Raw genomic sequence first — 56858 nt, 5'->3', positions numbered from 1 at the left:
TGGTTCCCGGCTGGAACGTCGCATTGATCGTGATCCCCCCCGTGGAGTCCGAGGTCGATTCGAAATAGATCAAGTTATCGACGCTGTTTAGTTCCTCCTCGATCAGCCTCGTGACCCCCTGATAGATCTCCTGGGGGGAGGCGCCCGGATAGGTCGTGTACAGGCTGAGCTGCGGCGGTGCGACATTGGGGTACTGCGCAACGGGAAGCAACGGCAGAGCGATGATGCCGGCGATCGAGATGAAGATCGCGAATACCCAGGCAAGGATGGGCCGCTTGATAAATAACTGTGCCATGAGAAAACCTATTGCGCTGGTTGGTCAGGCGCTCTTTCCTGTTGCGCCGCCGATTTTTGGTTGGTGGCGGCAGGATTCCACGGCTCCGCCGCGACCTTCCCTCCTGCAACGACCTTTTGAACGCCATCGATAACCACGCGCTCGCCGGCTTTCAGCCCGGCTTCGACGAGCCACTCATCGTTTTGCACCTGTCCAAGCCTGACCTCACGCGCGACGGCGGTATCGTCCGCCGAGACGACATAGACCTGAGCCCGGCCATCTTGCGTCCGCAGCACCGCCCGCTGAGGAATGGTGATGGCATGCTGGTGCACGGCCTGCTCGACACGAACGCGCACATACATGCCCGGCAGGAGGTCGCCATCTGAGTTCGGGAATTCCGCGCGCAGGGTCACCTGGCCGGTCGTGGCGTCGACGCTGGCGCTGGCGAACAGCAGCCGCCCCGGCTTCGAATAGACCGAGTCGTCATCGAACAGAAGTTCGACACGGGCTTCGCCGGGAGCCGGAAACGCCAGCTTGCCTTCGTTGACAGCACGCCGGAGGGCGAGAAGCTGCTGCGCCGACTGCGTGAAATCCGCGTAAACCGGGTCGATCTGCTGGATCAGCGCTAAATTCTGCGAACCGTCAGCCGTCACCAACGCGCCCTCGGTGACCAGGGCCGCGCCGATGATGCCGCTGATCGGCGCTCGCACGTCAGTATAGGCGAGATTGATCCTCGCCTCGTCCAAGGCGGCTTGCGCAAAGGCGACGTCTGCATTGGCCTGCTCCAGGGCGGCGACCGCCGCCTCGTATTGAGCCCCGCTGGTGACGTTACTCTTGCGCAAGGATTCCTGGCGGGACATCTGGTTACGGGCGTTTGTCAGCGTCGAACGCGCACGCGCCAGCGAAGCCTCCGCGCTCGCGACGCGAGCGCGGAACAGACGGGCGTCGATCCGATAGAGAACGTCCCCTTTCGTGACGGGCGTGCCCTGTGTAAAGACACGCTCCTGCAGGATGCCCGACACTTGGGCGCGAACCTCGGAAACGCGTGTTGCGGCGATCCGGCCGGGCAGTTCATTCATGACGGCGAGAGGCCTTGCTTCGATCGTCATGACGCCGACCGCGGGCGGCGGCATCTGACCGACCTCGTTGGCCGGTGACGGGGTGCCGCCGCCAAGGAAGAGGGCGACGGCAATAAAGGCTATGACGACGCCGCTTGCAGCAAAGCCAACGGGGCGCGGGCTGATCCGCAGCCTGCGAAGAACGGGCATGGGAGTAATCCTGAGAGCTTGGCCACGCATCTTGGGCGCGGCGCGTTGTTAGGGTTCTGGGTAGGAGGTGAATACCTTGCGGATTCCTTCGAGAACCCTTGACCGCTCGTCGGGGCTCCATTGAAGGAAGCTTCCAAGCTCGATCCAGTAGAAGCCGCAGAGCGCCAGATAGGCGAGCAAGCCCGCCTCGGGACGATCGGTATGAGTGACGGCCGCAAGATCCTTGCGCGTCCATTCCCTCAACCGCGTTTGCAGCCTGTCCTCGTTCGTCACCGAGGCGCTGATGGCCATTGCCACGGCCTTGTCGATTTCGTTGAACTCGGGTTCGGCGACAGCAATGCGAGCAAAGAGCTCCGGATGCGGCGTATCCCTGGCCGAGGCCATCGCTTCACCGATACGGGCGTCCTCCAGTTCTATATGACGCTCGATCAGCGCTTCCAGCAGCGCGCTTTTCGACTTGTGATCATAAACCACGCGCGATTTGCTCACGCCCGCTTCCTGAGCAACGGCGTCGATCGAAAGACCGGCGGCACCAAGTCGCAGCACCACACGCTCGACAGCCTCCAGAATATCATCAGACGTAATTCTTCTACCGCGTGTCATCGTCCCCTCCTGCTTGGGTTAGGTATACGAACGTTCGTTCTTTTTTGCCATATTTTTCTCGGAACGCATTTGACGCGCCGGGTCAGGCCTGTCGGCATTATCGGGCTAGGTGTAAATGCGCCGGCGGGCTGAGGGGGTTATTGGTCAATCTGCCTTGGGTGGACTCGTGGTTTGCTCGGCCAGGGGGGCTGGAGCGGTCAACGAGCCCATCGCGGCCTCCGGGGAAGACGAGCGCACCGGGGGGTGAAGCAAGCCTTCGAAGCGTTCGCTGGCGGCCTCTCCGGCGAGGGCGGCATAGGTGACGAGCCGCAGGTGCTTTTCCTCGTCGATGAGGAACGTGGAATGGTCGAAGGCGACCGCGCCGATTCCATCAATGAGGAATCCGCGCCGCCCCTGGCACCGGCCATGCGCGTCATGGCGACGCCAAAGATCGCGAAAGGCGGGGGATCGCTGCTCGAGGGCCGTCACCAGACCGATCATATCCTCGTCGTCGGCCGCCTGCGCATAATCGCGCCGGAAGCTGGCAAGGATCTGCGGCGCTTGCAGAGGCCATTCGACGATCCTGGCGGACAGGCTTTCATCGGAAAACAACATCCACAGCATGTTGCGCTCCGCCCGATCGCGCGCCTCGAACCCGAACAGGCGGTCGGCGGCCCTATTCCAGCCGATCACATCCCAGCGCAGATTCAACACATAGCAGGGCCGCAGGACCAGATCGTCGATCAGCCTGCGCACCAGCGGCGGCAGCACGCACCAGGAGCGGCCGTTGATGGCCGGCGGGCGATGGTGCGCCAGCACGAACAGATGGCGCCGCTCCGTTTCGTCCAGTTTCAGCACGCGCGAAACGTTATCGAGAAAAGCGACCGAGACGGTTATATCGCGGCCCTGTTCGAGCCACGTATACCAACTAAGGCCAACGCCCGCGAGCGCCGCGACCTCTTCCCGCCTGAGCCCGGGCGTCCGTCGCCGTCGGCCCGGGGGAAGCCCGACATCAAGCGGCGAGAGGCTCTCGCGTCGCCGACGCAGAAAATCCCCAAGGTCCGTGCGGGTGCGCTCAAGGCGGCTGTTCTGGGTGTTGCTCATAGTAATAGTATAACTTCCTCTCTAGTAACAGGATTATGCCCGGCCTATCCCGTGGTTTCAACCACGGGGGTCCCCATGTCCGACACTTGCGTTTCACGAAGCGAAGCTCCTTCCTCGCCATCCCGCCTGGGCGGGGCTTCCGCCCAGTCTCCGCTCGCCCTTGCCATCCTTTTGCTTGGTGGCTTCATCACCGTCTTCGACCTGTTCGTCGTCAACATCGCCATCCCCTCGATGCAGAGGGACCTGGGCGCGACGTTCGCCGAGATCGGCTTCGTCATCGCCGGCTATGAACTGGCCTTTGGGGTATTGCTGATCGCCGGGGGCCGCCTGGGCGACATCCATGGCCGCCGCCGGCTTTTTGCTTTTGGCCTGCTGGGCTTTGGCCTGACGTCACTTCTGTGCGGTATCGCGCCCAATGCGGCGAGCCTGATCGTCGCCCGCTTCCTGCAAGGGGCGGCGGGGGCGATCTTGTTTCCCCAGGTCTATGCGTTGTTGCGCGTGATGTACGATGACGCCGGCCGTCGCCGCGCCTTTGGCCTTCTTGGCATGACGCTGGGCATGGCCGCCATCGCCGGTCAGGTGCTGGGCGGGCTGATCGTCGAAAGCGACCTGTTTGGCCTTGGCTGGCGCATCATTTTTTTGATCAATCTGCCCATCAGCCTGGGGGCCGCGCTCTGCGTCCACACCCTGCCGGACTCGAAGGCGCCGGGCGCCAGCGTCGTCGACTGGCCGGGCGTCGGCCTTGCCACCGCCGGCCTGTTGCTTCTGTTGGTGCCGCTGCTGGAAGGTCCGAACAGCGGCTGGCCCGCCTGGACCTGGGCCAGCTTCGCCGCTTCGGCGGCGCTGCTTGCCGCCTTTCTCGCCTGGGAACGCCGCGCCGCCCATTCGGCCATCGATCTCGGCCTGTTCGCCCGGCGGGGATTCTCGATCGGCGCCGTCGTTGTCTTGTTGATCTACTCGACCGCAACGTCGCTGTTTCTCTGCTTCGCCTTGCTCTTGCAATCGGGTTTGGGCCTAACGCCCTTCGCGGCCGGGGCATTGTTCGCGCCGGCGAGCGTCGGCTTCGTCGCGGCCTCTCTGCTTGCGCCCAAGCTGGTGTCACGCTGGGGCAATGCCGCCATCTGGGGCGGCGCCCTGATCTACGCCGCGGGGATCGCTTGGTTGATCGCCATGACGTCGCGCCTGACCGGCAAGGAGGATGCGCTTTCCTTGCTACCGGCGTTGATCTTGTTCGGCTTTGGACAGGGGTTGTCGATGACGCCGCTGCTGAATCTCGTCATCGGCTTTGTCGAGGACCGTCACGCCGGCATGGCGGCCGGTATCATCGCGACCATGCAGCAGGTGGGCGGCGCTTTCGGTGTGTCGATCGTTGGCATCTTCTTCGTCTCCCTTCTGTCTGGCCCGTCAAACGGAGCCGAACCCGACCCGAGCCGCTACGGCGCCGCTTTTTCCGGGGCGATGCTCTACAACGTCGCCGCCGCTCTTCTCGCTAGCGCGCTGATCGCCTGGATCGCGCGCAAGAAAGCGGCACGATGACGGAAGGGACAGAGGGTGATCTTCCCGCCGTCACACGGTTTCGAGCGGCAGGAAAGCGGCCTCGGGGGCGCCGCAGCGGCCGGTGGCGCGGAAGGCGCCCTGGCCGCAGACCCGGCCGGTGGTCGGGTCGGTGGCGATGATCAGCCACAACAGACTGCCTTCAAAGGCCATCGCCGCATCGGTGGGCGACGGCTGGGCGACGCCAGAGGGGTGGGAATGCCAGTGACCGATGACATCGCGACCGCTGCCGCGCAGGTCCTGTTGAAGGCCGATGCGCAGGCGCGGATCGATCTCGAAGCGGTCGGGGTGGCTATCGACCAACAGATTGACGGCGGGGTGGACGGCATCGACGACGAACCCCGCCCCGTCCCTGCGGCCGACCAGCAGACCGCAAGCCTCCACCGGATGGGCGGCCTCGGCGGCCCGGGTCAGGCTGTCGCGCAAGGCGGCGGGCAGGATCACCCGGGCGGCGGCCTCAAGGGGCATCGGTGGGCACAAGGCGGCCGATGATCGCGCCCGCGTTCAGGTCCACGGCGATGAAGCGGGCCGGCTTGCCGCCGCCCACCACCTCGAGCACGAGCACCGATCCCGAGACCTGATAGGTCCGCACCGTGCTGCCCGCCGGTTCGCCCAGGCTGAGGGTATCGAAGGGACGGAGCGGCGCCGGCGGGGCCATGCCGGGCGCGCGCTCCCATCCCCCGGCGATCTGTCCGGGGCGGGCGCCGGGCTGGGCCGGCGGAACAGCCTGGGGAAGGGCCTGGGGCGGAGCGGCAAAGGCGGGGATGGGCTGGGCGGCCTGGGGCGTCGCGGCGGGCTCGCCGAGGTGGGCTCTCTTGCTGTATAGGCCGTAGCCCAACAAGCCGATGCCGGCGACGATCAGGATGCCCATGAACACGACGAGCGATTTAATGGCCTGCATGACGCGGAGCCTTTCTCTTGATTCCCCGGAGACGCCGGGTGACCCTTGGGCCATGGCCAGCAGCGACGACAGCAACGACCTGGACGACGGCTTCGATGACGAGGCAGCCGCCGCGCCGATCGTTTACGAGCGCGCCGTCGACGCCGAGGCCGCCGGACAACGCCTGGATAAATGGCTGGCCACGGTCATCCCCACCCTCTCGCGCGCCCGCTTGCAGCAGTTGATCGGCGAAAAGCGGGTCAGCGTGAATGGCCAGACCATAGGCGAAGGGTCGCGCCGGGTCAAACCGGGTCAGACCGTCCGCGTTGAAGAGCCGCCGCCGATCGCCGCCACCCCCCAGCCCGAAGCCATCGCCCTCACCGTGGTGTATGAGGACGATGATCTGATTGTTATCGACAAGGCGGCGGGCATGGTCGTCCATCCCGGGCCGGGCAATCCCGATCACACCCTGGTCAACGCCCTGCTCGCCCATTGCGGCCCGTCGCTTTCGGGCATCGGCGGCGAGCGGCGGCCGGGCATCGTCCATCGCCTGGACAAGGATACCAGCGGCCTGATGATCGCGGCCAAGACCGACCTCGCCCACCACGGGCTGGCCGAACAATTCGCCTGCCATTCGCTGACCCGGGAATATCTGTGTCTGGTCTGGGGACGCCCGCGACCGGCGGCCGGCAGCATCGACGCCCCTTTGGGGCGCCATCCGACCCAGCGCAAGAAAATGGCGGTGGTCAGTCGCGGCGGAAAGCGCGCCTTGACCCATTATCGGGTGGTTGGCGATGTCGAAGGAATCGCCTCGATAGTGAAGTGCACGTTGTCGACCGGGCGGACCCATCAAGTGCGCGTGCATATGGCCCATATCGGCCACCCGCTTCTCGGTGACGCGGTTTATGGACATAGAAATATTCCAAAGAAACTCCCGGGTGATTTATCCGAGAGGATCGCGCGACTGACGCGACAGGCCTTACATTCGTTTCATTTAGGGTTTTTGCATCCCCGCACCGGAGAATCCCTCGAATTTTTGTCAGAATTGCCCTTGGATATCAGTGCCGTAGCGTCAATTTCGAGTCGAAACGCAATCAAACTCTAATCTTGACCCCCGAACTGCAATATTCTATCCTTGAGTCTAGGGGATAAAGAAGGTCGCAGAGATTCATTTGGGGATGAGGAATGAGTGTCGGCGCAAAGGGCTCGTCAAACCCGGGAAGCATAAAACCTCCCTCGCCGATCCACAGACCGCATCGTCCCGCACCCATTATGGCCCCGGTTCGGCCCATGCCAGCCCCGGGGGTCTATTGAGGAGGATTCCATGGCGACAGTGGCTCCTGGTCTTTCAATCGGTCCTGAAAGCAATTTGACGCGATATTTGCAGAACATCCGCAAATTTCCCATGCTTGCCCCCGAAGAAGAATACACCCTCGCCCAGCGCCTGCGCGATTCGGGCGACTCCGAAGCGGCCCACCGTCTGGTGACCAGCCATCTGCGTCTCGTCGCCAAGATCGCCATGGGCTACCGCGGATATGGTCTGCCGATGGGCGAGGTCATCAGCGAGGGCAACGTCGGCCTGATGCAGGCGGTGAAACGCTTCGATCCCGAGCGCGGCTTCCGTCTGGCCACCTATGCTATGTGGTGGATCCGCGCCGCGATCCAAGAGTACATCCTGCATTCCTGGTCGCTGGTCAAAATGGGCACGACCGCCGCCCAGAAAAAGCTGTTCTTCAATCTGCGCAAGATGAAGGGCCAGCTTCAATTGATGGACGAAGGCGACATGCATCCCGACAAGGTCACCCAGATCGCCACCAAGCTGGGGGTGCCCGAGCAGGATGTCATCAACATGAATCGCCGGCTGTCGAGCCCCGACCACTCGCTCAACGCCCCCGTACGGATGGATGGCGATGGCGAATGGCAGGATTGGCTGGTGGACGAAAGCGACGATCAGGAAACCACCCTGGCCGAAAGCCAGGAAATGGGCCAGCGCCGCGCCCTGCTGTCGGGAGCCTTGAAATCCCTCAATGAGCGCGAGCGCCACATCCTGACCCAGCGCCGCCTGCGCGATGATCCGGTGACCCTGGAAGATCTCTCCCAGCATTACGGCATCTCCCGCGAGCGCGTTCGCCAGATCGAGGTGCGGGCCTTTGAAAAGCTGCAGAAATGGATGCACGGGGCGATGACCGGGGCGGCGCCCGCCGTCGCCGCGGTCGCCTGTTAGAGCAAATCCCCGAGCCCTCTGAACCAGGGTGCGACGACGATTTGCCGGACTATCACGATTTTAGAGCGGTGAGCGGGGACGCGATTTCCCGCTCACCGTTTTGGCCGGCGCCCCCTCCGGGGAAGAAGGGCCGTGGACGGGGATCGCCCCTGCCCATGCCCGATCCGTCCACGCAAAGCCCCCCTGGACAGGATCTCTTTTTATAAAGCCGCCTCTTCCCGAAGCGGCTTTATATTTAAAAACGCTCGGAATTTGGGGCGAATTGTATCAATAAAAATGGGCTTATTTCGATTTTTTTACCGAATTCTTAAGACCCTTCGCAACTATGAATGGCTTGATGACGCTCGGTTCCTGGAGTCCAAGCCAGATGCTTCGCAATCTCTCGATCCTTAATCGCCTTCTCGGCCTGGGGGCGCTCGTCCTTCTTACGCTGGCCTTGGTTGTTTTCATCGGCCTGAGCGCCACCACCCGAGCGCGGATGGACGACAGAAAAGCCACCTTGCACATGCTGTCGGAAACGGCGATCAGCACCATGGGCCAATACAAGGCCCGGGCGGACGCCGGCGAGCTATCCTTGGCCGAAGCCCGCGATCAGGCGCTCAAGGCCCTGGGCAAGATCACCTACGACAACGGCAATTACTTTTTCGCCGCCGATGAGAAGGGTGTTCTGTTGGTCCACCCGACCCGCCCCAAGGAAATCGGCATGAACATGCTCGAAAAGGGCGATCCGGGGCTCAAATCCCTCTACACCCAGCTTATTTCCCTGGCGACGACCACCGGGGCGACCGGCGGTTTTTTTGAAAGCATGGGGCGGCGACCGGGATCGACGGAGAACAACACGCCCAAGCTTTTCATCGCCATTCGCGACCCCAGCTTCGGCGCCCTGATGGCGACGGGCCTGTTCATCGACGACATCCGGGCCGAGAACGCCCGTCAGGCCTGGACGGTCGGCCTGCTGGCCGCCGCCGCCGCGCTGTGCCTGTTCGCCATCGGCTTCCTGGTCGTGCGCAGCATCACCCGGCCGTTGGGTACGGTGATCCTCGGCCTGGAGACCCTGACCAAGGGCGACTACGACCACCACCTTGATGTGGCGCAGTCGCGGTCGGAAATCGGCCTGCTCGCCCGCTCCTTCGAACACCTGCGCGAGCTTCTGCAAGGGGCCGAACGGCTGCGCCGCGAGCGCGATCAGGAAGCCGAGCGCATCGCCGGCGAGCGCCGGTCCGAAATGCTGGCCCTGGCCCTGCATTTCGAAGCCGAAGTCGGCGATCTGGTGACCGGGGTGACCGAAGCCTCGCGGACCCTCAAGGCCTCGGCGGCGCAAATGACCGACGACGCCTCGCAAACCCTGCAACAATCCTCGGCGGTCGCCCGCTCCTCGCGGCAATCCTCGTCGAACACCCAGACGGTGGCGGCGGCGACCGAGGAGCTTTCAAGCTCGATCCAGGAAATCAGCCGTCAGGCCGGCCAGTCGAGCGCCTTGGCGCAATCGGCGGTCAGCCGGGTCAATGAAACCAGCACCACGGTCGACTCGCTCAACGCCGCCGCCCAACGCGTGGGCGACGTGGTGCGCTTGATTTCCGATATCGCCAGCCAAACCAATCTGCTGGCGCTCAACGCCACCATCGAGGCGGCGCGGGCGGGAGCGGCCGGCAAGGGCTTCGCCGTGGTGGCGGGCGAGGTCAAGACCCTGGCCAATCAGACCAGCAAGGCCACCGAGGACATCGCCCGCCACATCGAGGAAATCCAGTCGGTGACTCGCAGCACCGTCAGCGCCACCGGCGACATTGGCACATCGGTCACCACGCTCTGCGAGGTCGCCGGGATGATCGCCGCCGCCGTGGAACAGCAAAACGCCGCGACCAAAGAGATTTCCCACAACGTCCATCTCGCCGAGACCGCCTCTCAGGAGGTCACCTCGGCGATCGGCGCGGTTGAAACGGCGGCCCGCAACAGCGGCCAGACCGCCGCCGACGTTCTGACCTCGGCCGATGCCCTCTCGGCCCAAAGCGCCCGCCTGCAAGGCGCGGTCAGCGCCTTCCTCAGCCATATCCGCAGCACCCAAGGATAGGACGATCCTTGGCGCACGATGAGAGCGGTATGCGTGAAATCTCGTCCGCGCACACCGCTCTAATGTATTGATAGTGAAGAAGATAATCGTCCCGACATGGCTCAGAGTGCTCGGGATTTTCCCCTAGCGGTCGAGGGGGCGCTCGCGCATGCGTCGTTTAAAAGCCGTGGGATCAAAGGGAACAGCCCGGCCGCTGTCGACGCCTTCGGTGATCGCCCTTTGAAGGACGCCGACAGCGGCTTCGCGTTCCCGGTCCTTGCGTGAAGGATCAGGAGGGGTTTCCCCAAAGGGGCGCTTTTCCCCGCTCATCGCCCTACCCCCGACGCGGCGGCTGGGCGGCGGACTTCCTCGGTTCGGCGAAGTCGGTCACCCGGCCGCGCCGCATGAATTCGGCCACCGCCTCTTCGGCGCCCTGCTTGACCTCTGTGCCCCATTCCTCGATCAACGAGTCCTGCTGGGCCTTCATCGTCGCCACCCTGTGGCCGGCGGTCATCGCCATGAACGCTCCGAGAAGCTGGGGGATCGAGATATAGAGCAGCCAGCCGACACCGGCCGAGCCATAGATGATGAGGATGGTCAGCACATCGGTCAGCAGCCGCAGCGCCGCTTCAACCGTGTTGCCCTTCTCCCACAAGGTGGCGATGAAGGGAACGGCGCCGGCGAGATTGAGGCCGCCGACGCACAGCCACCCCGTCTTGCTGATCGAGCGGTCGGAAATGAAGGCGACACCGGTCGGCAGCAGGGCGATACAGACCAACAACACCGTCGGCCCCATGAAGACGACGGCCGGGATCGCCACCAGCAGCAGGCCGATACGCATGCCCCAGCCCATCCCCTCTCCCTTGGCCGGGGCGGGGGCGGCGGGTTTGCCCTTGGCGGGCGCGGCGGATTTCTTGGCCATCTAAATCAGCCTGGAAATAGAGACGAACACGATGGTGACGATGGCGATGGCCACGGAAACCGACGCCGCCGTTTGCTGGCCCAGGCGCTCCGAGGTCTCGCTCACCCGGTAATTGCCGCTTTCCAAGGCCGCCACCTGTTGGGCGGCCTGGGCGTATTGCTGGCGGGCGGCCAGGAAGCCGTCAAGATCAAGCTGGCGCTCCTTTGAGTCGTCGAGCAGGAAATAGAGATCGGGAAGGCTGCCCTTGCGCACCACCTTGGGCAGTTCCTTTTCGATGCGCTTGCGCCTTTCGCGGCTGTGGTAGCTGTTGATCGCCGGCGCCATCTGGCTCCCCAGCCAAGCGGCCAGACCAGGAAGGGACTCGGGACCAAGCTTCCATTGCAAAACGGCCAACAGGCTGAGCACGCCCAGCGCCGCCTTGCGCGGATCCTCGTCGTTCAAGGCATGGATCTGCCCCATGGTGTCCTTGGGATAGCGGGCGGCGACAAAGGCGACGACGTGGCGATCGGCGGGCGATTGCTTTTGATCGGCCTTGGCCGCCACCCATTCCAGGGCGGGCAGCAGATCGCCGATCTCCAGAACGCATTGATTGCGCAACAAGGCGCTGCGACAGGGCAGCGATTCGTTCATTTCATAAAGGCAGCGCTCGATGCCGCCGCCCTTGCTCGTTTGGACCAAATAGGTCCGCAGATCCTTGAACTCGGCGTCGAAGCGCCCGAAGTCGCTGGAAAAGGCCTCTTGGGCGGCGATCCAGGTCTTGGTGATATCGCGCTGGATCAGATCGATATAGGGCCGGATATCGCCGCGCATCGCCAGGGTGCAGGCCATCGCCGTGCCGAAGGCCTCCATATGGACGCGCACCTTGCCATAGCGGATCGGCGCGCGCGGATCCATCAGGGTAAGGACGGCGGCCACCGCCATATCGCGAACCGGCCCGACATCCTTGGCCGTGACATTGGCCGCCCGCACCACATTGCCAACGCTATCGGCCAGATCGCCCAGTTCCAGGCCGCGACGCAGCCAGGTTTCCACCTTGCCTTCCATGATCGGCTGAACGCCCGTTTCCCAATCCTGCGACAGGGCGTGGGCCAGGGCGCGGCGGGTGTAATATTCCGCCCCCCGGAACACGAAGGGCCGCTGGGCCCGCTTTTCCTGGCGGGTCTGCATCGGGTTCATCCGCCGGCCGTTGGTCCACAGCTCGATGGTTTCCAGCGACCAGCGTTGTTCCTGATCGTCGACCAAAAGACCGCGCACCAGTTCGATGACGCCCAGCGGCACCCGTTCGTCGCCGACCACGGTGGAATAGGAGCCATTGGCGATCTTGGCGCTGACGATGGCTTCGGGGGCGACCCCGGCCAAAGGGTCGTTGCCGACCGAGGCGATCACCAAGGTGGCGCCTAGCGCGTACATGTCATCGGGATAATAGCCGCCGCCCCGCCCTTCCCGGCTGGCCATGCCGCTTTCGATGGTTTCACAGCCCACCGGCTGGTCATAGGCCGGGGGCGAGGTGGTGCAGTCGCCCAAGGCGATCCGCGTCTGCTCGCGGTCCATCCAGTAAAGATTGGTCGGCCGAATCGCCCGGTGGGCGATGGAGCGCCCCTGCAGCTCGGTCAGCCCGGCGATCAGCGGCCGCCAGATGATTTTGGCGAAGGATTGATCGGGAACGGGCTGGAAAACCTCGTCCTCGCTTTTCATCAGCCGGCCGCCCAGGGGGCGTTCGTAAACCACGGCGACGCAGCGCCCGTCGATCGGCGGCCAATCGACCACGCCCCATTCGACCAAGGGCACCAGCCCGGGGGCGCTGACGCCGCGCAGCGTGCGCATGGCGCTGGTGCGCGGTGGCAGCGGCCCGTCGCAGACCAGCGCATAGAGCGCGCGCTGGCCGTTGCGCTTGTCGGTCACGCGGAAGGCGTGGGCATTGGGCATATCCAGCCCCGGCAGGGGCTTGGCGGGGTCGATCTCATAGCGGTCGCGCAAGACCGGTGGTTCGCCACCACCGCTCGCCGTCGCCGCCACCTCCGGTTCCTGGGCCATGCCGTCTCCCTGCTCAGAAGCGGGACGGGTTCCCGCTCCCGACCCAGACTAACGGACAGCACGCCGGTTCAGAAGTCTTTTGACCCCGCCCGCAGCCGAATAGGCCAAGACCGCGCGCTTAATCGAGGAAGGGATCGCGCACCAGGATGGTGTCCTCGCGCTCCGGGCTGGTCGACAGCAGGGCCACCGGCGCCTCGATCAGTTCTTCCAGGCGACGGATGTATTTGATCGCCTTGGCCGGCAGATCGGCCCAGGAGCGGGCGCCGAAGGTGCTGTCTTTCCAGCCTTCCAGCGTTTCATAGATCGGCTCGACCCGCGACTGCGCCTTCATCGACGCCGGCAGGTGGTCGATCACCTGGCCATCGAGCCGATAGCCGGTGCAGATCTTCAGCTCGTCCAGGCCATCCAGCACATCAAGCTTGGTCAGGGCGATGCCGCGCAGGCCACCGACCAGCACCGACTGGCGCACCAGCACGGCGTCGAACCAGCCGCAGCGGCGCGGACGGCCGGTCACCGTGCCGAATTCGCGGCCGCGCTCGCCGATGGTCCGGCCGATATCGTCAAACAGCTCGGTCGGGAACGGACCGGCGCCGACACGGGTGGTATAGGCCTTGGTGATGCCAAGCGTGAAACCGACGCTCGACGGGCCGACTCCGGCGCCGGTCGCCGCGTTGGGGGCGACTGTGTTGGACGAGGTGACATAAGGGTAGGTGCCGTGATCGACATCGAGCATGGCGCCCTGGGCGCCCTCGAACAGGATCTTCTTGCCGGCGCGGCGCGCCTCGTCGAGCACCTTCCACACCGGCGAGGCGAAGGGCAGGATGCGCGGGGCGATCTCCAGCAGGGCGCTGATCAGGCTGTCGGCGTCCAACTCGGGCTCGCCCAGACCGCGCAGCAGGGCGTTGTGATGGGTCAGCAGGCGCTCGACCTTGAAGCGCAAGACGTCTTCGTCGGCCAGATCGCACAGGCGGATGGCGCGGCGCGCCACCTTGTCCTCATAGGCCGGGCCGATGCCGCGCCCGGTGGTGCCGATCTTGGCATTGCCGGCGGCGGCTTCGCGCGCCCGGTCCAGATTGCCGTGCAGCGGCAAGATCAGCACGGCGTTCTCGGCGATGCGCAGGCCTTCGGGGGTGATGACCACGCCCTGGGCGGCGACGCGCTCGATTTCCTCGAACAACGCCCAGGGATCGACCACCACGCCATTGCCGATGATCGACAGCTTGCCGCGCACCGCGCCCGAGGGCAGCAGGCTGAGCTTATAGGTCACCCCATCGACGACCAGGGTATGGCCGGCGTTATGACCGCCCTGGAAACGCACCACCACATCGGCGCGCTCGGCCAGCCAATCGACCACCTTGCCCTTGCCCTCGTCACCCCACTGGGAGCCAACCACGGCCACGTTCGACATCGCATCCATCCCGTATTCGAGAAAAATTCATGGGAAATCCCGGGCGGCCGGCCGTGGATCACCCACGACGATCGGCCCCTGCCCGGGGTCCTTGCTTCCGGCTCAGACGGCGACGGGCCGTCCCTCATCGTCCAAAACATGGCCACAGCCCAGACGACGGGCCTCGGCCGCGCCGGCTTCGGCAGTCAGGGCGGGCACGGTCACCCAGCCATCGGCCTGCAAGGCGCGCCGTGTCGTCCTCGCCAGGGTCGAGGCCACCAGAACGCGCGGCGCCGGCGCCGGGCGGACCATGCCATCAAGCACCGCGTCCATATACAAGGTGGCGCCGCAGCAGGGTTCAACCGTCCCGTTCAGATCGCCGGGATATTCGCCACCCCGGCCAAGCTCGCCGCGCGCCCCCTGGGCGAACAGGGCGAAACTGCATCCGGTATAATATTCGAAGCCCTTGTGTTCGAGCGGATCGACGGTGACATCGACCTCGGGCGCGGCGGTCATCACCTTGCGCGCCAGCGCCAACAGGGCGTCGCGATGCCCGGCCGCCTCCCCGGGCAAATCAAGGGCGGCCAGCACCGGCAGGGCGCGCTCGGCCGGTCCGACCGTTCCCGAAAGCGCCGACAGCGCCCCGGCGGCGTCACCGGCCAGGGCGGCGGCGGCGGTGAAATCCTTTTGTTCAAGCAGCTTGCGCAACTCGCCTGCCAGATCCTCCGACAGCCCGAGCGCCCGGCACAAAGCCGGCACCAGCGGCGGGCAGTTCAGATCGACGGTGACCCGCGGCAAACCGGCCTGGGCCAGGGCCTCGACCGTCAGCAGCACGGATTCGGCGATAGCATCGACGCCGCCGGCGCCGATCAGCTCGATTCCGGCCTGGGTGAACTGGCGTTCGGGGCGAAGCTGGGTACCCTTGACCCGCAGAACCTGCCCCGAATAGGTCAGGCGCAACGGCCGGGGCGCCTTGGCCAGCCGCGAGGCCGCCAGACGGGCGACCTGGATGGTGATATCGGCGCGCAGCCCCATCATGCGTTGGGTGATCGGATCCATGACGCGGAAGGTCTGGCCGGCCGTGGCCCGACTGGCGCCGGTCAGCAGCCCCTCCTCGAATTCGATCAACGGCGTCTTGACCCGCTCATAGCCATTGGCGGCGAAAACGGATACCAGACGCTCCACCGTCGCCACTTCGAAAGCGGCGTCGGGGGGCAGGACATCTCGCAGGCCGTTGGGCAGAAGCGCCCTGGCGGCGGTCTTGGCGGTCACGGTCATCGGGCGATCATCGGGGAAGCCTATGGGCCTTTTCCTTAGCGCGGAACGGGGCGGCCGCGCAAACGGAAACGGTCCTCAAAGGACGTTTGGGGACGGGGCGAAGGGGGAAAAGACCGGCTCAGGCCAGATCGCGGGCGACCTCGGCCACCGCCCAGTCGATCCACGGCAGCAGGGCTTCGATATTGGAGCGCTCCACCGTCGCGCCCCCCCAGATCCGCAGGCCCGGCGGCGCATCGCGGTAAGAGGCGAGATCATAGCCGACCCCTTCCTTGGCCAGAAGCGCCGCCACCCGGGCCGCCGCCTTGGCCCCACCATCGGTCTGGGCGGCGAAGGCGGGGTTGGTCAGCCGCAGGCAGATCGCCGTGCACGAGCGAACCGCCGGATCCTCGGCCAGGAACCGCGCCGTCCCTTTGGCCGCCACCCAGTCGGCCACCGCCGCCAGATTGGCTTCGGAGCGGGCGATCAAGCCCGACAGCCCGCCAACCGATTCGGCCCAGCGCAGGCCGTCGATGGCGTCCTCGGCGCAGAGCATCGAGGGCGTATTGATGGTATCGCCCTTGAAGATCCCCTCCATCAGCTTGCCACCCGAGGTCATGCGGAAGATCTTGGGCATCGGCCAAGCCGGCTTATGGCTTTCCAGGCGTTCGACGGCGCGCGGCGACAGCACCAGCATGCCGTGCTGGCCCTCGCCGCCCAGCACCTTCTGCCACGACCAGGTGACGACATCGAGCTTGCGCCAGGGCAGATCCATGGCGAAGGCGGCCGAGGTGGCGTCACAGATCGTCAGCCCCTGGCGGTCATCGGCGATCCAATCGCCATTGGGCACCCGCGCCCCTGAAGTGGTGCCGTTCCAGGTGAAGACCACATCGCGGGAGAAATCGACGCGTCCCAGATCGGGCAGAGCGCCGTAATCGGCCTCGAGCACGCGGACATCGGGCAGCTTCAATTGCTTGAGCACATCGGCGACCCAGGTGGCGCCGAAGCTCTCCCAAGCCAGCATGTCGATCGGGCGCGGGCCCAGCAGCGACCACAAGGCCATTTCCACCGCGCCGGTATCGGAGGCCGGCACAATACCGACCCGCCAGTCAGCCGGAATGCCGAGCACGGCGCGGGTACGGTCGATGACCTCGGCCAGCCGGGCCCGCCCCTCGGTCGAGCGGTGCGAGCGACCAAGCAAAGAGCCGTCCAGCGCAGCGGCGCTCCAGCCGGGGCGCTTGGCGCAGGGACCGGAGGAAAAACACGGATTGGCGGGACGGATCGTCGGCATGGCCATGGGTGGCAACCCCTGCTGCGGGAAAACGGGCGACAGCAAACCCCCGAACGATCCGAAGCGGAGCGCAACGACGATTTGCTTCACGACAAGAAAAAGCGGCCCGACTGTAGAAACCGGGCGGGCCGCCGTCAACGCCCCCCCGGCGCGCCCCTCCCATTCGCTTTCCTGGGGAGAGACGGGCCGCGGGGAGGACCAAGGAGGACGCAGCCGGCCTCAGACCGACAGGGTTCCGCTGATCACCGTCACCGCCTGACCGATCATCTCGACCTCGGCGCCCATCAGGGTGCAGACCAGCCGGCCGCCGCGCGGCGAGACCTGATGGGCAAGCAGACGGTCGCGGCCCAGGCGCTTGGCCCAGAACGGCGTCAGGACGCAATGGGCCGAGCCGGTCACCGGATCCTCGTCGATCCCCACCCCGGGGGCGAAAACCCGGCTGGCGAAATCGCAAGCGTCGGCGCTGTCGGCTCCGCCTCCGGCGGCGGTGACCACCAGCTTGGGAATGCCCAGCGCGCGCAGCATGCTCAGGCGCGGACGCAAGCCCCGCACCGCCTCGACGCCGCCCAGCACGACGATCAGAAAGCCGCCGCCCTGGGCGACCTCCATCGGCCGCACCCCCAGGACACGGTCGAGATCTTCGGGAAAGATCGCCGATTTGGGCGGCTTGGCGGGCAGACGCATCGCCAGGGCGCCCTCGTCGGTGGCCGAGACCTCCAGCATCCCGGCGCGGGTATCGAAGCGCTGCGGACCGCAAGCCCCCAGTTCGCGCAGCAAAACATGGCCGCTGGCCAGGGTGGCGTGACCGCAAAGCGGCACTTCGGTCAGCGGCGTGAACCAGCGCAGGGCGTGGTTTTCACCGCCGCGCACGACGAAGGCGGTTTCCGACAGGTTGTTCTCCGCGGCGATCGCCTGAAGAAGCTCGTCCTCGGGCCAGGCTTTCTCAAGCAGGCAGACCGCCGCCGGATTGCCGGCGAAGGCGACATCGGCGAAGGCGTCGACCTGGAAGAACGGCACGCGCAAACGGGGGCCGGCGGCAAAGGCGGCGGTCATGGCAAGGGCACCTCGAAGGGGGAAACGGTAAATCCGTGATTGAGCGGGCCATGGCCGTGACCGAGACCGGGCGCGGTTTCCATGGCCTTGCGCACATAGGCGCGGGCGCGGGCGATGGCTTGTTCGACCGACCGCCCCTGGGCCAGACCGCAGGCGATGGCCGAGGCCAGGGTGCAGCCGGTGCCATGGGTCGATGTTGTCTGCAAGCGCGAGGCGCGAAAGCGCACGGTGCCCTCGGCGGTCACCAGAAGATCGACGAGATCGTCGCCCTCCAGATGCCCACCCTTCATCAGCACGGCTTGCGGACCGCGTTCAAGCAGGGCGCGCCCGGCCTTTTCCATCGCCGCCTCGTCGGCGATAGAAAAGCCGACCAGCACCTCGGCCTCGGGCAGATTGGGGGTCAGCACCCGGGCGATCGGCAACAGGCGGGCGATCAACGCCGCCGTGGCGCTTTCCTCAAGCAGCCGGTGGCCGCCCTTGGCGACCATCACCGGATCGACGACCAGCGGAAGCCCCGCCGCGCGCAATTCGATTTCATCGGCCACCGCCTCGATGACCTCAGCGGTCGCCAGCATGCCGATCTTCAGGGCGTCGGCACCGATATCATCAAGGAACAGAGCCATCTGCTGGCGGACAAAGGCCGGCGGAACCGCATGGATGCCTTCGACGCCCCGGGTGTTCTGGGCGGTCAGGGCGGCGATCGCCGTGGCGCCATAGCCACCCAGGGCCATCACCGCCTTGAGGTCGGCCTGGATTCCGGCACCGCCGCTTGAATCCGATCCCGCTATGATCAATACGCGCCCTTGCGTCATTGGCTTCCCTCCGCTTGTTCCGGGCCCCTCTGGTGCCCGCCGCCCGGCCTTACGTCAAGACCGCATCCGAAAACCGTTCGGAACTGGTAGCGGGTTCCGAACGTTGCCGATGGTCAAAGCCTTACCATCTTCCCGCCATGGACGGCGCCTAGCTTTCCTTGCGGGGCGGCCTTTTCCAAGCCCCATCCGCGGCGCGCTTGTTTTTACGCGATTTCCTTTTTCCGCCCAAGCCAACCGGAGACCCGACGATGTCCTTCCCCCGTTCCCGCCCGGCCTTCGCCGCCGTCCTGCTGGCCGCCACGGCGCTGGCCTCGCCGGCTTTGGCCGACGGGCCGCTGACCTTGAAGCGGGTGCTGCTGTCCACCGGTGGCGTCGGCCTGTTCGAATACGAAGCCAAGGTCGACGGATCAACCGCCCTGCCTTTGACCGTTCGCCTTGATCAGGTCGATGACGTTTTGAAAAGCCTGAGCGTCGACGATCCCTCGGGCCGGCCGGCCAGCGTCCGTCTGGCGGTGCGCGAGCCGTTGTCCGAGGTGTTTCGCGATCTGCCCTTCGCCGAAGACGCCTTCCAGTCGCCCGCCGCCCTGTTCGAGGCCCTCAAGGGCGAACCGGTGACGATCAGCGGCCCGCAGGTGATGAGCGGACGGATCGTTTCCGTTACCCCCGAAGTCACCACCCGCCCCGATGGCTCCGCGCAAACCCGCCATCGCCTGGGGCTGATGACCAACGACGGCCTGCGCCAAGTCATTTTGGAAGACGCCCAGGGCGTGGCCTTCAGCGATTCGGCGCTGACCGCGCGCATCGAACGCGCCCTGGCCGCCATGGCCCATCTGCGCGAAAAGGACAGCCGCACCCTTGATATCGCCGTGGACGGCACGGGATCGCGGGCGGTCCGCGCCAGCTTCATCGCCGAGGTGCCGCTGTGGAAAGCCGGCTATCGCCTGACTTTGCCGGCGGAGGGTGCCAACGCCAAGGAGAAGGCCAAGCTCGCCGGTTGGGCGGTGCTTGAAAACCTCAGCGGCCAGGACTGGAAGGACGTGAGCCTGACCGTGGTCTCGGGCAATCCGGTGACTTTCCGCCAGGATCTGTTCACCCCCTATCGCATCGACCGGCCGACCGTTCCCGTCGAGGTTCAGGGCCGGGTGCTGCCCACCCCCGATAGCGGCGCCCAGCCCCAGGCCGACGCGGCGGCGGGGATGATGCGCAGCTTCGCCAAAAGCGCAACGCCGATGGCGATGGCCGCCGCCCCCGCCGCGCCCGACGAGGCGATGGCTGAATCCGGCCAATTGGCCTCCCCGGGCCTGGGTGGCGGACAGGCCGCCGCCCTGCCGTTGCCCAGCGAAGGCACGGCCCAGGTGCTGTTCACCCTGCCCCAGCCGGTCACCCTGGCCAATGGTCAGACGCTGATGGTACCGATTACCGAATCGGCGATCCCCTTGCGGCGGATCGCCCATTACCGCCCGGGCGAAAGCGGCCGCCATCCCTTGGCCGCCGTCGATCTTACCAACGCCACCGGCACCGCCCTGCCGCCGGGCGCGGTCAGCCTGACCCAGGCGACGAGCGGTGGTCTGGCCTATCTGGGCGATGCCCGCCTGGGCCCGGTCGCCAAGGGCGATCACCGCATTCTGGCCTTCGCCGTCGATCAGGATATCACGGTTGGCGAGGAGACCGGCGAGGACCGCACGGTGTCCGGGCTGACGGCTTCGGCGGGGGTTCTGACCCTGCGTCAGGTGGCGCGCAGCCAGACCACCTATACCCTGACCAATAACGCCGGCGTCGAGCGTCGTCTGGTGATCGACCACCCCCGGCGCCCGGGCTGGATCCTGACCCCGCCCCAGGGTACCGATACGGTCGAGGAAATCGGCGATGCCCACCGCCTGTCCGTCACCCTGGAGGCCGGACAAACCCGTGCGCTGACCATCGTTCTCGAACGGCCGATCGAAGAACGGCTGTCCGCCGGCGCCCTGACCGCGCCGCTGCTCGCCGGCCTCAGCGCGACGGGCAAACTTTCGGGCCCCGAGAAGCTGACGGTCGAACGCTTGGCCACCTTGTCGGCCCGGGCCTCGCAGATCGACGACCGCCTCGGCGCCATCCACACCGAAAGCGCCCAGGTGGTCGAGGATCAGGGGCGGCTGCGCGAAAACATCAAGGCGGTGCCGGCCGACAGCGACCTGCATCAGCGCTTTATGGAGCGTCTGGGCCAGCTTGAAGATCGCCTGGGCAGCCTTGAGCAGCAGGGCAAGGAGATGGAGGCCGAGGCCCGCAAGGCCCGCGCCGATCTCGACGCCTATATCGCCGGCCTCACCCTGCCTTAAGCGCACCCCCTGGAGGGAGGCGGTACACCCCGCATCCCTCCAGGGCGCCTTGCTTACTGGCTGGCGGTTTCGATCACGGCGCAGATATCGCCGACCACCTGGGCGACCAGGGCCTCGTCCTCGCCCTCGGCCATCACCCGGATCAGCGGTTCGGTGCCCGATTTGCGGATGAGCAGGCGACCGCCGCCGTTAAGGCGACCCTCGCCGGCGCTCACCGCGCGGGCCACCTGCGGATCGGCCAGGATGGCGCGGGGATCGTGACCGGCCACCCGCACATTGCGCAAAAGCTGGGGCAGCGGCGTGAACACGTCGAGCACCTCGCTGGCCGGGCGGTCCTCGGCGACCAGGGCCGAAAGCACCTGCAAGGCGGCCATCAGGCCATCACCGGTGGTGCCGAAATCGCTCATCACGATATGGCCCGATTGCTCGCCGCCCAGGTTATAGCCCTCCGCCCGCATGTGTTCGACCACATAGCGATCACCAACGGGCGTGCGCGCCAAAGCCAGCCCCTCGTCCTTCAGGAAGCGTTCCAGACCGAGGTTCGACATCACCGTCGCCACGACGCCACCGCCCTGAAGGGTGCCCGCCCGCTTCCAATTGCGCCCGATCAGCGCCAACAACTGGTCGCCATCGACCAGGGCGCCCTTTTCGTCGCACAGCACCACCCGGTCGGCATCACCATCAAGCGCCACGCCCAGGTCGGCGCCTTCGCGGACCACGGTCTCGCACATCACCCGGCTATGAAGCGAGCCGCAGTCCTTATTGATATTGGTGCCATCGGGGGTAACGCCGATCGGCACGATGGTGGCGCCCAGTTCCCACAGCACCTTGGGGGCCACCCGATAGGCGGCGCCATGGGCGCAATCGACGACGATGCGCAGGCCCTCAAGCCGGCGACCGCGCGGAAAGGTGCTTTTGACGAATTCGACATAGCGGCCGTTGCAGTCATCCAGGCGCCGCGCCTTGCCCAGGGCCGTCGGCCCCGCCCGATGGCCTTCCAAACCGTTGTCGAGCAAGGCTTCGATCGTGGCTTCCTGATCGTCGGACAGCTTGTAGCCATCGGGACCGAACAGCTTGATGCCATTATCTTGAAACGGGTTATGGCTGGCGGTGATCATCACCCCGAGATCGGCGCGCAACGACCGCGTGAGCATCGCCACCGCCGGGGTCGGCAAGGGACCAAGCAGCACCACGTCCATGCCGACGCTGATGAACCCGGCGGCCAGGGCCGGTTCCAGCATATAGCCCGACAGCCGGGTATCCTTGCCGATCACCACGGTGTGGCGATGATCGCCGTTGCGCAGCAGGTGACCGGCCGCCATGCCGATGCGCAGCGCCGTATCGGCGGTCATCGGCTCCCTATTGGCGGTTCCCCGCACCCCATCGGTTCCGAACAGCGTCCGCTTGGCCATTGTCTGGCTACTCCTGACTGAGGGGCGAACCCGGGGGTCCGCTTTCGTGGTCGTCTTTGGTCTTCGCCCCCCTTGGTCACCGCCCATCGGGTCAAAGGGAGCCTAATACCGCTGAGAGCGGCGTGCGTTAAATTTGGGTCACGCAAGCCGCTCTAGGCGCTCTCGATCGCCGCGGCGACGCGCAGCGCCTGAACGGTTTCGCCCACGTCGTGAACGCGGACGATATCGGCGCCGCGGCGGGCGGCGGCCAGGGCGGCGGCCAACGATCCGGGCAGGCGGGCCTTGGGCGTCCCGACATCGGCGACGCGGCCGATGAAGCTTTTGCGGCTGGCGCCGATCAAAACGCCAACCCCCAGGCCGTGCAACAAGGTCGTGGCTTCCAGCACTTCCAGATTATGATCGACGGTCTTGCCAAAGCCGATCCCCGGATCGACGCACAGATCACCGTCGTCCATCCCGGCGGCCCGGCAGCACGCCAGCCGTTCGGCCAGCCAGTCGACCACGTCCAGCGGGGCGCTGGCATAGGATGGATCGCTTTGCATGGTGCGCGGCTCGCCGCGGATATGCATCAAAATCACCGGAGCGCGCGCGCGCGCCACCACGCCCAGCGCCCGCTCATCGCCGGTCAGGGCGGTGACGTCATTGACGATGCGCGCCCCGGCGGCCAGCGCCGCCTCCATGGTCGAAGCGTTGCGGGTATCGACCGAGACCACCGCGCCGCGTTCGGCGAAGGCGCGGATCACCGGAACCACCCGGGCGATCTCGTCTTGGGGATCGACGGGAGCGGCGCCGGGGCGGGTGCTTTCGCCGCCGACATCAAGGATGGCCGCCCCCGCCGCCAGCATCGCCTGCCCCCCGGCCAAAGCGGCGTCGAAGCCGACATGGTCGCCGCCATCGGAAAAGCTGTCGGGGGTGACGTTCAGAATGCCCATGACCAGGGCGTTCCCCCGGCCCAAGGGCAGGCCGGCGAAGGGCGGACGCGGGGCGGACAGGCGGGCCAATACCGCTTCGACCTCGGCGGCGATGCCGGCGCCCTCGCTTGCCGCCCATTGGCGCAGGGCCGCCGGGCTGACCAGACAGCGCAAGATCACGTCCCCGGCCGCGCCGCGCAACAGGGCGGCGATCAGACAAAAAGCGTGGTCGGCGCGCCCGGCCAAGGGCAGGGCCAAGCCTTCGACCACGGCTTGGGCGGCGGCTTGGCCATCAAGCAGGCCGACGGGCTGGAGGTAAAGCCGCCCGGCCGGCGACGCCCCCTCCGCATGGAAGAAGCCCCGCGGTAAAGCGGGGCTTCCGATGGTCGGGACCGGGGAATCAGACCCCGGTCCGCTGGTGTGGTCAAGCATCACGTCAGGCACCCGGCTGGGGTTCCGGATCGCCGCCGACACCGCCCGCCGCCGGCCCGCTGGTGGGAACCGAGGCCCGACGGCCCGAGCGGTCCCGGGGCGGCGCGGGCTGTTCGGCGCGGTTGAGATCCTCGCCGCGCAGCAGCTTATTGACCTCATCGCCCGACAGCGTCTCGTATTCCAGCAAGCCGCGGGTGATGATTTCCAGCTCGTCCTTGTACTTGCCCAGGATTTCGCGGGCCCGGGCCTCGCCCTGCTCGACGAAGCGGCGAACCTCCTCGTCGATCATGCGGGCGGTCTCGTCGGACAGGTTCTTGTGCTGGGTCACCGAATGGCCAAGGAAAACCTCTTCCTGGTTATCGGTATAGCGCAAGGGCCCCAGCTTTTCCGAGAAGCCGAACTCGGTGACCATCCGGCGGGCGAGATCGGTCGCCTGCATGATGTCGTTGGAGGCGCCGGTGGTGACGTTCTCGGTGCCATAGATCATTTCCTCGGCGACGCGGCCGCCGAAGGCCATGGCGATGCGGGCCTTCAGTTCCTTCAGCGAATAGCCGTAGCGATCGCGTTCGGGCAGGGACATGGTCACGCCCAGGGCGCGGCCACGCGGGATGATCGTCACCTTGTGCAGCGGATCGTGGCCTTCCTGGTGGATGGCGATCAGGGCATGGCCGGCCTCGTGATAGGCGGTCTTTTCCTTCTCGTCCTCGGTCATCACCATCGAGCGGCGCTCGGCGCCCATCAGCACCTTGTCCTTGGCCTCCTCGAACTCGGCCATGGTCACCACGCGCTTGCCCTTGCGGGCGGCGAGCAGGGCGGCTTCGTTGACAAGGTTGGACAGATCGGCGCCCGAGAATCCGGGGGTGCCACGGGCGATGACCTTGGCGTCGACATCCGGGCCGAGCGGCGTCTTGCGCATATGGACCTTCAGGATCTTCTCGCGCCCCATGATATCGGGGTTGGAGACGGTAACCTGACGGTCGAAGCGGCCCGGACGCAGCAAGGCCGGATCCAACACGTCGGGGCGGTTGGTGGCGGCGATCAGGATCACCCCCTCGTTCGCCTCGAAGCCGTCCATCTCGACCAGCAGCTGGTTCAGGGTCTGCTCGCGTTCGTCGTTGCCGCCGCCAAGACCGGCGCCGCGATGGCGACCGACGGCGTCGATTTCGTCGATGAAGATCAGGCAAGGCGCGTTCTTCTTGCCCTGCTCGAACATGTCGCGGACACGGCTGGCGCCGACACCGACGAACATTTCAACGAAATCCGAGCCCGAGATGGTGAAGAACGGCACATTGGCTTCGCCGGCGATGGCGCGGGCCAGCAGCGTCTTACCCGTACCCGGGGGGCCGACAAGCAGCACGCCCTTGGGAATCTTGCCGCCCAGGCGCTGGAACTTCTGCGGATCGCGCAGGAATTCCACCACTTCTTCCAGTTCCTGCTTGGCCTCGTCGATGCCCGCCACGTCGTCGAAGGTGACGCGGCCGGTCTTCTCGGTCAGCAGCTTGGCCCGCGATTTGCCAAAGCCCATGGCCTTGCCGCCGCCGGACTGCATCTGGCGCATGAAGAAGATCCACACGCCGATCAGCAGCAGGAACGGGAACCAGGAAATCAGGATGCTCCAGAAGGTCGGAACATTGTCCTCGGCCGGCACGGCCGAGATCTGCACGCCGCTGTCGCGCAGATGGCTGACCATGTCCGCGTCGCGGGGAGCATAGGTGGTGAAGGCGCGGCCATCGGTGGTGTGGCCGCTGATCGAATCGCCCTTGATGACGACGTCACGAACTTCCCGGGCATCGACGCTCGACAGGAAATCCGAATAGGGAACCGTGGTCTGCGGTCCACGCGGCGCCGACGTCTGGAACAGATTGAACAGCACCACCAGAAGTACGGCGATGATGATCCACAGGAGCAGGTTTCTGCTGAGGTTCAAGTCCTTCACCCTTTCGAGCCGCGAAGCGCCTTGGCGGCGCTGCGCCGATGATCAGCCGTAGGTCCAACAAGACCCCGTGGCGGCTAATGTAAGGGTGGGTCAACCATCCCTCAAGCCGCCATTTTCCAGGGGACCCCTCTTACAAGCCGCCGCCGGCACCGACCCGCAGGCCGAGGGGAACGAGCGGTAGAAAGGGATGATAGGTGATATCGACGCTAAAGGGCATTTCGCCCCGAAAAGCCGACCCCGGATTGTAACCATACCCCCAAAGGCCTAGAGACGGAACCGCGAAAACGTCCGCCCTCTCCTCCGCCGACTCGCCATAAAAAATCGGCAGGGCCGGCAGGGCGATAGGTGGCGGCAGGCCTTGGCGGTCCCCGGCCAGGGCCGGCGCCAGCTTCTGCCAGCCCGCTGCCCCCAGGGCCGAGACCGCCAGCCCTCCCCGTCCGGCCCGGCAAAGCCAGCGGCCATCCCACAGCAGGCTTTCGCCCGGCGGCACCGCCCAGCGGCGGCGATCGAGCCCCCGGCATTCGCGACACAGCACCAGGGCGCCGCGCGGTTTGCTTTGCCACAAACAGCCCGCCAGCGCGTGGACCTGACCGGGAGCGGGCGGGGTCGCCAGCAAGGCGGCGATCGGCCGGGGATCGGCGGCGCGTTCGCTGCCGGCGATGGCGCCGGCGGCCCAGGCGAGGGCGCGGGCGGCGGCCCAGGGATCGCTTGCCGCCAGGGCGTCGCGGTCGAGAACCAGCCAGCCCTCGCCACACGCGCGGGTGGCGCCGGCGAGCAGCGCCGACAGGTGGCGGGCCCAAAAGGCGCGATCATCGCCCAGCCGCGCCGCGCTCGCCGCCAGGGCCTTGGCGCTCAACCCCGCTTGGTCAAGCGGAGCGGCGGCGGCGCGCAAACGGGCGCGGTCGTAATGGGGGTCGTGGTTGCTGGGGTCTTCGGCCCAAACCAGCCCGATCCGGCGGGCGCTGGCTTCGATCGCCGCGCGCGGCACCTCTAGAAACGGGCGCAGGATCCGCGCCTCGCCCCGCGACGACAGGGCGGCCATCGCCGCCAATCCGTCGGCGCCGCTGCCGCGCCCCAGGCGCTGGAGCACGGTTTCGGCCTGATCATCGCGGTGATGGGCCAGAAGAAGATGCAGAACCCCGGCGCCGGCGCACCAGCCCAGCAAGCCGTCAAGCCGGGCGCGGCGGGCGGCTTCCTGAACCCCCGAGGAGGGAGGGGGCCCGGCCCAGCGCAGCACCACCGCCTCGGCGCCCAGGCTGCGCGCCGTCGTTTCGACCAGCCGCGCCTCGCCGGCCGAGGCGGCGCGTAACCCGTGGTCGAAGCAAACCGCCGTACAGCGCCCTCCCCGCTCGGCCGCCCAGCGGGCGGCGAAGGCGAGAAGGGTCAGGCTGTCAACGCCGCCCGAAACCCCGACGGCGATCGCCGGCTCGGGCTCGAAGGGACCAAGGGCGGCCATGCGGGCGGCGAAAGCCTCGGCGTCGATGACCCCGTTCGCGTCGACCAGCCCACGGGGCGCCATGGCCTCGGCCCGCTTAGCAGCCGAGCTTGGACATGCCTTCCTTGGCCCGGCGCTTGATGGCGTCGGCGGCCTTGGGGTATTGCGACTCGAGGCGGCCGAACGCCGCGCAGGCTTCCTTGGACTTGCCGAGATTGGCCATGGCCAGTCCCAGCTTCAGCAGATTATCGGGGCCCTTGCTGCTGTCAGGGTGGCTTTGATAGCCGCCCATGAAGGCGACGGCGGCCTGTTCGTAATCGCCGCGCACATAATAGGTCTCGCCCAGCCAATATTGGGCGTTGCCGGCGAGGCTGCCCTTGGGATGCTGGTCGAGAAAGGCCTTGAAGGCCTGTTCGGCCGCCGGGTAATCGGCGTTGCGCAGCAGCGAAAAGGCGTAATTGTACTGATCGTTCTCCGATCCGGCGGGCAAGGCGCCGGCGGCGGCCGGACGCGCGGCGCTCGCCGCGCCCTGGGCCGGGGCGGTCTTGCCGGGGAAGCCCAAAACCCCTTCGGCCGGGGCCGGAGTGCCCTGCTTGCCGGCGCCGGCCGAGGCCGTCGGCCGGGCGCTCGAGGGCACCGAATTGGCCGGCGCGGCCGCCGCCGGCCCGGCCGATTCCAAGGCGTTCAGGCGGAAATCGATATCGCTCTGGGCGTTCTCGAGCTTGGTCTGAAGCTGGCGGTTCTCATAGAGCGACTGCTCGACCTTGCCCGTCAGATCCTGAACCAGACGTTCAAGTTCCGAGATGCGGTACTGCATGCGGCCCACCATGTCATTGGCGGAATTGGCCTGCTGGGCCTGAACCGGACCGCACAGCAACAGGCCGCCCAGGGTCAGGGCCAGAGCCAGGGCGGGACTACGTAGGGCAAGGGATGACATGCCACCTCCTCAATTCTTCCAGGTCCGCCACGCGACGGGCACGCGCGGAACAATGACCAAAACCAGGGCCTTGAGCCGAAGGGACCCGAGCCCCCTTCATGGCTGCGGGGCTTAAAGCGAATCCTAAGCAATCCGCTCCGCGTCGCTGGGGATTTGCTCTAGATCTATGCGCGGACCAAGGTTCACCCGCACAGATCTAGAACAACACCCCAGCACAAATAAGGCGCTCGGCAGGCGAGCTCAACCAGACAGGCGAAAGGCGTCGCTTCCGGCCATCACGCCCCTTTTGACGGTGACAGCGGAAGACGACGCCTCCCTTGATGCCTTTGAAGGCCTCCGGTTTCCCGGAGTCCCCCCTGACCGGATCAGGGCCGGCGGCTGGCCTTATGAGGGGCCGGCCGCCCGCCGATCAACCAATCACTGCGGAACCGACACGCCGCGACGGTTGCGAGCATAGCAGCTCTCGGCGGTCTCGGTGCAAACCGGGCGTTCCTTGCCGTAGGAGACGACACGCAGACGGTTGGCGCTGACACCCTGGCTGATCAGGAACTCGCGCACGGAATTGGCGCGACGCTCGCCGAGGGCCAAGTTGTACTCGCGGGTGCCGCGCTCGTCGGCATGACCTTCGACGGTCAACGAGAAGTTGCCGTACTGGTTCAGCCACTGGGCCTGACGCTGCAGGGTGGCGCGGGCGTCGGGGGCCAGGTTGTACTGGTCGTAGCCGAAGAACACGCGGTCACCGACGACCTGCTGGAACTCGGCGACGGAACCGGCGGTCGGGCCGGAGGTGGAGGACGACGCGCCACCGGCACCGGCGCCACCGGCGCCCGTGTCAGGGGTAGACGAACAGGCGGCGAGCAGCATGGTAGCGGCCACGGCACCAAGGAAACCGAACTTCATCATTCAAATCACTCCCAAGCTAAGGGCATCCGGCGGGATCGATGCATCCGGCCGGCATGGGTTCATACCGTAAAGACACACCGGACCTGCAGTTTATATTCTGAGGACCGTTTGTGAGGGATATCGCACGGGAAGACAAGGCCCCTTCCTTTACGTCATGGCAGAAGGGGCGACCATGCTGGGTCAGAGGCCTCCGTCGGCGTGGAAATCTGGCGCTCATTATAACCGGTTACGTCGATGCTGTGTAGCGTCGTTCTGCCATTGGGGTCTTGACGAAAGAACATCAACACCCTGCCGTTGGGTGCCCAGGTCGGACCTTCAACCAGAAATCCCTCGGTCAGGATCTTTTCGCCGCTTCCATCGGGCCGCATGGCCCCAATAAAGAACCTTCCGCCCTTCAGCTTGGTAAAGGCAATGAGGTCACCGCGTGGCGACCATACCGGCGTTGCATAGCGGCCATCGCCGAAACTGATCCTTTGCACCCCCGATCCGTCGGCATTCATCACATAGATCTGCTGGGCGCCGCCGCGATCGGAGTTGAAAGTGATCTGCCGGCCATCGGGCGCATAGGACGGCGAGGTATCGATCGACGGATGGTTGGTCAGCCGGCTCGAGCGCCGGGTGCGCAGATCCATCTCGTAGATTTCGGTATTGCCGTCGAGGGCCATCGACATGATGACCTTATTGCCATCGGGCGAGAAGCGCGGGGCGAAGGTCATGCCGGGGAAATCGCCCAGCAATTCGCGGCGGCCGGTCTCGATGTTGAACAGATAGACCCGGGGGACGCTGTTGTAATAGCTGAGGTAGGTGATTTCCTGGGCGGTCGGGCTGAAGCGCGGGGTCAGCACCATGGACTCGCCATTGGTCAGATTGCGCTGATTGGCGCCGTCCTGATCCATGATCGCCAGCTTCTTGACCCGGTTGGTCTTGGGGCCGGTCTCGGCGACATAGACGACGCGGGTATCGAAATAGCCCTCTTCCCCGGTGATCGCCTTGTAGATCTCGTCGGCGATGATATGGGACACCCGGCGCCAGTTATCGCCCTGGGTCAAGAAGGCGCGGCCGACGACCTGCTGGCCGCTGAACACGTCCCACAAGCGGAAGGCCACGCGCAGACGGCCATCGCCCTGGGGCTGAACCTCGCCCTGAACCAGGGCCTGGGCGTTGATCGCCCGCCAGTCGGCGAACTGGGGCTGCACCGCCAGATTGGGCAGGGATTGGATATAGGCGGCCGGATCGAGCACCCGGAACAATCCCGATCCCTGCAGATCATTGGACACCACGCCCACCACATCGCGCCCCATGGCGCTGGACTGGGCGTCCGTCCCACCGAAAACCGGAATGGCGATGGGCATCGGTTCGCGCACGCCGCGCGTGATGTCGATCACCAGTTCGGCCCTGGCCTGTGGAATGGCCGCGACCATAACCGCCAATGCCATCATGGCGCCCAGAGTCGAGCGCCATTTGCCTTTCGCCAATCGCGTCATAGGAGGAAACCCCTCGCCTTTTTCTGCCGTGAATTCCGTCATGAACGCGCGCCAGGGGAGCGCGCGCCCTCGTTTCTCTCTCGCGTCGACCGGTCCATAACCGCACCGGCAAAGCGGCCCCGGGCGGGGCCGCCTGGAAACACCCGAGAGAGGTCCCGGGTTCCGTCCGCTCGCCCCCGATCCGACGGTTACGCCCCGATAGAGCCGTTTTTGCGGCGCGGCGGCCGATCCCCAAGCCGATCGCTTAGAAGATAGGCCGATGGCCCCGCAGGTCAACGAGGCCATGGTCACCCAAAATCATGGCATCGCCAAGGCCCCCGCGCCGGTCGGCGCGGGAGACCGGCCTCAATTGAAGTTGATGCCGGTCGGAGCGAAGCGCAGCGTGAAGCCGTCGGCGAACATATCGAACTTGTCGCGCGGCACCGGCAACGGGCTGGCGCGCATCACCGCCCGCTCGGCGCTATCGGCCAGGGCCTTATAGACCGCGTCGCCGGCGAAGGCCGGATCGCGCAAGGCCTTGGCCCGGGCGACCGAACCATCGGGATTGATGCTGACTTGGACATCGACGCTCATGCCCTCGACCCCGCGTCCCCCCTGGTTATAGTTCCAGCGCTGCTCGACGTGATAGCGGATCGAGTCGATCTCGCTCATCGTCAGCGTGTTGGAAATCCGCCCGCCCTGATTGGTCGGCCGCGCCGCCTGGGGCTGGGGAGTCGCCTCCTCCTCGGTCGACGCCGCGTCGGCCTGTTTGCCCTTGCCCGGCTTCTCGACCTTCTTTTCAAGCTGATTGACCGCCGAAAGCAACGAGTCGAAGTCGTCCTTCTTCTTCTCGGGCTTCTTCTCGGCCTTCTTTTCCACCGGTTTGGTCTCGGCCTTCTTCTCGGCCGGCTTGGGCTCGACCTTGGGAGGAACGACCTTGGGGGGAACGGGCTTGGGCGGCTCGGGCTTAGGCGGCTCGGGCTTGGGCTTGGGCTGTTCCTTGATCGGTTCGGGAGTCGGCTCGGGTTCGGGCGGCGGCGGAACCTCCTCGGGCTCGGGCTCGGGGGGCGGCGGCGGCTCGGGTTCGGGCGGCGGCACCACCGGCTTGGGCTCGGGCTTGGGTTCGGGTTTGGGCTCGACGGGCTTTTCCACGGCCTTGGCCGCCGCCGGCGGCGGCGGAGCGGCCTTGGGCTTGGGCACCGGCTTGGCCTTTTCGGCGGGCTGATCGGGCAACGAGGTGGTTTCGTCGCTGACTTCGACCAACTCGACGATGGTCACCTGCTCGGTCGGCGTGACGTCCTTACGAATATGGGGCACCCCAACCAGCAGCAGCAGCACCACCAGCAGATGGAAGCCGAGCGAATAGAGGAAACCGCGTTTTATCGGGGGCAAGGCCGGCTGTCCCGTGCTAATTCTTGGGCTTGGCGGCCGGCGCCTTGGCCGCCGGAGCGGTGGCGGCCGGCTTGGCCTGAGCCGCTCCCGGGGCGCCCGGTTGGGTTACCAGGGCGACCTTGGTGTAACCGGCGGAGCGCAGGATGCCCATCACCTCCATCACCCGGCCATAGTTGATCCCGGCGTCGCCGCGCACATAGATGCGGGCTTCGGGATTGACCCCGGTGATCGCCTGCATCCGCGCCATCAGTTCGCTTTCGTCGGTCACCTTGTCTTGAACATACAAGGTGCCATCGGCGCCGACCGAAACGGTCAGCGACTGATTGTCCTGGTCAAGCGAGGGCGCGCTGGTGCGCGGCAGGTCGACCTTGACCCCGGTGGTGAGCAAAGGCGCCGTCACCATGAAGATAATCAGCAAGACCAGCATCACGTCGACCATCGGGGTGACGTTGATGTCGCTCATCTGGTGACTGCGCTTGCGGCGACCGCCGCGTCGGGGTTGGACCGAGGCACCCATCTCATCGTTCTCCTGATCGGCGCCCGATTACTCGCGCTCGTCGAGCTGACGGCCGAGGATCGCCCCGAATTCCCCGGAGAACGCCTCCAGGCGGCCGGCATAGCGGTCGATATCGGCGGAAAGCTTGTTATAGGCGATCACCGCCGGGATGGCGGCGACCAGTCCCAAAGCCGTGGCGAACAGCGCCTCGGCGATACCGGGGGCCACCGTCGCCAGACTGGTGTCATTGGACATACCGATGGCGTGGAAGCTGTTCATGATGCCCCAGACCGTGCCAAACAGCCCGACGAAGGGCGCGACGGCGCCGGTCGAGGCCAGGAAGCCCAGCCGGCGTTCCAGGGTTTCCAGCTCGCGGTTCTGGGTGATGCCCATCACCCGCTCGACGCGCTGGGCCAGCATGGCGCGCGCACCAGCGGCGCCGTTGCGGCGCTGGGCGCTGTGACGCCATTCGCGCATGGCGGCCACGAACACCGCGGTCATCGGATCGCGCGGCCGCTGGCCGATGCGGTCGAACAGGTCTTCAAGCGAGCCGCCCGACCAGAATTTCTCTTCGAACTGCTCGGCTTTCTTGTTGAGATCGCGTAAGCGAACGATCTTTTCGAAAACGATGGTCCACGACCAGATGCTGGCGCCGACCAGGCTCAGCATCACCATCTTGACGATGATATCGGCCTGCCAGAACATCGACCAAGCCGACAGCGACGGCTTCTCGCCCATCGTCGCCCCGGGCGCGGCGGCGCCGACGCCGCTGGCATTGGGCAGAATTTCGCTGGCCACGGGCACAGACGGCGCGGCCGCGGGCAGGGGCGGACTGGACTGGACGTCAAGGCCCCGCTCCAGCATCAGCCCCAAGCGGGAGGCCGTCTGGCCAAGATGATCGAGCCCGGCGATGCCCAAGTGGCTGGCCATCTGGCCGGTCAGCTGGGTTATCGCGTCCATGGAGAGGTAGTCCATAATCAACCCCGTGTCCGTGTGGTCAGTCGCCGTTTCCTGGTACAAGTTTCTCCCGCATGATGGCGGGAATGCGGATGGGAACGCCGGCCTTCAGCGACAGACAGGCCACGCGCACCTTCAAGATCGCCAGAGGATCACCCTCGCGGCGGATAGTCTGGGTGAGATCGAGCACGGCGCCGCCAACGGCATCGAGCGTGGTTTCCACCACCAGGGCGTCGTCCAGCTTGGCCGGACGCTTGTAGTCGATCGACAGCTTCGCCACGGCGAAGCCCACCCCCTCGCCCGCCAGCATCGATCCCTGGTGAATTCCGGCCAGTCGCAGCATCTCGGTGCGCGCCCGCTCGGCGAACTTCAGGTATTCGGCGTGGTAGACGATACCCCCGGCATCGGTGTTTTCCCAATGCACGCGCACGGGCAACAAGTGGCACCCCTGGCGCCAGAGGCCGCTGGTCGGCGTCAAGGACTGGGTCATGGGGCGTCGGACCACAGGTCGGGCTGAACCGGCGGCGTCTCGGCCGGCGGTGTCAGCCCAAGATGGGTCCAGGCGATCGCCGTCAGCATCCGGCCGCGCGGCGTCCGCTTGATGAAGCCCTGCTGGATCAAATAGGGCTCGATCACGTCTTCCACCGTATCGCGTTCCTCGGCCAGGGCGGCGGCCAGGGTATCGACCCCGACCGGCCCGCCGCCATAATGGTCGGCCATGCGCGACAGATAGCGCCGGTCCATGGCATCAAGCCCGCGCCCGTCCACCTCCAGGCGGTTGAGCGCGGCATCGGCGATGAAGGCGTCAACGGGCGAACGCCCGGCGACGGCGGCGAAATCGCGCACCCGGCGCAGCAGCCGACCGGCCACCCGCGGCGTGCCCCGCGATCGTCGCGCCACTTCGCGGGCGCCCTCGTCGGTCAAAGCCATGCCAAGAAGCCGGGAACCCCGGGTCACGATCTGGACCAATTCATCGGTTTCATAGAAGTCGAGTCGCAGCGGAATGCCAAAGCGGTCGCGCAGCGGCGTTGTCAGGAGGCCCGACCGGGTCGTCGCCCCAACCAGGGTGAAGGGCGGCAGGTCGATCCGCACGCTCCGCGCCGCCGGCCCCTCACCGATGATGAGGTCCAACTGGAAGTCCTCCATCGCCGGATACAAAACTTCCTCTATGGCGGGATTAAGGCGGTGGATTTCGTCGATGAACAGCACATCGCGCGGCTCGAGATTGGTCAAGATCGCCGCGAGGTCGCCGGCCTTGACGATCATCGGCCCACTGGTGCCGCGAAACCCCACGCCAAGCTCGCGCGCCACGATCTGGGCGAGCGTGGTTTTCCCCAGGCCCGGCGGACCATGGAACAGCACGTGATCCATCGCCTCGCCGCGCGCCCGGGCGGCCTGAACGAAAACGCCCAGGTTTTCACGGGTCTGGCGCTGACCGACGAAATCGGCCAGCGACTGCGGGCGCAGGGCCGCATCGACCTCGCCCTCGCGGCGGCGCCCCGAGATCAGGCGCTCATCTTCCTCCTCGTGCCCGGCCATGGATTATGCCCCTCCCCGGCCGAGATCGCGCAGGGCCAGACCGATCACCCCTTGCACGGTGGTCGCCCCCAAGCCGGCGGCCCGGCTGGCCGCCCCCACCGCCTCGCTCCGCCCATAGCCAAGATTGACCAGGGCCGAGACCGCGTCGCCAAGGACATCCCCCGTCGGCCCGCCCGGCGGCCCCTCGCCGGCGGCATCGGTGCCGGCGCCGCGCGGCGGCGGGGCCGGCATTCCGCCCAGGGCGACGGCCTTGTCCTTCAACTCGCTGGCGATGCGCGCCGCCAGCTTGGGGCCGACCCCGGGCGCCCGGCCGAGGGCAGCCTTGTCGCCGGCGGCGATCGCCTGGGAAATCTGCCCGGCCGAGAGCACCGAGAGCACCGACAACGCCACCTTCGATCCCACCCCCTGCACGGTCGAGAGCAAACGGAACCAGTCGCGCTCGGCGGTTTCCAGGAAGCCGAAAAGCGAGATGTGATCCTCGCGCACCTGGGTTTCAACGACCAGGGCCACCGCTTGGCCGGGTGACGGCAGGCGGGTTAGCACCCGCGCCGGACAGAACACCAGATAGCCGACGCCGCCGACATCGATCACCGCGTGATCCTCGGCCACCGAATCGACCAGTCCCTTGAGCTTGGCGATCATCGCCCCCCTCCGGCGCGGGCCAGGGCCAGGGACAGCGCCCCCGCCCGGTAATGGGCATGACAGATGGCGATGGCCAAGGCATCGGCGGCATCAGCGGTTTCCAAGGTGGCGCCGGGCAACAGGGTGCGGATCATCATCCCCACCTGATCCTTGGCCGCTCCGCCGGTACCGACCACCGCCTTCTTGACGACACTTGGCTGGTATTCGGCCACGACGAGGCCGGCCAGGGCCGGCGCCAGCATCACCGCGCCGCGCGCCTGACCAAGCTTGAGGGTCGAGGCCGGATTGCGGTTGACGAAGGTTTCCTCGACGGCGGCCTCCACCGGCTCATAGGCTTTGAGCACGGCGACGATCCCGCCATGGAGCTGGGCCAGCCGGGCGGCCAGGGACAGGCGATCGTCGGACCGCACCACCCCATCGGCCACATGGCCGATGCGGTTGCCCGTCACCTCGATCACCCCCCAGCCGGTAATCCGCAGACCGGGATCCAGCCCCAGGAGTCTCATGCCCCCAGTTTCTCCATGATCGCGTCGTCGATCTCGTAATTGGCCGCGACCCTTTGCACATCGTCGCAGTCATCGAGGATGTCGAGGAATTTCATCAGCGCCGGCACGGTATCGGCGTCAACGGGCACCTGAACCAGCGGCTTCCAGTCAAGGCGGGCGAACTCCGGATCGCCCAGGGCCGCTTCCAGGGCCTTGGAGACGGCGTTGAGATCATCGGGCCGGCAGGTGATGTCGTGGCCATCCTCGCTCGACTGCACGTCGTCGGCCCCGGCCTCGATGCCGGCATCAAGCACGGCGTCGGCCGCCCCGGCCTTCAGCGGATAATGGATCAGGCCGACACGCTCGAAGTTGAAGGCCACCGAGCCGCTTTCGCCCATGGTGCCGCCGTTCTTGCTGAAGGCGGTCCGCACTTCCGAGGCGGTGCGGTTGCGGTTGTCGGTCAGGCATTCGACGATGACCGCCACATTGCCCGGACCATAGCCCTCGTAGCGCAGTTCCTCGAGGTTGGCCGCATCGCCGCCGCTGGTCGCCTTGTCGATCGCCCGCTGGATATTATCCTTGGGCAGCGACTGGGCGCGGGCGGCGAGAATAGCGGCGCGCAGCCGCGGATTGGCGTTCGGATCGGGTGATCCGAGCTTGGCCGAAACGGTGATTTCACGGGCCAGTTTGGTGAAAAGCTGGGCGCGCTTGGCATCCTGACCGCCTTTGCGGTGCATGATGTTCTTGAATTGGGAATGACCGGCCATCGTCGATCGCTCTATATCTCGTGGGTTGCGGGGCCTCATCCACCCACAGGGTGCGGTCCTTGGACAGGAGCCGCCCAAGCCGCGCGGGGCTTGGCGATCGTCCGCGCCGGTTTTCCGTGGTGGAGGCGGCGCACTATGGCAGGACTTCCCAGGAAAAGGAACCCCGCCACAAGGGGTTCCCCTGCCGGGGCTGGGCCTTAGCGGGCCGGCCGGGAGAAAATCCCGGGCGCTCCGGCCCCGAGTGCGACGATGATTTGCTTCGATATCAAGATTCTAGCGCGCGATCGGCATCGCCGGGGCGAGATCGCCGCCCAGGCGGACCGGCTCGCAGCGCAGGGCCAAACCGCTGCGATCATCGGTCTGGACGAAAACCCCGCAAACCGTGCCCGGACCATCGGCCGGCGTCAGGCGATCGGTGGGCGTCTTGCGGGTGAAGCGATGGACGGCCGGGCCGGGAACCATGCCGATCACCGATTGATAATCGCCGCACATGCCGGCATCGCTCATATACCCGCTGCCGCCCTTGAGCACCCGGGCATCGGCGGTCGGCACATGGGAATGGCTGCCGACCACCAGCGAGACCCGGCCGTCGCAATGGTGGCCCATCGCCATCTTTTCGCTGGTCGCCTCGGCGTGGATATCGACGATCACCGCCTGCACCGTCGCCCCCAGGCGATAGCGCGTCAGCACCTCGTCGACGGCGCGGAAGGGGCAATCAAGCGGATCCATGAACAAACGGCCCATCACCTGGATGACCAGCGCCTTGCGGCCGCGCGCCAGATCGACGACGACATGACCGACGCCGGGGGTGCCGGGGGGGAAATTGGCCGGGCGGATCAGCCGGTGCTGGCGATCGAGATAGGGCAGGATCTCGCGCTGGTCCCACACGTGATTGCCGGTGGTGACCACATCGATACCCGCCGCCAGGAACTCGTCGCAGATCTTGGTCGAAATGCCAAAGCCGTGGGCGGAGTTTTCCCCGCAGACCACCACCAGATCCAGGGCCAGATCCTTTTTCAGGCCGGGCAGCGCGTCGAGCAGCGCCGTTCGCCCCGAACGGCCGACGACATCGCCACAATAAAGGATGTTCATCGCTTCCGCTCCATATCGGGCCTCGGCCACTCGCCAAACCAGCGGACGCCGGCTTCGGTGATTACCCCGTCAAGGGGACGGTCGTGGGGTTCGACGGGCAAGGCCTCGACCTGTTGGGCGGCATAGGCGACGCCGATGGCCACCACCGGCGAACCGGCGGCGCCCAGGCCGGCCAGGGTGCGATCATAAAACCCGCCGCCCTGCCCCAGACGATGGCCGGCGTCGTCAAAAGCCAGCAACGGCACCAGCAGCCAGCTGGGGGTGACCAGTGGGGCGAGGCTCAGCGGCTGGAAGGTGCCGAGGGCGCCCTGGTCCACCGGTTCGCCCGGCGCCCAGGCGCGAAAGGCCAGGGCCGAGGCCGGGCCGACGACCACCGGCAGGGCGAGCCGGCAACCATGGGCATGAAGGGCGGCCATCAGCGGCCGCGGATCAAGCTCGCCCGCCATCGGCCAGTAACCGGCGATAATCGTCTCGTGGGGAGTGGTCAGCCGCGACAGCAGATCGGCCGCGCCGTGAAAGGCGGCGGCGCCGGCCGGCGTGGCCCGCGAAAGCGGAGCGCCGGGAGCCTTGTCGCCAGCGGCGCCGGCGGCATCGGCCAACCCCTTGCGCGTCCGCCGCGCCTGGGCCCGCAAGCCGGCCTTGACGGTGGCGAAGGAGGGGGGCGAGGACGGGGCGGAGGCGCCCCCGGAAGACGGCGGGTCGGTACCTTCCGGCTCGCTGTCCGGGAAGGGATCGGTCGGGGGCACCATGGAGAACCTTTCGGGCGGGACGCACTTACAACTTTTCCCCGCCCCCCGGCCAGGATCGGCCGGGATGGGAACGGGGAAAGGTGCGGGGCCATACCGGCCGTGGGTCGAACGACCTCCACTTGGGCCGCGGGCACTACGTGGGAGCCATGTACCCGGACCACGGTCCGGACAGGGACAGCCCCCCTCATATACGAATAGCCCCCGGGAGTGTGCTGCCTCACGCGCAGGACAGCGCCCGCAGACCTAACTTAGGGCGCTTCAAGGGTTTCGGCAATGCCTTCGACGCGGCGGGCGACGGTTTCAATGGCGGCGGCCACCCGCTCCTCGGCGCGTTCGCGCGGGCTTGGGCCGTCTTCGCCGCCGTCGATGCCAAGCGCGCTGCGCAATTCGGCCAATTCGCCGCTGACATCGGAGAGTTCGTCGGCGACCAGCAGCGAGACCATCACCAGCAACAGCCCCTCGTTGATGTGGCCGACCGAGCCGATCAGTTGCTTGCAGCGCTGATCGATATATTTTCCTAGACGGCCAAGATGGGCTTCCTGGCCGTCATCGCAGGCGATGCGGTAGGTCTTTCCATTGATGGTGACGGAAACGGTGGCCATGGGCTGGGGCGCCTTCTTCAAACGGTCGGGCTTCAAACGGTCGGGAAAGACCGAGCGGGCGGATCGGCGCCCCGTCTAGCTGCTTTCCAGAACGCCGCGCACCCGGTCGATCGCCGAGTCCAGCCGCCCCGATACGGTGCGCGACACCGTCCGCAGGTTCTCGTAATCGCTGCGCAATCCCTCAAGGTCCAGCCGCAGGGCGTGCTCGGCCTCGGCATCGATCGCCGAAGCCTCGGCCTTGGAGACAGCCGCCTCTTCCAGGCGCTCGACCGCCCGGGCCAGCCTGTCGACTGCCTGTTCGATGCGCGCGAGCTTATAGATCGCGATGTCTTTCAAGGCCGTACCCGCTCTTCCTGCAACAATGCCTTAGACTATGACGAGAAAAGGCCGAGTCGTCAATGTCGCCGCTCTTGACAACTGCGTTGCGGAACTTCCCCGATGGCGGATGATGTCAAAGCCCCCCTTCCCCGATCCGCCCAACGCCCCCTCGCCCACCCCCTGGGTGGAGATCACAACCCGGGGCCATCTCCGCGCCGCCGCCGCCGCGGTGATCGCCGCCGCCCGCCCTTTGGTCGCCGTCACCCCCGCCGGATCGATCGACCGCCTGGGCCCGGGCTGGCTGGCCGCCTTATCCGCCGGCCTCTGCCTTCCGCCCGCCCTGCTCACCCTGGTCGATTGCGGCGGCCGGGCCGGTTGGGCCCAGGCGGCCCTGGCCCTTGGCCTTGATATCGTCGCCCCCGAGCTGGCGCCGGCGGCGCGGCCCCGGCTGGCGGCCCTGGCCGACCAGCTTGGGCGACGGGTGCTGTTTCACCGCCCCCCGGCCCTTGATCTTGGCCCCCTTGCCGATGCCGAAGCCGCCTGCCTGCGGCTGCTGTTGCCAGACGGGCCCGGCTGACGCATGGTGAGGCTCCCTTAACCGCCTTTCGGCCAGACCTTTTTGGAATCCGCCCCGTGTCCGATCCCGCTTGCCGCCTTTATCTGATCACCCCGCCACGCCTGGACGACTGGGCCGCCTTCGCCGAGACCTTGAAGCGGACCCTGGCCGCCGGGGATGTCGCCTGCCTGCAGCTGCGCATGAAGGACGAAAGCGACGACGCCATCCGCCGGGCCGTCGCGGCGATCCGTCCGGTCTGCCATGGCGCCGATGTGGCGCTGCTGCTCAACGACCGACCCGACCTCGCCAAGGAAACCGGCTGCGACGGCGTTCACGTCGGCCAAACCGACGCGTCTTACGCCCAGGCCCGCGCCATCGTCGGCGCCGACGCCATCGTCGGCGTCACCTGCCACGACAGCCGCCATCTGGCGATGATCGCCGGCGAAGCCGGGGCCGATTACGTGGCCTTCGGCGCCTTCTTCCCCTCCACCACCAAGGAACCGCCGACCCAGGCCGATCCCGAGATCCTGCGCTGGTGGAGCGAGATGATGATCGTTCCCTCGGTGGCCATCGGCGGCATCACCGTGGAAAACTGCGCGCCCCTGGTGGAAACCGGCACGGATTTTTTGGCCGTGTGCAATGGCGTCTGGGGCCACGCCGAGGGCCCGGAGGCCGCCGTCCGCGCCTTCGTCCGCGTCATCGCCGAGGTCTACGCCCAGCCGGACTAACAGACCGGTGGTGAATCAAAGCGTCGTCGCGATCGGCTTCGCCTCGCCCTCGGATTCGCCCGCAGCGCAAGTCTTTGCCCGCTTTGCCATGAATGGCCCGGAAAAGCCCTGAAAAGGCGCCTTTCCGGGCCATTGTTTCGCCTGAAATACCAGCCATACACGGGGATCGGGCAAGAACGACGACGGAACGCCGCCCTTGGCCGGGAAGGCCTTGAACCCGAGCCCCGATCTGTGACTTTATACTTTCTTTATATCCTCGCGTCGGCGGTCACCGACGCCGGGACAAGGTCAACCGACCTTTAGGACGACCCCGCAGACTCGACTTTTGAGACGACGACGCCCTTTCGGGTGGTGGCACGCCGTGGGCGCCGCCCTTAAGGCCGACTCGCCGCCCGCGACTTCCGTGGAGGACGTATGGAAATGGACACGATGTTCCTGGCCATTCTGATCGGCGCCGGGCTCATCGGGATTTCGGTGGTCACCAGCCTGATTTCCTTTCGCGTGGGAGCGCCGCTGCTGCTGGTGTTCCTCGGCGTCGGCCTGTTGGCCGGCCAGGATGGCATCGGCGGCATCGTCTTCAACGATAGTGGCACCGCCTATTTCATCGGCTCGCTGGCTTTGGCCGTCATCTTGTTTGACAGCGGCTTTTCCACCCGACTCCAAACCTTTCGGCTGGCCGCCGCCCCCTCCATCGTGCTCGCCACCCTCGGCGTGGCGCTGACCACGGCGCTGGTCGCCATTCCCAGCCACTCCCTGCTCGGCCTCAGTTGGGAGGAATCGGCGTTGATGGGGGCGGTCGTCGGATCGACCGACGCGGCGGCCGTCTTCTTTTTGCTGCGCGTCGGCGGCATCTTGATCCGCGACCGGGTGCGCGCCACCCTCGAGGTCGAATCGAGCACCAACGACCCGATGGCGATCTTTCTGACGATCACCCTGGTTGAACTGGCCTCGGCGGGGGGCTTTTCCGGCGAGGCCCTGTCGTGGGGCCTGGGGCTCGCCTTCGTGCGCCAGATGGGGCTGGGACTGCTCTGCGGCTGGATCGGCGGCCATCTTCTGGTGGTGGGCATCAACCGCCTGCGCCTGGAACCGGCGCTTTACCCCATTCTCGGGCTGGCGCTCGCCCTGTTCCTGTTCGCCGCCGTCTCGATGGTCGACGGCAGCGGCTTCCTGGCCATCTATGTCGCGGGCATGGTCATGGGCAATCGCAAGATGCGCGGCGGCCCGGCCCTGCGCCGCTTCCAGGAGGCGCTCACCTGGCTGGCCCAGATGACGATGTTCCTGACCCTTGGCCTGTTCGCCAGCCCGTCGACCTTTATCGACGTCGCCCTGCCCTCGGTGCTGATCGGCTTGTTCCTGGTCTTCGTCGCCCGGCCGGTGGCCGTCTGGCTCTGCCTGCTGCCCTTTGGCTATGATCGCAACGAAACCGCCTTCGTCGCCTGGGTCGGCCTGCGCGGCGCGGTGTCGATCCTGCTGGCCATCTTGCCGATCGCCGCCGGACTTGAACACGCCCAGGAGATGTTCAACGCCGCCTTCATCGTCGTCGTCACCTCGCTGTTGCTCCAGGGCTGGACCATCCGGCCGATGGCGCGCTGGCTGGGGCTGGTGGTGCCGCCCCGGTTGGGGCCGGTTGATAAGGTCGAATTGCAACTGCCCTATGGCGGCGACCATGAACTGCTGGTCTACCGCATCGCCAAGGGCAGCCCGGTGGCCGAGGGCGAGCGCATTCCGCGCTGGGCCCGTCCGTCGCTGGTGGTGCGCGACGGCCGGTCGATGAAGGTGCTCGATTCCGGCCGGCCCCAGCCCGGCGACCATGTCTATATCTTCTCGGCGCCCCGCCATGGGGCCCTGCTCGACCGGCTGTTCGCCCGCCCGACGGCGCTCAGTCCGGCCGACGAGGCCTATTTCGGCGATTTCTCCCTTGATGCCAGCCGTACCATGGGCGAACTCGCCACCCTTTACGGCATCAAGGTTCCCGAGGGCGCCCAGGATACCGCCGTCGGCGAATGGCTGACCCAGCGCCTGGGCGGCGCCCCGGCGCGCGGCGATCGCGTGGTCTTGCCGCCGATCGAGATCATCGTGCGCGAGATGGACAACAGCACCGATGTCATCCGCACCATCGGCCTGTCGCTTGATCCGGGCGAGGGCCGGCCGCGCCGGGTGCCGATGTTCCACAACGCCCGCGACATCATCGGCAGCGTCCGCGACTGGCGCGCCGCCCGCCGCCGCTTCGCCGCCAAAAACAGCTGACCGGGGTTCAGGGATCGGCGACCGGCGCCCAGAGGACATCGTCGATGGCGTCGGCCCCGGTGCACAGCATGACCAGCCGGTCGAAGCCCAGGGCGATGCCGCTGCACGGCGCCAAGCCCTGGTCGAGGGCCTCGAGGAAGTCGCCGTCGATCGGATAGCGCTCGCCATAGAGCGCCTCCTTGACGTCCATGTCATGGGTGAAGCGGGCGCGCTGCTCGGCGGCGTCGGTCAACTCGCCAAAGGCGTTGGCCAGTTCCAGGCCGCCGACATAAACCTCGAAGCGCTCGGCCAGCCGGGGATCGTCGTCCTTGCGCCGCGACAGGGCGGCCATGCAGGCCGGATAATCGTAAAGGATACAAGGACGCTCGTGGCCCAGGCGGTGCTCGACCCGGTCAAGGACGATGCGGAAGAACACGTCTTCGAAGCGGTCGTTTGGCGAACAGGCGATGCCGATCGCCCGGGCGGCCTCGGCCAGGGCGCCGGCGTCGGGCTCCAGCGCGTTGCCGCTGATCGCCACCCCGGCATCAAGGGCGCCAAGCAGATCGATGCCGGCATACCGCTCCAGGGCTTGCGCCACGCTCAGGCGTTCCCAGGGACCGAAGGGATCGGCCGCCGCGTCGCCCCACACCAAACGCTCGGCGCCGGTCGCCCGGGCGACGGCGCGCACCAGATCCTCGGTCTCGGCCATCAGCGCCTCATAGCTCATCGCGCTGCGATACCATTCAAGCATGGTGAACTCGGGATGATGGGTCGGGCCGCGCTCGCCGTTGCGAAAGACATGGGCCAGTTGGAAGATCGCCGTCTCGCCGGCGGCCAGGATCTTCTTCATGGCGAATTCGGGCGAGGTATGAAGCCGCAGCGTCGCCCGCCCCTGATCGAAGGGCTTTTCCAAGGTGGTGGCGAAGGCGCGCAGATGGGGTTCCAGGCCGGGGCTGATCTGCAGCGCCGGGGTATCGACCTCGATGCAGCCGCTTTCGCCAAGAAAGGCGCGGATCGCCGCCGCCGCCCGGGCCCGGGCCAGCAGAAAAGGCCGTCGCCGCGCATGGGAGTCGGGGTGGAACCACGGGGGGGAGATCGGGGGCATCGGGGGACTCCTGAAAGGGCTGGAAGGCCAGTTGCGCCCTGAGGGGAAGCCTGATAGGGTCCGCCCCTTCCGAAACGCAAGAGATTTGTTCGGGACTATCCCCACATGAAAATGCAAGCCAACCAGATCCGGCCTGGCCAGGTGCTGGAACACCAGGGTAAGCGCTGGACCGTCTTGAAGATCCAGCTCATCCAGCCAGGTAAGGGTGGCGCCTTTATCGCGGTCGAGATGCGCGATGTCGACAGCGGCAACAAAACCAACGAACGCTGGCGGACCGCCGATACGGTGGAACGCCTCGAAGTCCGTGAAATCGACTGCCAGTATCTGTTCAAGGACGATACGGGCTACACCTTCATGGACAAGGAAACCTTCGAGCAGTTCTCGATGGCCGCCGACGCCCTGGGTGAACAGGCCGGCTTCCTTCAGGAAAGCATGGAGGTCACCGTCGATTGCATCGAAGGATCGCCCGTTTCGGTCAACCTGCCCAGTCAGGTGATCTTGCAGGTGGTTGAAGCCGATGCGGTGGTGAAGGGGCAGACCGCCTCGTCCTCCTACAAGCCCGGCCTGCTGGAAAACGGCATGAAGGTCATGATCCCGCCGTTTATCGAAGCCGGTACCCGGATCGTGGTCAGCACCGTCGATTGCAGCTATATCGAACGCGCGAAGTAACGCCGCCCGTTCGCGACCACCGAAGACCGGCCGCGCCGACGCGCGTTGGCCGGTTCTTTCCTTTTTGCGCCCTTTGCGGCGCGTGACCGTTTCGCGCCCCTTTTTCGCGCCTGACAGCCCCCGATAGCTAAGGACCCCGCCATGGCCATTCGTTCCGCCCTCATGAACGTGATGCTCATCGCCGTTAAAAAGGCGGCAAAGGGACTGGTCCGCGACTTCGGCGAGCTGGAAAACCTCCAGGTCTCGCGCAAGGGGCCAAGCGATTTCGTCAGCAACGCCGACCTCAAGGCCGAAAAGATCCTGAAGGCCGAGTTGCGCAAGGCCCGCCCGGCCTATTCCTTCCTGATGGAGGAAAGCGGCGCCGAGGACGGGGCCGATACCAGCCGGCGCTGGATCGTCGATCCCCTGGACGGCACCACCAATTTCCTGCACGGCATTCCCCATTTCGCCATTTCCGTCGCCCTTGAGGAAAAGGGCGAGATCGTCGCCGGGGTGATCTACAACCCGATCCTCGACGAGCTTTACACCGCCGAAAAGGGCAATGGCGCTTTCGTCAACGACCGCCGCCTGCGCGTTTCGGGGCGCCGCGATCTGGCCGAGAGCCTGTTTGCCACCGGCATTCCCTTTCAGGGCAAGGGCGGCCACGCCCGCTTCCTTGGCCAGCTCGCCAAGGTCATGGCCAAGACCTCGGGCGTGCGGCGCATCGGCGCCGCCTCGCTCGATCTCGCCTATGTCGCCGCCGGCCGCGTCGATGGCTATTGGGAAGAAGGCCTTCATCCCTGGGATTGCGCCGCCGGGATCTTGCTGGTCAAGGAAGCCGGCGGCTATGTCACCACCCTGGACGGCAAGCCCGACCCCCTGCGCCAGGGCAGCCTGCTGGCTGCCAATCCGCTGATGCATCCCCTTCTAGGCGAATTACTGGCCGAAGAGTAAGCGCCCCACGGGTTGCCCGCTCGGACCACCGTGATATAGTACGGGCAAATCCGACTCGGGCGGTGGCTGATCGCCGCCCCGTCGGGCGGCAACTCCCTGGGAGGTTTCCCGTGCATCACGAGGCCCGCAAAATTCCGCGCCCGGCCGTTCTGACCGCTCTCGCCCTGCTCTTTGGCGCGGCGACATCGGTGGCGAACGCCCAGTCCTTCGTCTATGCCGGAACATCCAGTCCCTCCGACCCCTATGCCTATCTGAACGATCTGTCGATGCCCCACGGCGTGACCGTGAACATGGGCGCCCTCGATCAGATCGGCAAAGACGGCCTGAAGATGCCCGACGGCCATTATCCGACCTCGCGGGGGCCACAGGGCGCGCAGGGCGCCGAAGGGGGCGACGCCCCGGTTTCCCAGGCCTTCCTTCCCGGGCGCAGCGGCGGCCATAGCGTCGCGCCGCCCCCGCGCAAGGCCGCGCCGCAAAAGGCCGTTCAGGCCAAGCCCGCGACCGCCAAACCCGCCGCCGCCCGTCCGCAGAAAGCCGAAAAGCCCGCGGCCGTCCGCCCGGTCGCCGTCAGCAAGCGTGGCGAAGACCTGCCGCCGTCGGAAGGACTGACGCGGAGCGCGCCGTCCCCCCGCCCGGCCCCGCCACCACCCTCGCCGGTCGAACCCGTTCCCGCCCCCCAGCCGGTCGCCGTCGCTCCGCGGAAGGCCGCCGAGCCCGTCGTGGCCAAGCCGGCCGAGCCGGTGATGGCGAAGCCCGTTGAACCGGTCATGGCGAAGCCGGCCGAGCCGGTGGCGGTGAAGCCGGTTGAACCGGTCGTGGCGAAGCCGGCCGAACCCGTGATGGCGAAGCCCGCCGAACCGGTGGTGGCGAAGCCCGCCGAGCCGGTGGTGGCGAAGCCGGCCGAACCCGTGATGGCGAAGGCCGAGCCGGTGGTGAAACCGCCGCCCCAGCCGACCAAGGAACGCGTCACCCTGGTTTCGCCCTCGCAGATCGTCCGGCCAAGCGCTCCGGTTTCTCTGGTCGGTCCGACGGACGAGGTTCCCAGCACGGTCGCGGTGGCGCCGAGCAAGCCCCCCGCCACCAGCCAACGCATCGCCTTGAGCACCGGCGGCGTTCCCATTCGCACCGAAGAACCGGCCCCGGCGGCGCCCCCGCGCGCCGCCAGTGCCCCGGCTGCCCAGACCGCGCCCCAGGCCGCACCGCCGACGCCGGCGGTCAAGCCCGCCCCCCAGGCGGCGGCCCCGGCCGCCAGCCCCGCCGCACCGCCGCCCCAGCAGCTTGCCGCCCGCACGGCGCCGGCCCAGGCCGATGGCGGCATGGCCATCCGCTTCGCCAGCGGCACCGCCGATCTTCCCGCCAGCGCGGCCGGCGAGCTTGACGCCGTCGTCCGCTCGCTGACCGACGATCCGACCCGCCGGGTGGTGCTTCAAGCCTATGCCACCGCCGACGCCTCGGGGGGAGCCAATCGGGCCAAGCGCCTGTCGCTGACCCGGGCGTTGAACGTTCGCGCCTATTTGATGGACAAAGGCGTGCGCAGCCCCAGCATCGAGGTGCGGGCGATGGGCGACCAGGGGGGCGGCACCGCCGACCGGGTGGATATCCGGGTTACCCCTTAAGCCCCTCCCTTTGAAAAAGGCACTGTCGCGATCATGGCCAAGCGGGACGGCGGGACTTGAAAATGATGGAAGAATCCCGACATCCCCGCTGTGGGTGTGGGTCTTTCACGCCCCTGTCGCCCGTGCCATTTCCTGAAAAAAGCCCAAGATCATGGGGTGGGATCGCCGCCGGAGCCCCCTGTCTCCGGGGGGCCCTTCCCTCCCGCCGTCCCCTGTCCCACCCCGCCCCGCCCTCCATCAACCGGACGCCACGATGAGACGACCGCGCCGCTTCCTGCTCCGCATGGCCTTGTTCCTCGTCGCCGTGGGAGCGGTGGCGGCCGTTCTCGGCCCGTCGATGGCCCGCTTCTTCATGGCCAATCCGGCGCTCAACAGCCTGATTCTGGGCGTCGGGCTGATCGGCGTCATCCTTAATTTCCGCCATGTCACCAGCCTGGAACCCGAGGTTCGCTGGATCACCGCCTTCAGCCAGGGCAAGGCCTCGGTTTCCTCGGCTGAAATGCCGCGCCTGCTCGCCCCGATGGCGACCATGCTGGCCGAACACAAGGAGCGCGGCCGCGAGCGCGGTCGCCTGACGCTCTCGGCCCCGGCGGCGCGCTCGCTGCTCGATGGCATCGCCGCCCGCCTTGACGAAAACCGCGAGACCTCGCGCTATTTCATCGGGCTGATGGTGTTTCTCGGCCTTCTGGGCACCTTCTGGGGCCTGTTGGGCACGGTGGGGGCCATCGCCAATGTCATCACCACCCTGACCATCAGCAGCGACGATATGACCCGGGTCTTCGCCGACCTCAAATCGGGTCTGGAAGCGCCGCTGGGCGGCATGGGCACGGCCTTTTCCTCGTCGCTGTTCGGCCTTGCCAGCTCCCTGGTGCTGGGTTTTCTCGACCTGCAGGCCGGACAGGCCCAAAACGCCTTTTACAACGGCTTGGAAGACTGGCTTTCCAAGCAGACCCGCCTGGGCACGGGAGGATCGTTGGGCGAGGGCGAACAATCGGTGCCGGGCTATATTCAGGCGCTTCTTGAAAAAACCGCCGACAGCCTGGACGACCTTCAGCGCACCATCGTGCGCGGCGAAGAAAACGCCATGGCCACCAATGTCCAGATTCGCGACATGGCCGAAACCATGGCGACGCTGACCGATCAGATGCGCACCGAACAGGCGGTGCTGCTCAAGCTCGCCGAGACCCAGGCCGATCTGCGGCCGGTGCTCGCCCAGCTTTCCGAGTCGCTGGCCTCGGGCGCCAAGCCCGCCGCCGCCGAGGATCCGCTGTCGGGGGTGGCCGGCCATGTCCGCAACATGGACGCGGCGGTGACCTATATGGCCAATCAGATGGTTCAGGGGCGCGAACAACTGCTGAAGGAACTGCGCGCCGAGATCAAGATGCTCGCCCGCACCATCGCCGCCACCGCCGCCCCCGGGACCTCGGGCCTGGGTGGTGGTGGCGGCCCGTCCATGCCGCCGCCGCGCGGCGAGCGCTGAGCAAGGCGCCCGCCGATGGCCGGATTATCGCGCAGACGCCAGAGGGTTTTCGATATCTGGCCGGGATTCGTCGACGTGCTGTCGACGCTGCTGATCATCGTCATGTTCGTGCTGATGGTCTTCGTCCTCGCCCAGTTCTTTCTCGGGCAGGCGCTGTCGGGGCGGGACGCCGCCCTTGACCGCCTGGGCCGTCAGCTTTCCGATATGGCCGACATGCTTTCGCTGGAACGCCAGGGCAACGAGGAGATGCGGCTGTCGCTGTCGCAGCTTTCGGGCCAGTTGCGCGATGCCAATGCCCGCGCCGAATCCCTGGCCGCCCAGGTGCGCGAGGTCGATGACACCAAATTTGAAAACAGCCGCCTGCGCGATCAATTGGCCGGGGTGGCCAAGCTTGAACAAGACGTGGCGGCGCTGAAGGCCCTGCGCGCCGAGTTGGAGGCCGAGGTCGCCCGGTTGGGCGGCCAGTTGGGCGAAAAAGAGGGGCAGATCGCCGCGGAACGGACGCTGTCCGAAGAGGCCCGCGCCCACGCCGCCCTGCTCAACGCCCAGCTTGAACAGCTTCAGGCCCAGCTTGGCGCCATCCAGCAGGCCCTTGACGCCAGCGAGGCCCGCTCGGCCGAGCAAAAGGTGGTGATCGCCGATCTCGGCACCCGGCTCAATGCCGCCCTGGCCGAAAAGGTCCAGGAGCTTCAGCGCTACCGCTCGGAGTTCTTCGGCCGTCTGCGCGAGGTTCTGGGGGCGCGCGAGGATGTGCGCATCGTCGGCGACCGCTTCGTCTTCCAGTCCGAGGTGCTGTTCCCCAGCGGCTCCAGCCAGCTTCAGCCCGCCGGCCAGGATACCCTGGCCAGCCTCGCCACCACCTTGATGGCGATCGCCGCCCGCATCCCGGGCGATGTCGATTGGATCTTGCGCGTCGATGGTCACACCGATCGCCGGCCGATCAACACCGCCGCCTTCCAATCCAACTGGCAGCTTTCGGCGGCGCGGGCGATTTCGGTGGTGAATTTCCTGATCGAGCGCGGCGTGCCGCCCGAGCGTTTGGCCGCCGCCGGCTTCGGCGAATATCAGCCGATCGATCCCGGACAGAGCGACGAGGCCTTGGCCCGCAATCGCCGGATCGAATTGAAACTTGATCAGCGCTGACGGCGCCCAAGCAATCGAAGACCGCCGATCGGCGCGCCGGGCGGTATTTGCCTTGCGCCCCCCCCGGGGCTTCTGTATAAGGGCCGCTCGTTTCGCGGGAGACTTAGGCGATGAAGAAAGACATTCACCCGGACTATCACGACATCACCGTCGTGATGACCGATGGCAGCGAGTTCGTTACTCGCTCCACCTACAAGGGCGAGAGCCTGCGTCTTGACATCGATCCGAAGTCCCATCCGGCTTGGACCGGTGTGCACCGCCTGATCGACAGCGGTGGGCAGCTTGCCAAGTTCAACAAGAAGTTCGCCGGTTTCGGCCTGAAGAAGTAAGACCCGGCAGTCTTCGGGATTCGGATCCCGTCAAAAAACGGCGACCCCCATGGGGTTGCCGTTTTTGCGTTTGAGGTCGTCGCCGGCAGCACGACCCAAGGGGCCAGATCAAACCGCGCCGAACGCGACCCCTTTGATGCGGATAATTTGATTCATATTCAATGGATTAGGGCGGAAATGGCCTAGAAAACCGCTCCTTTCTTGTCGGCTCGCCACTCCGAAGGCGCCCTCCTGGCGTTTTCAGTGGCCTTCGTGGCGAAGACGGCTTTACTCTGGGGCGACACAGCCAAAAGACGGTCAGCGCCCCGGCGCGCCGCCCTCCGGAGAAGATCCTGTCGCCATGGCCTCTATGACCCACTACGAGGTTTACCTGATGGAGCTGCGCGGCGATTGGTCGCTGCAGCAGCGCTACGTCAGCAGCGAGCGCCAGGAGGCGATCGACGAAGCCAAGCGCTTGGAAGCCGAGCTTAATCTGCCGACCAAGGTGGTGCGCGAGCTGTTCAATCCGCAAAGCGGCATGGCCGAGGAACAGGTCGTTTACATCAGCCCCAAGGCCCGGGAACTGCGCGAGCGCGCGATGCGCCGGGCCGGACCGCACGCCGCCGGCGGCGGTCCCGACTCGTGGGTCAGCTCCCGGGGCGAGAAGGCGAAGGCCAAGGGCAAAGCCCCCGCCACCTCGCTCAGCGACCTGATGGCCCGCATGATTCTGGTGGTGACGGCCAGCCTGATCCTGGCGGGCATCGGCGGTTGGTTGGCCCCCTCGCTGCTGTCGGCCCTGAGCCTGACCACCGGCGGCGGGCCGGCCAGCGGCAATATGCGCGGGGTGATGGTCGGGGTTTTCCTGTTCCTGTTCACGGTGAGTTTTCTGGTGATCGGCCGCAAGCTGATCCCTTACGCCGAAATCCTGTCGCGGCCGAAGAAGACCAAGCCGATCGAGGAGGCGATCGGCCAGCGCCCCGATATGGCGCCCGGCGCCCACCTTGCCCCGCCGCCCAAGGCCGCAACGAGCGAAGAGGCGCTGTCGAGCATCGATCCGGTCGCCTTGATGGAGGATATGGGGCCGATCCCGGTTCCGCCGCCGCCAACCGAGCCCGAGCAAAAGATCCCCGCGGCCCAGTCGCGCAAGGCCCGGAAGAAAGCCGCCGAGGCCCGCGCCGCCGAGGAGGAGGCCGAGCGACGCCGGCGCGAGAACCAGGATTTCCAAGAGCACGACGCCCGCGAGATGGCGGCGCGCGAAAAGGAAAAGCGCGCGAAAGAGGCCGAAGCGCGCAAAGCCGCCGAGAAGGAGGCCGAGGACAAAGCCGCCGCCGAGAAGGAGGCTGAGGAAAAAGCCGCCGAACAGGCCAAGGCCGCCGAAACCCTCGCGGCCGAAGACATCGCCTCCGAGCCCCCCGCCTCCTCGCCCGAGCAGGACCGCCTGCGGCTGACCGCCCTGAGTTTTCTGGGCGAGATGGTGGCGGCGCTAAAGGTCAGCCATCCCCAGCTCGATGTTTATGACCGCTTCGGCATCAATCTGTTCCTGGCCGGCGCCTGCGAGACGCTGGTGGCGGGGAACGATCTGAGCGGATCGGCCAAGCCCGCCCTGCTGCGCGAAATGCTTGGGGTGATGGGCACCCGCCCGGCCCTGGCCCTGATGTTCTCCGACAAGCTCGATGAATATCTGATGGAGCCGCGCTACATGCAGATGCTCCAGGCCGGACGCCAGGCCATGGGGATGAAGCTGGCGGGCGGTGGGGAGCCCTTCGCCCCCCTGCCGCAGTTGATGGCCGACTGGCGCGCCCCCCAGGCCGCCCGGCCGGCGACGGCGAGCACGGTGGCCATCGTCTTTACCGATATGGTCGGCTCGACCGATATCAACGCCCGCTTCGGCGACCGCCACAGTCACGAGATCACCCGCGTTCATAACGCCATCGTCCGCGCCGCGCTGGGCCGTTTCGACGGCCGCGAGGTCAAACATACGGGTGATGGCATCATGGCCACCTTCCCCGTGGTCTCCCAGGCGGTCGAGGCGATGATCGAGGTGCAAAAGGCCCTGGCCGAACACAACCGCATCGCCCCCGACCTGCGCCTTGATTTGCGCGTCGGCATCAATGCCGGCGAGCCTTTGGTCGACGAGAACGACTACCACGGCCTGTCGGTCACCCTGGCCGCCCGCCTCTGCGCCCAGGCCCAAGGCGGCGAGGTGCTGTGCTCGGGCGTGGTCCGCGACCTCGCCCAGGGCAAGGATCTGACCTTCCGCGATCGCGGTCAGGTCATGCTCAAGGGCATCGGCGAACCGCAAAGGCTGTTCGAGGCCGTCTGGCGGGACGCCGACGCCCCCTCTCCCCCTCCCCCTCCCCCTCCCCCCGCCGAAGAACCCGCCGCTTTCAAGGAAACGCCTTGATCCTCAAGGCGATAGCCTTTGGCCGCCCCCCTCTCGCCCTTTGATTTTTCTCCCTTGACAAGACAGGGCGGGATTCCAAAATAAGACTCGTGAACGGCCCCTTCTGGGGCGTTCATCCGGGAACGGTGCCGCTTGAGCGGGCTGTTGCCTATCAAGGACAGGTCCGCTCCCGGTGGATCGGTCGGGGTTTTAACGCGACCCTCGTGGTGCGTTGCCCCTCATGTCGCTCATTGGAGGATATGATCATGCGTACATTCGACCTTGCCCCCCTGCATCGTTTCGCCATCGGCTTTGACAATGTCAGCCGGCTTCTTGATGCGGCGGCCCGCCTCGACGATCAGTCGGTGGCCTACCCCCCCTATAACATCGAGAAGACGGGCGAAAGCGCCTATCGCATCACCATGGCCGTGGCCGGCTTTGGCGAAAGCGATCTGGATGTGGTCGTGCAGGAAAACACCCTGGTGATTTCCGGCAAGCAGGATAAGGGCGCCGAGCCCGAAGTTGGCCAGTTCCTGCATCGCGGCATCGCCGGCCGGGCTTTTGAACGCAAGTTCGAGCTGGCCGACCACATCAAGGTGACCGGCGCGGCCCTGGTGAACGGCCTGCTGCATATCGACCTCGTGCGCGAAGTGCCCGAGGAGAAGCAGCCGCGCAAGATCGCCATCGCCAGCACCCAGGCCGAAAGCCCGAAGGTGATCGAGAACAAGGCGGCCTAAAGCGAAAGCGCCGCTCCACAGGCGGCCAAGCCTCAAGAACGATCCCTTGATGTCGGGGATGCGGGTTCGTCACGGACCCGCATCCCTTTTTATTTGGGCTTTTTCAGCCGATCCACAGGCCTTCGACCCGCACCTGCAGCGTATCGCCGATACGGTTGACGTAATTGACCAGCCCGCTATGGCGCCATTGCAGCATGCACAGGCGGGGCTGGAAGTAATAGCGCATGCCGATGCGGATCGGCACCCGGGTCTCGGTGATCAGCCCCTCATAGCCTTCGGCGATGTAATAACCAAGATCCTTGAAACCCTTCTCGCGGGCGCCAAGCGGACCGGTGACGCACCAGACGATCACCCCGGTGCGCTTATCGACCTCGACCGCCACCCCGCAATGGGTGATCGGGCAGCCGCAGGACATGCCAAGGGGGCGGCCGATCAGGATATCGCCGACCTCGATCTCAAGCTCGCGGGTCAGCAAGGGGTTATGGGGCAGGATGATTTCGCGCGGGCCCGGCTCCTCGGGGAAATGCTCGAGAAAGAAATCGAACTCGCGGTCCAGGGTATCACGCCAGACCGTCTCGGGCCGGGCGGTGAGCAGATCAACGCTGGACGCGGCGCCGCCACACGCGCCGCCGCACACCGGCTGGGCGGGCCGGCGACCGACCGCCGGGCCTTCGGCCTCGAGGCTGGCGGCGCTCAGCGGCAGGCAGCGCTTGATCAGATCGGGGTGCCCGGCCGAGCGTTCGGCCAATTCGGCGCAGGTGCGAAATCCACAAACGCCGCAGTTCTTGCCGGGCAGATCCTCGGCGCGCAGGGGCTGAAGAGAAGTCATGGTTCGGTCCTTATCTCGGCCGTATCAAAGCAGTCGATGGGAGTCAGGAAGTGGCGAAGCGGCGGGTGGAGATCGATCGCAGCTCGCCCACGACCCGGGGCAGAACCTCAAGGAAGCGCTCGATCTCGGCCGCCGTGGTGAAGCGCCCCAGGGTCACGCGCAGTGATCCGCGCGCCTGAAAGGCGTCCAACCCCATCGCCTGAAGAACGTAGGAGGGCTCGGCGACCCGATGGGCGCTGCAGGCGCTGCCGCTCGATACGGCGATGCCTTCCTGATCAAGGGCCATCAGCAGGCGGATGGCCTCGCCCTCCTGGCCGGCGAAGCCAAGGCACAGGTGGCCGGGCAAGCGTTCGCTGGGATGGCCAAGCAGATAGGCGTTGGGCAGGCGCCGGGTGACCTCGGCGAGGATGTGATCGCGCAAGACCCGCAGGCGATCGGCCTCGGCCGCGCCTTCGGCCAGGGCGATCTCGGCCGCCTTGCCAAAGCCGACGATGGCCGCGACATTTTCGGTGGCCGAGCGCAAGCCGCGTTCCTGGCCGCCGCCATGGATGATCGGATGGAGCGCGACGCCCGGGCGCAGATAAAGCGCCCCCACCCCCTTGGGCCCGTGCAGCTTGTGGGCCGACAGCGAGAGCATGTCGACGGGCAGGGTGCGAACATCGATCGCCACCTTGCCCGCCGCCTGGATGGCGTCGGTGTGAAACAGCGCGCCGTTCTCGTGGGCCACCTGCCCCAGGTCTTCCAGCGCCTGAAGGGTGCCGACCACATTATTGGCCGCCATCACCGAGACCAGGGCGATAGCGGGGCGGCGGGCGAAGGCCAGGGCCAGACGGTCGGGATCGACCGTTCCCTGGCCGTCAACCGGCACGATCTCGAGCGCCGCGCCCCGGCGTTCCACAGCCCGGGCCGGGGCCAGAACCGCCGGATGCTCGATCGCCGAGACCGCCAAGGCGAAGTCCTGGCTTTCGCGGGCCTCATAGCTGCCCAAAATCGCCAGATTATCGGCCTCGGTGCCGCTGGCGGTGAAGACGATGTCCTCGGGCCGGGCGCCGATCAGGGCGGCGACCTGGGCGCGCGCGGTCAGCACGGCGGCGCGCGCCTCGCGGCCGACGGTGTGCAGGCTGGAGGGGTTGCCATAGATCCCGCCGAGAAAGGGGATCATCGCCTCGACCACCCGGGGATCGGCCGGCGTGGTGGCACTATGATCGAGATAGACGACGGACATGTCATTCCCCCCGATAGAAAGTCTGGTTCTCCAGCGAGCGCACCACGCCGAAATGGGCCTTCCAGCCGATCTCCTTCTTGCCGACGCAGATCGTGCAGGTGCCCACGGGCGGATTGCCGCGCAGGGACAAGGTGGCGTCGACATCGGGCGTCGCCTGGATCTGATCGACCAAAGGATCGATGCCGATGCCATGAAGGGCATTGGCCTCGCGGATGCGCACCCCCGGCGCCACATCCTGAATGCGGGCGCGGAACACCTCGCGTTCGGCCTGGGAAATGCGGTCGATCTTGGTGACGACGGCGACATCGGCCAGCGACAGCATCGGCCCGACCTTGAGCGGCAGGTTCATGCCGCTGGTCGCTTCGAGCACGATGACGCCAAGGCCGCCATCGACATAGGGCGAGCAGCGCAGGCATAACCCGGCGGTCTCGACCAGCAGAACGTCGGCTCCCTGACGCCCCGCCCACTCCAGGGCCTCGCCTAGCACCATCACCGTGCAATGGTCGGGGCACAGATCGCCCGAATAGGTCTTGCGGGTGGGGATGGCGAATTCGCGGGCGAACTGTTCGTCCTCCTCGGCGTATTGCACATCGATCTTGAGAAAGGCCGGCTTGAACCCCCGACCGATCAGCTTGCCGATGGCATGACGGAGCACCGCCGTCTTGCCGGTGGTCGCCGGCCCGGCGCAGATGACCAGTTTCATGCGGCGTCTCCCAGATCGGTGACGGACACCCGCTCGCCGCCGCGGATGCTGTCGCGCAACCGCGACAGCATGTCATCAAGGCGGGCGACCTGGGGGGCCAGGGCCTTTTCGTGATCGTCGGTGACCAGCACGCTTTCGATGCGACCGCCGCGCATGACGATGCGGTAATCCGACAACAGGGCGATGCGCGGATCATGGGTGACGAACAGGAAGATCTTGCGGTGTTGGCGCAGCAGTTCCAGCGCCCGACTGCGGTGAATGCCGGCGTTCTCGACCTCGTCAAGCAGAACGATCGGCGTATCGCAGATCAGCGTCGCATCGGCGATCAGCAGGGCCCGGGTCTGCCCGCCCGATAGTTCGGTCATGCGCAGGCCCGGCGCCACCGGCTCGCCGGTCAACTGGTTGGCGAAGTCCAAGGTGGCGGCCACCAGATCATCGACCCGGCCGCCGCCGGCCTTGCGGATGCGGGCGTGGGTCTGCAAGAAGACATCGACCGGCAGATCCGACAAAAAGGTGGTGTGCTGGGTGATCAGGGCGATGGGATTGCGCGCCGGATCATCGCGATAGGCCGTCGGCGCCCGCTCGCCATTGATCAGCACCCGCCGCCCGGTCGGCGTATCGGCATTGGCGAACAGTTCGATATCGTTGATCAGGGTGGTTTTGCCCGATCCGGTGGGACCGACGATGCTGACCACATCGCCCATCGCCAGATCCAGCCGCGCCACGGCGTCGGCCCGCCCGTCCCGCC

The 56858-nt window shown here is 66.6% G+C and carries 53 protein-coding genes (2 of these 53 cut by a window edge); 16 read left to right on the top strand and 37 right to left on the bottom strand.

Features of this window, described 5'->3' with window-relative positions:
• From RRU_RS05830 to RRU_RS05815, 4 genes are all read right to left on the bottom strand, one after another.
• Positions 1-295: the beginning of an efflux RND transporter permease subunit gene (locus tag RRU_RS05830; RefSeq protein ID WP_011388873.1), read on the bottom strand. The gene continues 2864 nt to the left of window position 1, outside the view; 295 of the gene's 3159 nt are visible here — the first part of the coding sequence; its start codon is at positions 293-295; its stop codon lies beyond the left edge, outside the window.
• 8 nt (positions 296-303) lie between these two features.
• A complete protein-coding gene (locus tag RRU_RS05825) occupies positions 304-1542 on the bottom strand; it encodes an efflux RND transporter periplasmic adaptor subunit (protein WP_014626098.1) in 1239 nt (412 codons plus the stop codon).
• A gap of 48 nt (positions 1543-1590) precedes the next feature.
• Positions 1591-2145, bottom strand: a complete 555-nt coding sequence (locus RRU_RS05820) for a TetR/AcrR family transcriptional regulator (protein ID WP_011388871.1) — start codon at positions 2143-2145, stop codon at positions 1591-1593.
• A 144-nt stretch (positions 2146-2289) separates the two neighbouring features.
• Complete coding sequence (locus tag RRU_RS05815; protein ID WP_011388870.1) at positions 2290-3228, bottom strand: helix-turn-helix transcriptional regulator; 939 nt, start codon at positions 3226-3228, stop codon at positions 2290-2292.
• Between the two features lie 75 nt (positions 3229-3303).
• Here RRU_RS05815 and RRU_RS05810 point away from each other — a divergent pair, with 75 nt between their 5' ends.
• The gene (locus tag RRU_RS05810) at positions 3304-4764 is read left to right on the top strand and encodes an MFS transporter (RefSeq protein ID WP_011388869.1); all 1461 of its coding nucleotides are present in this window, start codon (positions 3304-3306) and stop codon (positions 4762-4764) included.
• Between the two features lie 30 nt (positions 4765-4794).
• Here the strand turns inward: RRU_RS05810 and RRU_RS05805 are convergent, their stop codons facing one another.
• On the bottom strand, positions 4795-5250 hold the full coding sequence (locus RRU_RS05805) for a M67 family metallopeptidase (RefSeq protein WP_011388868.1): 456 nt from the start codon (positions 5248-5250) through the stop codon (positions 4795-4797).
• Positions 5240-5683: a hypothetical protein gene (locus RRU_RS05800; protein ID WP_014626097.1), complete on the bottom strand. Its 444-nt coding sequence runs from the start codon at positions 5681-5683 to the stop codon at positions 5240-5242. Before RRU_RS05800 ends, RRU_RS05805 begins: the two co-directional genes overlap by 11 nt.
• 52 nt (positions 5684-5735) lie before the next feature.
• On the opposite strand from RRU_RS05800, the gene RRU_RS05795 reads away from it, so the two are divergent.
• From RRU_RS05795 to RRU_RS05785, 3 genes are all read left to right on the top strand, one after another.
• On the top strand, positions 5736-6767 hold the full coding sequence (locus RRU_RS05795; RefSeq protein ID WP_011388866.1) for an RluA family pseudouridine synthase: 1032 nt from the start codon (positions 5736-5738) through the stop codon (positions 6765-6767).
• A gap of 219 nt (positions 6768-6986) precedes the next feature.
• Positions 6987-7886: an RNA polymerase sigma factor RpoH gene (gene rpoH / locus RRU_RS05790; protein WP_011388865.1), complete on the top strand. Its 900-nt coding sequence runs from the start codon at positions 6987-6989 to the stop codon at positions 7884-7886.
• Positions 7887-8253: 367 nt separating this feature from the next.
• Positions 8254-9954, top strand: a complete 1701-nt coding sequence (locus RRU_RS05785) for a methyl-accepting chemotaxis protein (RefSeq protein ID WP_011388864.1) — start codon at positions 8254-8256, stop codon at positions 9952-9954.
• A 313-nt stretch (positions 9955-10267) separates the two neighbouring features.
• On the opposite strand, the gene RRU_RS05780 is transcribed toward RRU_RS05785, so the two are convergent.
• From RRU_RS05780 to thiD, 7 genes are all read right to left on the bottom strand, one after another.
• Entirely contained in the window at positions 10268-10855 is a 588-nt protein-coding gene (locus tag RRU_RS05780; RefSeq protein ID WP_011388863.1) for a hypothetical protein, read from the bottom strand.
• Positions 10856-12889, bottom strand: coding sequence for a protein kinase family protein (locus tag RRU_RS05775; RefSeq protein WP_011388862.1), 2034 nt, complete (start codon positions 12887-12889; stop codon positions 10856-10858).
• Between the two features lie 118 nt (positions 12890-13007).
• Positions 13008-14297: an adenylosuccinate synthase gene (locus RRU_RS05770; RefSeq protein WP_011388861.1), complete on the bottom strand. Its 1290-nt coding sequence runs from the start codon at positions 14295-14297 to the stop codon at positions 13008-13010.
• A gap of 102 nt (positions 14298-14399) precedes the next feature.
• Positions 14400-15554, bottom strand: coding sequence for an ATP phosphoribosyltransferase regulatory subunit (locus tag RRU_RS05765; RefSeq protein WP_011388860.1), 1155 nt, complete (start codon positions 15552-15554; stop codon positions 14400-14402).
• A 118-nt stretch (positions 15555-15672) separates the two neighbouring features.
• Positions 15673-16827, bottom strand: coding sequence for a phosphoserine transaminase (locus RRU_RS05760; RefSeq protein ID WP_011388859.1), 1155 nt, complete (start codon positions 16825-16827; stop codon positions 15673-15675).
• Positions 16828-17040: 213 nt separating this feature from the next.
• Positions 17041-17874 (bottom strand): PhzF family phenazine biosynthesis protein, encoded by an 834-nt coding sequence (locus tag RRU_RS05755; RefSeq protein ID WP_011388858.1) that lies wholly within the window; start codon positions 17872-17874, stop codon positions 17041-17043.
• Positions 17871-18686 carry a bifunctional hydroxymethylpyrimidine kinase/phosphomethylpyrimidine kinase gene (gene thiD / locus RRU_RS05750; protein ID WP_011388857.1) on the bottom strand — a complete coding sequence of 272 codons (816 nt, stop codon included), beginning with the start codon at positions 18684-18686 and terminating at the stop codon, positions 17871-17873. Before thiD ends, RRU_RS05755 begins: the two co-directional genes overlap by 4 nt.
• 248 nt (positions 18687-18934) lie before the next feature.
• On the opposite strand from thiD, the gene RRU_RS05745 reads away from it, so the two are divergent.
• The gene (locus RRU_RS05745) at positions 18935-21001 is read left to right on the top strand and encodes a DUF4139 domain-containing protein (RefSeq protein WP_011388856.1); all 2067 of its coding nucleotides are present in this window, start codon (positions 18935-18937) and stop codon (positions 20999-21001) included.
• A 53-nt stretch (positions 21002-21054) separates the two neighbouring features.
• Here RRU_RS05745 and glmM read toward each other — a convergent pair whose 3' ends face one another.
• The 19 genes from glmM to RRU_RS05650 form a co-directional block, all read right to left on the bottom strand.
• Positions 21055-22413: a phosphoglucosamine mutase gene (gene glmM / locus RRU_RS05740; RefSeq protein ID WP_011388855.1), complete on the bottom strand. Its 1359-nt coding sequence runs from the start codon at positions 22411-22413 to the stop codon at positions 21055-21057.
• Positions 22414-22565: 152 nt separating this feature from the next.
• On the bottom strand, positions 22566-23756 hold the full coding sequence (folP, locus tag RRU_RS05735) for a dihydropteroate synthase (RefSeq protein WP_011388854.1): 1191 nt from the start codon (positions 23754-23756) through the stop codon (positions 22566-22568).
• Between the two features lie 4 nt (positions 23757-23760).
• Positions 23761-25683, bottom strand: coding sequence for an ATP-dependent zinc metalloprotease FtsH (ftsH, locus tag RRU_RS05730; RefSeq protein ID WP_011388853.1), 1923 nt, complete (start codon positions 25681-25683; stop codon positions 23761-23763).
• Between the two features lie 139 nt (positions 25684-25822).
• Positions 25823-27211 carry a tRNA lysidine(34) synthetase TilS gene (tilS, locus tag RRU_RS05725; RefSeq protein WP_011388852.1) on the bottom strand — a complete coding sequence of 463 codons (1389 nt, stop codon included), beginning with the start codon at positions 27209-27211 and terminating at the stop codon, positions 25823-25825.
• Positions 27212-27224: 13 nt separating this feature from the next.
• Entirely contained in the window at positions 27225-28064 is an 840-nt protein-coding gene (gene ybgF, locus RRU_RS05720; RefSeq protein WP_011388851.1) for a tol-pal system protein YbgF, read from the bottom strand.
• Between the two features lie 417 nt (positions 28065-28481).
• Complete coding sequence (pal, locus tag RRU_RS05715; protein WP_011388850.1) at positions 28482-28967, bottom strand: peptidoglycan-associated lipoprotein Pal; 486 nt, start codon at positions 28965-28967, stop codon at positions 28482-28484.
• A 152-nt stretch (positions 28968-29119) separates the two neighbouring features.
• Entirely contained in the window at positions 29120-30451 is a 1332-nt protein-coding gene (gene tolB, locus RRU_RS05710) for a Tol-Pal system beta propeller repeat protein TolB (protein WP_011388849.1), read from the bottom strand.
• A gap of 345 nt (positions 30452-30796) precedes the next feature.
• Entirely contained in the window at positions 30797-31822 is a 1026-nt protein-coding gene (locus tag RRU_RS05705) for a cell envelope integrity protein TolA (RefSeq protein ID WP_011388848.1), read from the bottom strand.
• Positions 31823-31838: 16 nt separating this feature from the next.
• Entirely contained in the window at positions 31839-32339 is a 501-nt protein-coding gene (gene tolR, locus RRU_RS05700; RefSeq protein ID WP_011388847.1) for a protein TolR, read from the bottom strand.
• A 27-nt stretch (positions 32340-32366) separates the two neighbouring features.
• Positions 32367-33278 carry a protein TolQ gene (tolQ, locus tag RRU_RS05695; protein ID WP_014626094.1) on the bottom strand — a complete coding sequence of 304 codons (912 nt, stop codon included), beginning with the start codon at positions 33276-33278 and terminating at the stop codon, positions 32367-32369.
• A gap of 37 nt (positions 33279-33315) precedes the next feature.
• Positions 33316-33765, bottom strand: coding sequence for a tol-pal system-associated acyl-CoA thioesterase (locus RRU_RS05690; protein WP_011388845.1), 450 nt, complete (start codon positions 33763-33765; stop codon positions 33316-33318).
• Positions 33762-34814 carry a Holliday junction branch migration DNA helicase RuvB gene (ruvB, locus tag RRU_RS05685; protein ID WP_011388844.1) on the bottom strand — a complete coding sequence of 351 codons (1053 nt, stop codon included), beginning with the start codon at positions 34812-34814 and terminating at the stop codon, positions 33762-33764. The genes RRU_RS05690 and ruvB overlap by 4 nt, the downstream gene beginning before the upstream one ends.
• Before the next feature lie 3 nt (positions 34815-34817).
• On the bottom strand, positions 34818-35456 hold the full coding sequence (gene ruvA / locus RRU_RS05680) for a Holliday junction branch migration protein RuvA (protein WP_011388843.1): 639 nt from the start codon (positions 35454-35456) through the stop codon (positions 34818-34820).
• A complete protein-coding gene (ruvC, locus tag RRU_RS05675) occupies positions 35453-35962 on the bottom strand; it encodes a crossover junction endodeoxyribonuclease RuvC (RefSeq protein ID WP_011388842.1) in 510 nt (169 codons plus the stop codon). The genes ruvA and ruvC overlap by 4 nt, the downstream gene beginning before the upstream one ends.
• The gene (locus tag RRU_RS05670) at positions 35959-36708 is read right to left on the bottom strand and encodes a YebC/PmpR family DNA-binding transcriptional regulator (protein WP_011388841.1); all 750 of its coding nucleotides are present in this window, start codon (positions 36706-36708) and stop codon (positions 35959-35961) included. The genes ruvC and RRU_RS05670 overlap by 4 nt, the downstream gene beginning before the upstream one ends.
• A gap of 273 nt (positions 36709-36981) precedes the next feature.
• On the bottom strand, positions 36982-37800 hold the full coding sequence (locus RRU_RS05665) for a TIGR00282 family metallophosphoesterase (RefSeq protein ID WP_011388840.1): 819 nt from the start codon (positions 37798-37800) through the stop codon (positions 36982-36984).
• Positions 37797-38549: a 5-formyltetrahydrofolate cyclo-ligase gene (locus tag RRU_RS05660; protein ID WP_011388839.1), complete on the bottom strand. Its 753-nt coding sequence runs from the start codon at positions 38547-38549 to the stop codon at positions 37797-37799. The genes RRU_RS05665 and RRU_RS05660 overlap by 4 nt, the downstream gene beginning before the upstream one ends.
• A 248-nt stretch (positions 38550-38797) precedes the next feature.
• Positions 38798-39151: a cell division protein ZapA gene (locus RRU_RS05655; RefSeq protein WP_011388838.1), complete on the bottom strand. Its 354-nt coding sequence runs from the start codon at positions 39149-39151 to the stop codon at positions 38798-38800.
• Between the two features lie 75 nt (positions 39152-39226).
• The gene (locus RRU_RS05650) at positions 39227-39487 is read right to left on the bottom strand and encodes a hypothetical protein (RefSeq protein ID WP_011388837.1); all 261 of its coding nucleotides are present in this window, start codon (positions 39485-39487) and stop codon (positions 39227-39229) included.
• 109 nt (positions 39488-39596) lie between these two features.
• Here RRU_RS05650 and RRU_RS05645 point away from each other — a divergent pair, with 109 nt between their 5' ends.
• From RRU_RS05645 to RRU_RS05635, 3 genes are all read left to right on the top strand, one after another.
• A complete protein-coding gene (locus tag RRU_RS05645; protein ID WP_014626093.1) occupies positions 39597-40046 on the top strand; it encodes a hypothetical protein in 450 nt (149 codons plus the stop codon).
• Between the two features lie 56 nt (positions 40047-40102).
• Positions 40103-40753, top strand: a complete 651-nt coding sequence (gene thiE / locus RRU_RS05640; protein WP_011388835.1) for a thiamine phosphate synthase — start codon at positions 40103-40105, stop codon at positions 40751-40753.
• Positions 40754-41173: 420 nt separating this feature from the next.
• On the top strand, positions 41174-43000 hold the full coding sequence (locus tag RRU_RS05635) for a potassium/proton antiporter (RefSeq protein ID WP_014626092.1): 1827 nt from the start codon (positions 41174-41176) through the stop codon (positions 42998-43000).
• Positions 43001-43007: 7 nt separating this feature from the next.
• Here the strand turns inward: RRU_RS05635 and epmA are convergent, their stop codons facing one another.
• Entirely contained in the window at positions 43008-44084 is a 1077-nt protein-coding gene (gene epmA, locus RRU_RS05630; RefSeq protein ID WP_011388833.1) for an EF-P lysine aminoacylase EpmA, read from the bottom strand.
• Between the two features lie 105 nt (positions 44085-44189).
• Between epmA and efp the strand changes: the two genes are divergently transcribed.
• From efp to RRU_RS05590, 8 genes are all read left to right on the top strand, one after another.
• Positions 44190-44753 carry an elongation factor P gene (gene efp, locus RRU_RS05625; protein ID WP_011388832.1) on the top strand — a complete coding sequence of 188 codons (564 nt, stop codon included), beginning with the start codon at positions 44190-44192 and terminating at the stop codon, positions 44751-44753.
• Positions 44754-44894: 141 nt separating this feature from the next.
• On the top strand, positions 44895-45686 hold the full coding sequence (locus tag RRU_RS05620; protein WP_011388831.1) for an inositol monophosphatase family protein: 792 nt from the start codon (positions 44895-44897) through the stop codon (positions 45684-45686).
• Positions 45687-45796: 110 nt separating this feature from the next.
• Positions 45797-47302, top strand: a complete 1506-nt coding sequence (locus tag RRU_RS05615; protein ID WP_011388830.1) for an OmpA family protein — start codon at positions 45797-45799, stop codon at positions 47300-47302.
• Positions 47303-47555: 253 nt separating this feature from the next.
• Positions 47556-48782 carry a hypothetical protein gene (locus RRU_RS05610; protein ID WP_042440088.1) on the top strand — a complete coding sequence of 409 codons (1227 nt, stop codon included), beginning with the start codon at positions 47556-47558 and terminating at the stop codon, positions 48780-48782.
• Positions 48783-48797: 15 nt separating this feature from the next.
• Positions 48798-49925 (top strand): peptidoglycan -binding protein, encoded by a 1128-nt coding sequence (locus RRU_RS05605; protein ID WP_011388828.1) that lies wholly within the window; start codon positions 48798-48800, stop codon positions 49923-49925.
• A 110-nt stretch (positions 49926-50035) separates the two neighbouring features.
• Positions 50036-50254 (top strand): 50S ribosomal protein L31, encoded by a 219-nt coding sequence (gene rpmE, locus RRU_RS05600; protein ID WP_011388827.1) that lies wholly within the window; start codon positions 50036-50038, stop codon positions 50252-50254.
• 340 nt (positions 50255-50594) lie between these two features.
• The gene (locus RRU_RS05595; protein ID WP_011388826.1) at positions 50595-52637 is read left to right on the top strand and encodes an adenylate/guanylate cyclase domain-containing protein; all 2043 of its coding nucleotides are present in this window, start codon (positions 50595-50597) and stop codon (positions 52635-52637) included.
• Between the two features lie 245 nt (positions 52638-52882).
• Positions 52883-53353, top strand: coding sequence for an Hsp20 family protein (locus RRU_RS05590; RefSeq protein ID WP_011388825.1), 471 nt, complete (start codon positions 52883-52885; stop codon positions 53351-53353).
• Positions 53354-53456: 103 nt separating this feature from the next.
• Here the strand turns inward: RRU_RS05590 and RRU_RS05585 are convergent, their stop codons facing one another.
• The 4 genes in view from RRU_RS05585 to RRU_RS05570 are tightly spaced (at most 43 nt apart) and all read right to left on the bottom strand, a layout consistent with a single transcriptional unit that may run on beyond the window.
• Positions 53457-54182: a (Fe-S)-binding protein gene (locus RRU_RS05585; protein WP_011388824.1), complete on the bottom strand. Its 726-nt coding sequence runs from the start codon at positions 54180-54182 to the stop codon at positions 53457-53459.
• A gap of 43 nt (positions 54183-54225) precedes the next feature.
• Positions 54226-55407, bottom strand: a complete 1182-nt coding sequence (locus RRU_RS05580) for a cysteine desulfurase family protein (RefSeq protein ID WP_011388823.1) — start codon at positions 55405-55407, stop codon at positions 54226-54228.
• 1 nt (position 55408) lies between these two features.
• Positions 55409-56110 (bottom strand): GTP-binding protein, encoded by a 702-nt coding sequence (locus tag RRU_RS05575; protein WP_011388822.1) that lies wholly within the window; start codon positions 56108-56110, stop codon positions 55409-55411.
• On the bottom strand, positions 56107-56858 hold the 3' portion of the coding sequence (locus tag RRU_RS05570) for an ATP-binding cassette domain-containing protein (RefSeq protein ID WP_011388821.1). Its footprint extends 34 nt past the window's final position; the window shows 752 of its 786 coding nt (coding positions 35-786); the start codon falls outside the window, past its right edge; its stop codon occupies positions 56107-56109. Before RRU_RS05570 ends, RRU_RS05575 begins: the two co-directional genes overlap by 4 nt.

Origin of the sequence: Rhodospirillum rubrum ATCC 11170, from assembly GCF_000013085.1 — a bacterium.
GTDB lineage: Bacteria > Pseudomonadota > Alphaproteobacteria > Rhodospirillales > Rhodospirillaceae > Rhodospirillum > Rhodospirillum rubrum.
Note: the sequence above shows the minus strand (reverse complement) of the source record. Positions and strands in the feature narration are given on the sequence as shown.

Bases quoted from the DNA above. Each gene is read 5' to 3' on its own strand.
- RRU_RS05825 (WP_014626098.1), bottom strand. From the start codon at position 1,542: ATGCCCGTTCTTCGCAGGCTGCGGATCAGCCCGCGCCCCGTTGGCTTT.
- RRU_RS05820 (WP_011388871.1), bottom strand. From the start codon at position 2,145: ATGACACGCGGTAGAAGAATTACGTCTGATGATATTCTGGAGGCTGTC.
- RRU_RS05815 (WP_011388870.1), bottom strand. From the start codon at position 3,228: ATGAGCAACACCCAGAACAGCCGCCTTGAGCGCACCCGCACGGACCTT.
- RRU_RS05810 (WP_011388869.1), top strand. From the start codon at position 3,304: ATGTCCGACACTTGCGTTTCACGAAGCGAAGCTCCTTCCTCGCCATCC.
- RRU_RS05805 (WP_011388868.1), bottom strand. From the start codon at position 5,250: ATGCCCCTTGAGGCCGCCGCCCGGGTGATCCTGCCCGCCGCCTTGCGC.
- RRU_RS05800 (WP_014626097.1), bottom strand. From the start codon at position 5,683: ATGCAGGCCATTAAATCGCTCGTCGTGTTCATGGGCATCCTGATCGTC.
- RRU_RS05795 (WP_011388866.1), top strand. From the start codon at position 5,736: ATGGCCAGCAGCGACGACAGCAACGACCTGGACGACGGCTTCGATGAC.
- rpoH (WP_011388865.1), top strand. From the start codon at position 6,987: ATGGCGACAGTGGCTCCTGGTCTTTCAATCGGTCCTGAAAGCAATTTG.
- RRU_RS05785 (WP_011388864.1), top strand. From the start codon at position 8,254: ATGCTTCGCAATCTCTCGATCCTTAATCGCCTTCTCGGCCTGGGGGCG.
- RRU_RS05780 (WP_011388863.1), bottom strand. From the start codon at position 10,855: ATGGCCAAGAAATCCGCCGCGCCCGCCAAGGGCAAACCCGCCGCCCCC.
- RRU_RS05775 (WP_011388862.1), bottom strand. From the start codon at position 12,889: ATGGCCCAGGAACCGGAGGTGGCGGCGACGGCGAGCGGTGGTGGCGAA.
- RRU_RS05770 (WP_011388861.1), bottom strand. From the start codon at position 14,297: ATGTCGAACGTGGCCGTGGTTGGCTCCCAGTGGGGTGACGAGGGCAAG.
- RRU_RS05765 (WP_011388860.1), bottom strand. From the start codon at position 15,554: ATGACCGTGACCGCCAAGACCGCCGCCAGGGCGCTTCTGCCCAACGGC.
- RRU_RS05760 (WP_011388859.1), bottom strand. From the start codon at position 16,827: ATGGCCATGCCGACGATCCGTCCCGCCAATCCGTGTTTTTCCTCCGGT.
- RRU_RS05755 (WP_011388858.1), bottom strand. From the start codon at position 17,874: ATGACCGCCGCCTTTGCCGCCGGCCCCCGTTTGCGCGTGCCGTTCTTC.
- thiD (WP_011388857.1), bottom strand. From the start codon at position 18,686: ATGACGCAAGGGCGCGTATTGATCATAGCGGGATCGGATTCAAGCGGC.
- RRU_RS05745 (WP_011388856.1), top strand. From the start codon at position 18,935: ATGTCCTTCCCCCGTTCCCGCCCGGCCTTCGCCGCCGTCCTGCTGGCC.
- glmM (WP_011388855.1), bottom strand. From the start codon at position 22,413: ATGGCCAAGCGGACGCTGTTCGGAACCGATGGGGTGCGGGGAACCGCC.
- folP (WP_011388854.1), bottom strand. From the start codon at position 23,756: ATGCTTGACCACACCAGCGGACCGGGGTCTGATTCCCCGGTCCCGACC.
- tilS (WP_011388852.1), bottom strand. From the start codon at position 27,211: ATGGCGCCCCGTGGGCTGGTCGACGCGAACGGGGTCATCGACGCCGAG.
- ybgF (WP_011388851.1), bottom strand. From the start codon at position 28,064: ATGTCATCCCTTGCCCTACGTAGTCCCGCCCTGGCTCTGGCCCTGACC.
- pal (WP_011388850.1), bottom strand. From the start codon at position 28,967: ATGATGAAGTTCGGTTTCCTTGGTGCCGTGGCCGCTACCATGCTGCTC.
- tolB (WP_011388849.1), bottom strand. From the start codon at position 30,451: ATGACGCGATTGGCGAAAGGCAAATGGCGCTCGACTCTGGGCGCCATG.
- tolR (WP_011388847.1), bottom strand. From the start codon at position 32,339: ATGGGTGCCTCGGTCCAACCCCGACGCGGCGGTCGCCGCAAGCGCAGT.
- tolQ (WP_014626094.1), bottom strand. From the start codon at position 33,278: ATGGACGCGATAACCCAGCTGACCGGCCAGATGGCCAGCCACTTGGGC.
- RRU_RS05690 (WP_011388845.1), bottom strand. From the start codon at position 33,765: ATGACCCAGTCCTTGACGCCGACCAGCGGCCTCTGGCGCCAGGGGTGC.
- ruvB (WP_011388844.1), bottom strand. From the start codon at position 34,814: ATGGCCGGGCACGAGGAGGAAGATGAGCGCCTGATCTCGGGGCGCCGC.
- ruvA (WP_011388843.1), bottom strand. From the start codon at position 35,456: ATGATCGCCAAGCTCAAGGGACTGGTCGATTCGGTGGCCGAGGATCAC.
- ruvC (WP_011388842.1), bottom strand. From the start codon at position 35,962: ATGAGACTCCTGGGGCTGGATCCCGGTCTGCGGATTACCGGCTGGGGG.
- RRU_RS05670 (WP_011388841.1), bottom strand. From the start codon at position 36,708: ATGGCCGGTCATTCCCAATTCAAGAACATCATGCACCGCAAAGGCGGT.
- RRU_RS05665 (WP_011388840.1), bottom strand. From the start codon at position 37,800: ATGAACATCCTTTATTGTGGCGATGTCGTCGGCCGTTCGGGGCGAACG.
- RRU_RS05660 (WP_011388839.1), bottom strand. From the start codon at position 38,549: ATGGTGCCCCCGACCGATCCCTTCCCGGACAGCGAGCCGGAAGGTACC.
- RRU_RS05655 (WP_011388838.1), bottom strand. From the start codon at position 39,151: ATGGCCACCGTTTCCGTCACCATCAATGGAAAGACCTACCGCATCGCC.
- RRU_RS05645 (WP_014626093.1), top strand. From the start codon at position 39,597: ATGATGTCAAAGCCCCCCTTCCCCGATCCGCCCAACGCCCCCTCGCCC.
- RRU_RS05635 (WP_014626092.1), top strand. From the start codon at position 41,174: ATGGACACGATGTTCCTGGCCATTCTGATCGGCGCCGGGCTCATCGGG.
- epmA (WP_011388833.1), bottom strand. From the start codon at position 44,084: ATGCCCCCGATCTCCCCCCCGTGGTTCCACCCCGACTCCCATGCGCGG.
- efp (WP_011388832.1), top strand. From the start codon at position 44,190: ATGAAAATGCAAGCCAACCAGATCCGGCCTGGCCAGGTGCTGGAACAC.
- RRU_RS05620 (WP_011388831.1), top strand. From the start codon at position 44,895: ATGGCCATTCGTTCCGCCCTCATGAACGTGATGCTCATCGCCGTTAAA.
- RRU_RS05610 (WP_042440088.1), top strand. From the start codon at position 47,556: ATGAGACGACCGCGCCGCTTCCTGCTCCGCATGGCCTTGTTCCTCGTC.
- RRU_RS05605 (WP_011388828.1), top strand. From the start codon at position 48,798: ATGGCCGGATTATCGCGCAGACGCCAGAGGGTTTTCGATATCTGGCCG.
- rpmE (WP_011388827.1), top strand. From the start codon at position 50,036: ATGAAGAAAGACATTCACCCGGACTATCACGACATCACCGTCGTGATG.
- RRU_RS05595 (WP_011388826.1), top strand. From the start codon at position 50,595: ATGGCCTCTATGACCCACTACGAGGTTTACCTGATGGAGCTGCGCGGC.
- RRU_RS05590 (WP_011388825.1), top strand. From the start codon at position 52,883: ATGCGTACATTCGACCTTGCCCCCCTGCATCGTTTCGCCATCGGCTTT.
- RRU_RS05585 (WP_011388824.1), bottom strand. From the start codon at position 54,182: ATGACTTCTCTTCAGCCCCTGCGCGCCGAGGATCTGCCCGGCAAGAAC.
- RRU_RS05580 (WP_011388823.1), bottom strand. From the start codon at position 55,407: ATGTCCGTCGTCTATCTCGATCATAGTGCCACCACGCCGGCCGATCCC.
- RRU_RS05575 (WP_011388822.1), bottom strand. From the start codon at position 56,110: ATGAAACTGGTCATCTGCGCCGGGCCGGCGACCACCGGCAAGACGGCG.